This window comes from Bradyrhizobium sp. CER78, assembly GCF_029846235.1.
In the GTDB taxonomy this organism is placed as follows: Bacteria; Pseudomonadota; Alphaproteobacteria; order Rhizobiales; family Xanthobacteraceae; genus Bradyrhizobium.
On the sequence record NZ_JARVWP010000008.1, the window covers coordinates 229,004 to 283,724 of the forward strand.

The window sequence follows — 54,721 nt, forward strand, 5'->3', positions numbered from 1 at the left end:
GCCGGCAGCGTGGTCGGGTCGTTGTGGGCGTTGGCCGCCAGCGGATGCGAGCCGAAACGGGCAATGACCATCTCGGCCTTGGGATCGATATAGATCGCCTGTCCATTGACGCCGCGCGCCATGAACGCGCCGTCCTCGTTGTTGGTGACCCACCACATGTCGCGATAGCTCCAGCCGGGAAGCGTCGCATAGCCGGCCTTCTCGAAATCGGATGTCCGGCCGCCCTTGCGGATGTCGTCGACGACGGCTTTCGGCACGATCTGTTGGCCGTTGTAGGTTCCACCGAGCCGCATCATCTCGCCGAACCGCGCCAGGTCCCGCACGGCCGCATTCAGCCCACCGCCGGCAAATTCCGTTCCCTCGCTGTCGATCAGCATGTAGGCGTCCTGCTCCATGCCGAGCTTCTGCCAGATCCGCTCGGAGAGCAGCTCGCCGACAGTCTTGCCGGACGCGCGACGGATCAACCAGCCGAGCACATCGCTGTTGACGGTCTTGTAGGCGAACGCCTCGCCGTGCTGGCCTTCCTTCTTCAATGTCTTGAGGAAGCCGTAGAAGCTCGTCGGTCCGGCATAGCCGGGTGGGCGCGGCACGAGGCCGCCTGCCCTGACGTGATCAAAGATCTCCGCCTTGGGATTGGCGTAGTTCTCCGAATATTGGACGCCGACCGTCATATCCAGAACCTGCCGCACGGTGGCGTCGCCATAGGCCGTGTCCGTGAGCTCCGGAATATACTTCGAAACCGGAGTCTTTTCGTCGAGCTTGCCTTCGGCAACCAGTGTGGCACCGAGCGTGCCGAAGAAGGACTTGGTCACCGACATCGCGATGTGCGTGGCGTGCGGGTTCATCACACCGAGATAGCGCTCATAGACGATCTTGCCCTTGTGCAGGACGACGATTGCATCGGTGTAGTTTGCCGCGAGCGATTCCGCCCACGTCATGGTTCCGGATTGGCCGAGCGGCTGAAACGTGATGGCGTCGATGTCGTTTCGTTCGGCGCGCGGCAGCGGTGACGCGGCGTTGTCGCCGCGCCAGACGTTGCTGGTCGGCAGGAAGCGGCGGAAATTCGCGAACGACCAACGCGTCTGCGGAAAAGCAAAGTGCGAGCCGTTGGAGAACTGGATCAGCTTGTCCGCGGGCGGCGGCGAGCCGACCATCCATCCCATCTTCACGGGATCGGAGTCCGCGGCACTCAGCGGCGCCTGCGCCAGCGCGGCTTCCGTGCCGAGCCCAATCGTTGCGGCCATCACAACACCGACCATCGTCGAGCGTCCGGTCATCGAAACTTCCTCCCTGGATAAGTAGATTTCGGCCGCAGTAGCTCTCTGCCTCGATATATGTCAAATTCATAATATTACTAATCATATGAGTACGTTTCATCATGCCGACGCTTCGACAAATCCAGATGGTTCGCGCCCTGGCCGAACACAGGCATTTCACGCGCGCGGCGAACGCGCTCGGCGTTACGCAGTCCGCCCTTACGAAAAGCGTGCAGGCGCTCGAGGACGAACTGGGCGTGCGCCTGTTCGACAGGGGTGCCGGCACGCTGGAGCCCACCATGTTCGGCACGATCATGCTTGCTCATGGTCGGACAGTCCTTCGGGACGTGTCCGAGCTTGTCAGGGAGGTCGACCTGGCGAAGGGACTGGAGACGGGCGGGATCACAGTCAGCGCGAGCGTGTTTCCGGGGGAGTTGTGGGCGCCGCAAGCGCTGGGGCGCCTCGCTGTCCCTCACCCCAAGCTCAAATGCGTGCTGCGAACGGTCGACAGCAGGCAGGCGGTGGACGACGTGCTGGAAGGCATTTCCGACATCGCCATCTCCGATGCGACCGAGGCCGAGGGACGCGATAACCTGGACAGCGAGATTCTGGCGACAACGCGCATGTCGCTATTTTGCCGGAGCTCGCACCCGCTCGCACGGCGCAGAAGCATCCGGCCGCAGGACCTTCTCGGCTATCCTTTCGCCGGACCGCCGCTCTCCAGAGCGCTTGCCCGTCGCAATCTCGGAACGTTCGGCAAGATCGCGCTCAACGTCTCGCCGGGCGAACAGCTTATGCCGCGCGTCTCGGTCGGCAGCTTCTCGGCAATGGTGCAGGCCGTGCTTCACAGCGATGCGCTCGGTTGGGCGCCGGACTCACTGCTCGCAGGCGACGTCAGAGGCAGCGGGCTCGCGCCGCTGAAAATCCGGGAGCTGACACTGAGCGCGACCTTCGCGTTCTTTGTGCGACGCCATCGAACGCTGTCGCCCGCGACCGTCGAATTCATCAAGCTCGTGCGAGCCATGCAGCCGCCGGACGCAACCGCTCCGACCTCAAGGCTGCCGGCTTGAGGCGGAGATCTCAGTTCCGCAACCATTCGACCAGCGCATCGGCGCAGGCCTGCGGCTGCTCCAGTTGCGGCAGGTGACCGCAATTGGCGAGCACGACGAGCTTGGCCCCGGGAATGCCGTTGGCCATCTCGTCCGACAGCGAATTCGGCACGGTGTTGTCGGTATCCGAGGTCAGCACAAGGGTCGGGCACTTGATCCAGGCCATGCTCGGCCGCGAGTCCGGCCGGCTCAGCACCGCATTTTGCTGGCGGATGAAGGCCTCGGCGCCGACGTCCTCGCTCATGTCGTCGACAATCCGGCGCAGGCCCGCATCGCCTTGCCGCGATGGATGCACGAAGCCGGGAAACAGTTCGTCGACCACGCTCCGATACTGGCCGCTTTTGGCGCGCTCGATCATGCCGCGGCGGCGCGCGGTCGCCTCCGGCGTGTCGGCCCGCGCCTGGGTGCTCATCAGCGCCAGCTTCGCGACCCGCTCCGGCGCCTGCCGCATGATCTCGAAGGCGACGTAGCCGCCCATCGAGTGCCCGGCGAGGGCAAAGCGCGGCGGCGCCTCGGCCAGGATCCGGCGGGCGATCGCCCCCATATTGTCGTCCCTGACGTGGTTGGCGACCGTGACCGGCCAGCACCGCCACAGCGCCGGGATGACCGGGGCAAAGATCCGCGGCGAGCAGATGAGGCCCGGGACGAGCAGGATCGGCATCGTGTTGTCCATAGGGTGCTCCGGACCGGGTCATTTTCGGCAAGCAAACGGCCGCTTCGAGGAACTTTAGATTAAAAGGCCGTTCCGGCCTGTCAAATCGGCCGGGAATGCCGTGTGAATCCGCGCCCTTTCACTTTGACGCCGCAGCGTGCGGCCTCTATTTAAAGGGCTCATGACAACATCCGAAAACGCTCCCGCCTGGCCGGACCACAAACCGACCGCGCTCCTTGTGCTCGCCGATGGTACCGTGCTGGAAGGCTTCGGTCTCGGCGCCGAAGGCCACGCCGTCGGCGAGGTCTGCTTCAACACCGCGATGACCGGCTATGAGGAGATCCTCACCGATCCGTCCTATGCCGGGCAGATCATCACCTTCACCTTCCCGCATATCGGCAATGTCGGTACCAACGAGGAAGACATCGAGACGGTGAACATGGCCGCGACACCAGGTGCGCGCGGCGTGATCCTGCGCTCGGCGATCACGGATCCCTCGAATTACCGCGCCACCCGCCACCTCGACCAGTGGTTGAAGGCGCGCGGCATCATCGGCCTGTCCGGGATCGACACCCGCGCGCTGACCGCGCTGATCCGCTCCAAGGGCATGCCGAATGCGGTGATCGCGCATTCGAAGACCGGCGAGTTCGACCTGCACGGCCTGAAGGAAGAGGCCCGCGAATGGCCTGGCCTCGAGGGCATGGACCTGGTGCCGATGGTCACCTCCGGCCAGCGCTTCACCTGGGATGAAACGCCCTGGGTGTGGGGCAAGGGGTTCGGCCAGCAGACCGCGCCGGAATTCAACGTGGTCGCGATCGACTACGGCATCAAGCGCAACATCCTGCGCCTGCTCGCCGGCGTCGGCGCCAAGGTGACCGTGGTGCCGGCAACGACGGCGGCCGAGGACATCCTGGCGATGAAGCCGGACGGCGTGTTCCTGTCGAACGGCCCCGGCGATCCCGCCGCGACCGGCAAATATGCCGTGCCCGTGATCCAGAAGGTGATCGCCTCGGGGACGCCGACCTTCGGCATCTGCCTCGGCCACCAGATGCTCGGGCTCGCCGTCGGCGCCAGGACCATGAAGATGCATCAGGGCCATCACGGCGCCAACCATCCGGTCAAGGACGAGACCACCGGCAAGGTCGAGATCACCTCGATGAACCACGGCTTTGCGGTGGACCAGGCGACGCTGCCCGCGGGCGCGACCCAGACCCATATCTCGCTGTTCGACGGCTCCAATTGCGGCATCGCGCTCGAGGGCAAGCCGGTGTTCTCGGTGCAGTACCACCCCGAGGCCTCGCCCGGCCCGCGCGACTCGCACTATCTGTTCCAGCGCTTTGCCGACCTGATGCGGCAGAAGAAGCAGGCCGCCTAAACAACATCCGTCATTGCGAGGAGCGCAGCGACGAAGCAATCCATCTATCCCCGCGTGGAGCGATGGATTGCTTCGCTCCGCTCGCAATGACGGAGATTTTCCGATGACCGACAGCCCGCCCACGAAGCCGACCTACGGCGTTTCCTCGACGGAGGTGATGGCGTCGATGCCGGGGCTCGACTTCGTGCGCGGCATCTTCGCCCGCACCCTGCCGGAACCGCCGATCATGGAGACGGTCGAGCCGTTCGACTGCACCGCCGAGACCGGCCATGTGGTGATCCACAGCATCCCCGGCCTGCGCCACTACAACCCGATCGGCTCGGTGCATGGCGGCTACGCCGCGATCCTGTTGGATTCTGCGATGGGGCTCGCGGTGCAGACCACGCTGCCGCAGGGCTTCGGCTACACCACGCTGGAGTTCAAGATCTCCTTCGTCCGCGGCATGAGCCAGGACACCGGCGCGATCCGCACTGAAGGCCAGGTCCTCAACGCCGGCCGCCGGGTTGCAACCGCCGAAGCGCGGATCACCGACGGCAAGGGCAAGCTGATCGCGCATGCCACCACGACCTGCCTGGTGTTCGAGCTGCCCAAGACCTGAAGGCAATCGACCTGAAGGCAATCGCGTCTTCGCGCATTGGAGGCATGACGAAGCGCGCTGGATCGTTGCCTGCGCTCTGTGATTGAGTTTCCCTTATCCGAGATCAGGCAAACATGGTCCGGCCCGGAATAAGGAAACGCCCGATGACATCAGCCCATTCAGACATGACCATCCGCGACATCCGCGTGACGATGCTGCGGCTGCCCTGGGCCGACGATCCCTGGCTGAAGGGCGCAGCGCTCGGCGCCACCCGCGACATCCTGATCTGCGACGTCGAGACGTCAGGCGGCATCACCGGCATGGGCTATCTGTTCGTGTTTCGCCCGGCGATGCAGTCGATCGCGGCCTGTCTCCACGAGTGCATCATCCCGCGCGTCATCGGCAAGGACGCCAGCGCGATCGAGGCGATCTGGCGCGATCTCTGGACCGCGACGATGACCTATGGCCGCGGCGGCATCGCCGCGATGGCGATGTCGGCGCTCGACATCGCGCTGTGGGATGCGCTGGGAAAACGCGCCGGCCTGCCGCTGCATCGGCTGTGGGGTCACTATCGCTCGGAAATCCCGGTCTATGGTTCCGGCTGCTTCCGTGGCGCCGGCGGCGACGGGATGATCGAGAAGGCACTGCATTTCGTCAAGCAAGGCTACAAGGCGATCAAGATGCAGGTCGCGCATGTTCACACGCCGGCGCAGGACCTCGACAATGTGCGCCGCATGCGCGAGGCGCTCGGGCCCGACATCGACATCATGATCGACGTCAACATGGGCTGGAGCGCCGATGTCGCGATCGAGATGGGACGCAAGTTCGAGAAGTACGATATCTACTGGCTCGAGGAGCCGGTACCGGCCGATGATTTCGCCGGCTACCAGCGCATCGCGGCGGCGCTCGATATGCGCGTCGTCGGCGGCGAGACGCATTTCACCCGCTACGATCTGCGGCCGTTCTTTCTCAATCCCTGCCTGCCGATCCTGCAGCCCGACCCGATGCGCGGCGGCATGACCGACCTGCGCAAGATCGCGACGCTGGCGGACACGTTCGGCATCACGATCGCGCCGCATCTGTTCCCCGAGCTCAACGTGCACCTGCTGGCTTCGATCCCGAACGGCATCTGGTGCGAGAACATGGCGCTGATCGACGACCTCTGGGTCGATCCGCCAGAGATCGCCAACGGCGTGATCACCGCGCCGGAGCGACCGGGGCACGGGCTCAGGTTCAAGGACGGGGTGTTGAAGTTCAAGATCTAGCGGGAACGGTTTCCGGACCGGCCGCTTGGTCTGACCTGACCTCACCGCCACTCGCAACGCTGGAGATTAGCCATGCCCGTCGTGAGTCCCGATGCCGAGCCCCTGACCTTCATCTTCCGGGACGATGGCCTGGTGCCGAACAATCCGATGCCATTCCTGGTTTACAAGGGCGCGGTCCACGTTGGCAGCAATCCGGAAGCGACGATCGAACAGCTGTTCGGCAGCAATGGCTGGGGCGCGATGTGGCGGAACGGCGTCTACGACTTCGCGCATTACCACGCCACCGTGCACGAGGTGCTGGGCGTCGCGCGCGGCAGCGCGCGCGTGCAGTTCGGCGGCGAGCATGGCCGTGCGCTGGAGATCGCAGCCGGCGACGTCGCGATCCTGCCGGCCGGCACCGGGCATCAATGCCTGTCGGCGAGCGGCGACTTCAGCGTGATCGGCGCCTATCCGCCGGGCCCGCCGATGGACCTGCAACGGCCGACGCCGGAGAACCACGCGCGGGCGCTGAAGACGATCCCGCAGGTCGCGATCCCCGCGACCGATCCGGTGCTCGGCAAGGACGGGCCGCTGGTGCGGCTGTGGAAGCCCCTCCGTCGTCCCGGCGAAAGCCGGGACCCATAACCACAGGAGTCTGTAGTTAAGTGAGCTGGGGCCACGGCGTGGGCCAAACACAAACGGACGTGGTTATGGGTCCCGGCCTGCGCCGGGACGACATGTGTGCAGAGCTAAGCCGCGTTGCTGCCTTCCTGGCGGCTGGCCTCGAACAGGAACCAGGTGCGGCGCTCGGTTTCGTCGATGAAGGTTTCCAGCAGGCCGGCAGTTCCGGAATCATCATGGTCGTCGGCGAGCTTGTGCGCCTTGCGCATCGCCGCCGCGATGTGCTTGTTGTCCTCCATCAGCTCGCGCAGCATTTCGCGCGGCGGGACATAGTCCTCGTCATTGTCCTTGATGGTCTGATGCCTGGCGATGTCGCCGATCGAGCGCAGCGTCGCGCCGCCGAGCTTGCGCACCCGCTCGGCGAGCTGGTCGGTGGTCGCGAAGATCGCGTCCGACTGCTCGTCCAGCAACAAATGGTAATCATGGAAATGCCGGCCGCTGACATGCCAGTGAAAATTCTTGGTCTTCAAATAGAGCGCAAAGGCATCGGCCAGAAGCGTATTGAGCGAGGTCGAGATCGTATCCACAGCGGCCCGCGGCAGGTCGCTCGGCGTGTCGAGGTCGGGCGAAATCTTTTCGGTCTTGTTGGCGTCAGTCTTGGCTTTGCTCACGTTGAACCTTCCTGTTAGGAACCCGTATTTCGGCGCATTGAACATTGGCCGCCGGACCGCTAACGCATCGTCAGCCCACCCGTTCCTGGAAGTCAGGAACCCATTCTGCCGGATACCAAACGCAATGGATGAATGGATCGACTATTACGATTCCACGCATACGATTTATGCGAGCCGACTGCACCGCGACCTGCATTTCCAGGTCATCGCAAACGACATTATCGGATACATCACTTCGCCCGACGCCGTGGTGCTGGATTACGCCTGCGGCGAGGCGCTCTCGGCTGTGAAGGTCGCCGATGCCTGCGCCCAGCTCTATTTGGCGGAGCCTGCGCCCGGCGTGCGCGGCCGTCTGGTTGCGCGCTTTGCGTCCGACACCCGGATCCGCGTCCGCTCGCTCGATGAGCTGAAGAACATGGCGGCCGACTCGATCGACCTCGTGGTGATGAACTCGGTGGCGCAATACATGACGCCGCAGGAGCTCGATTCGGCGTTCGACGTGATCCACCGCCTGCTGAAGCCGTCGGGCCGTTTCGTGCTCGGCGATATCCTGCGGCCCGAAGTCGGCATGGCCAAGGACGTCGTCGCGCTGCTGCGCTTTGCGACGACCCACGGCTTCCTGCGCGATGCGCTGGTCGGGCTCGCTTCAACCGCACTGTCGGACTACCGGCAACTGCGCACCAGGATCGGGCTGCAACGCTACCGCGAGGACGAGATGATCGCAAAGCTCGCTGCCGCCGGCTTCAGCGCCACGCGCGCGCCGCGCAACATCGGGCACAATCCGTGGCGGATGACGTTCGTGGCGCACCACTGATCAAAGGTTGCAGGAAAAATTAGGGTTAACCAAAAGTAAACGTGGCGGCCGCTGAAATAATCAGCAATGATCCACTCGGCCCGGTGGCGGAAGCTTCGACGCGGCAGTGGTGCAACACTGTTTATCCTGGTTCAAATCCAGGCCGGGCCTCCACGCTTCGCCCTGACGGGCTACGCGAGGCGCAGCCACGCCGGACCGGCGGGGCAAGGCGTGTCCGGCGTAGCTTGAGCGCAGCGAAAGCGTAGACGGACAAAGGCGGCAGCACAAAGCCCGCCCCCCACTCCCCCGCCTCAGCACCCCCAACCGGGCATAGGTCGAATGAGGAATTTCCCCCAGAATCGCAGTTGATCGGGCGTTTTTGGGGGTTTCGCGGGTGCGGAAACTGGTCTAAAGACCACCCGCGCGCGAGGGATCGCGCTTCCGGCGCTACAAAATGTAGCGCATGGCTCGAGGGACGCGCGGAAAGCGCGCCCTTTTTTTGTGCCCAAATTCCAGTCCGCGAGAGCTGATGCCCAAAAGAAACGACATCTCCACCATCCTGATCATCGGTGCCGGTCCCATCGTGATCGGCCAGGCCTGCGAATTCGACTATTCCGGCACGCAGGCCTGCAAGACGCTGAAGGAAGAGGGCTATCGGATCGTCCTGGTCAATTCGAACCCGGCCACGATCATGACCGACCCGGAGCTGGCGGACGCGACCTATATCGAGCCGATCACGCCCGAAATCGTCGCCAAGATCATCGAAAAGGAACGCTACGTCCTGCCCGGCGGCTTCGCGCTGCTACCGACCATGGGCGGCCAGACCGCGCTGAACTGCGCGCTGTCGCTGCGCAAGCAGGGCACGCTGGAGAAGTTCGACGTCGAGATGATCGGCGCCACGGCGGACGCGATCGACAAGGCGGAAGACCGCCAGCTGTTCCGCGACGCCATGGAGAAGATCGGGCTGCAGACGCCGCGGTCGCGGCTCGCCAACGCCTCGGCGCTGAAGAAGTCCGATCGTGACAAATACCTCGCCGACCAGGCCAAGCTGTCCGGCGCCGAGCTCGAAGCCTTCGAGCGCAAGTGGGAAGCCGGCGAGAACGAGCGGCGCAAGCGCTACCAGCAGCAGGCCCTGGCCGAAGCGCTGATGGCGCTGTCCGACATCGGTCTGCCCGCGATCATCCGCCCCTCCTTCACGCTCGGCGGCACCGGCGGCGGCATCGCCTACAACAAGGAAGAATATCTCGACATCATCGAGCGCGGGCTCGATGCCTCGCCGACCAACGAGGTGCTGATCGAGGAATCCGTGCTCGGCTGGAAAGAGTTCGAGATGGAGGTGGTGCGCGACAAGAAGGACAATTGCATCATCATCTGCTCGATCGAGAACGTCGATCCGATGGGCGTGCATACCGGTGATTCCATCACGGTGGCGCCGGCGCTGACGCTGACCGACAAGGAATACCAGATCATGCGCGACGCATCGATTGCGGTGCTGCGCGAGATCGGCGTGGAGACCGGCGGCTCCAACGTGCAGTTCGGCATCAATCCGGACGACGGCCGCATGGTCGTGATCGAGATGAATCCGCGAGTTTCTCGTTCTTCGGCGTTGGCGTCGAAGGCCACCGGCTTCCCGATCGCCAAGGTCGCCGCCAAGCTCGCGATCGGCTACACGCTCGACGAGATCGCCAACGACATCACCGGCGGTGCGACGCCGGCTTCGTTCGAGCCGACGATCGACTACGTCGTCACCAAGATCCCGCGCTTTGCGTTCGAGAAGTTCCCCGGCGCCTCCTCCACGCTGACGACCTCGATGAAGTCGGTCGGCGAGGTGATGGCGATCGGCCGCACCTTCCAGGAGAGCCTGCAGAAAGCCCTGCGCGGGCTCGAGACCGGGCTGACCGGCCTCGACGAGATCGACATCGAAGGCCTCGGCCGCAGCGACGACAAGAACGCGATCCGCGCGGCGCTCGGCACCCCGACGCCGAACCGGCTGCTGCAGGTCGCGCAGGCGATGCGGCTCGGCTGGACGAACGAGGAGATCTTCAACTCCTGCAAGATCGATCCCTGGTTCCTCGCCGAACTGCGCAGCATCGTCGAGATGGAAGACAAGGTCCGCAGCAGCGGCCTGCCGTCGAATGCATTCTCGATGCGCATGCTGAAGGCGATGGGCTTCTCGGATGCGCGGCTCGCCGTGCTGACGGAAACCACCGAAGCCGACGTCACCGCCAGGCGCCATGCGCTCGGGGTGCGCCCGGTGTTCAAGCGCATCGACACCTGCGCGGCGGAGTTCGCCTCGCCGACGGCCTACATGTATTCGACCTATGAGCGACCGTTCGCCGGCGAGTTCGCCGACGAGAGCGCGCCGTCGGACCGCAAGAAGGTGATCATCCTCGGCGGCGGGCCGAACCGCATCGGCCAGGGCATCGAGTTCGACTATTGCTGCTGCCACGCCTGCTTCGCGCTGGAAGACGCCGGCTACGAGACCATCATGGTCAACTGCAATCCGGAGACGGTGTCGACCGACTACGACACCGCCGACCGGCTGTATTTCGAGCCGCTCACCGCCGAGGACGTGCTCGAAATCATCGCGACCGAGCGTACCAACGGCACGCTGCACGGCGTGATCGTGCAGTTCGGCGGCCAGACCCCGCTGAAGCTTGCCCGCGCGCTCGAAGCCGCCGAAGTGCCGATCCTCGGCACCTCGCCTGACGCGATCGACCTCGCCGAGGACCGCGACCGCTTCAAGCGCGTGCTCGACAAGCTCCGCCTCAAGCAGCCGAAGAACGGCATCGCCTATTCGGTCGAGCAGGCCCGCCTGGTCGCCGCCGATCTCGATCTGCCGCTGGTGGTGCGTCCGTCCTACGTCCTCGGCGGCCGCGCGATGCAGATCATCCGCGAGGAGACCCAGCTCAACGACTACCTGCTGGGAACGCTGCCTGAGCTGGTGCCCGCCGACGTCAAGGCGCGTTACCCGAACGACAAGACCGGGCAGATCAACACCGTGCTCGGCAAGAACCCGCTGCTGTTCGATCGCTATCTGTCCGATGCGACCGAAGTCGACGTCGACTGCCTCTGCGACGGCAAGGATACCTTCATCGTCGGCATCATGGAGCACATCGAGGAAGCCGGCATCCACTCCGGCGACTCCGCCTGCTCGCTGCCGCCGCATTCACTCGACGCCAAGACCATCGAGGAGCTGGAGCGGCAGACCCGCGAGCTCGCGCTCGGCCTCGACGTGGTCGGGCTGATGAACGTGCAATACGCCATCAAGGACGGCGATATCTACGTGCTCGAGGTCAACCCGCGCGCGTCCCGCACCGTGCCGTTCGTCGCCAAGGTGATCGGCACGCCGGTCGCCAAGATCGCGGCGCGGATCATGGCCGGCGAGAAGCTCGCCGACTTCAAGCTGAAGAAGAAGAAGCTCGACCATGTCGGCGTGAAGGAATCGGTGTTCCCGTTCGCGCGCTTCCCCGGCGTCGACACCGTGCTCGGACCGGAGATGCGTTCGACCGGCGAAGTGATGGGCATCGACCGCTCGTTCGAGGTCGCGTTCGCGAAGAGCCAGCTCGGCGGCGGCACGCGCGTGCCGCGGCAGGGCACGGTGTTCGTCTCGGTGCGCGGCGACGACAAGATGCGCATCGCGGATGCGGTGCGGCTGTTGCACTCGCTCGGCTTCAAGGTGATGGCGACCTCGGGCACGCAGCGCTATCTCAGCGACAACGGCGTGCCGACGGAGAAGGTCAACAAGGTGCTCGAAGGCCGTCCGCACATCGTCGACGCCATCACCAATGGCGACGTCCAGCTGGTCTTCAATACCACCGAGGGTCCGCAGGCGCTGGCCGACAGCCGCTCGCTGCGGCGGGCTGCCCTCTTGCATAAAGTGCCATATTACACCACTCTTTCAGGCGCGGTGGCGGCCGCGCGGGGGATCCGGGCCTATCGGGACGGGGACCTTGAGGTCCGCACGCTTCAGAGTTACTTTTCCGAAAGCTGACCGTTGTCCGGGCTGAAGGCCCGCAACGGTCAATTAGCCGAATGGCTGGAACTCACCGCGCGATTGGATGTTGTCACGGCCCTTAGCGGGGCCGAAAATCACTGGGCTTCCGGGCGCGCGTGCGTCCTGATTCCTGCGTTAGCTGAACTGGATATTCCTGCACGGCCGCCGGGCGCGCGGGATGAAGGACGAAGATGATGGATAAGGTTCCGATGACCGCGGGCGGATACGCCGCGCTGACGGACGAGTTGAAGCGACGCCAGTCGGAGGATCGTCCGCGCATCATCGAACACATTGCGGAAGCGCGCTCGCATGGCGACCTCTCGGAGAACGCCGAGTATCACGCCGCCAAGGAAGAGCAGTCGCACAACGAGGGCCGCATCGCCGAGCTCGAGGACAAGCTCGCGCGCGCCGACATCATCGACATCTCGAAACTGTCCGGCGACACCATCAAGTTCGGCGCGACCGTGACACTGATCGACGAGGACACCGAGAAGAAGGCGGTGTGGCAGATCGTCGGCGAGGTCGAAGCCGACGCCAAGAAGGGCCGCATCTCCATCACCTCGCCGCTTGCGCGCGCGCTGATCGGCAAGAAGAAGGGCACCACCGTCGAGGTGATGGCGCCGGGCGGCGCCAAGGCCTACGAGATCACCAAGGTCGAGTGGCGGTAGTTACCTCGATGTGACTGGTGCAAAAAGGCCGCGTCTCGCACGCGGCTTTTTTTGTGCCCGCGTTCTGACGGCAATGTGAGTGGAGAGCCTCCTCGCCCCATACTAGTGAGGCCGTGACATGTTTATGCAATATAATCATGTCGGGGACTGCGGCTCGGCTGATGATTGCGTCGCAACACGCATCGCAGCGCGTCACCATGTCACTGGTGCGTTCTCTCGCAACTGCAATAGCGCGAGGAATGATTCCAGACGCAAGGTGTTGACATCACACTCCGGTGGCGAACACCGTATGGTTCTGCATCGTGCAACGTTCCAGCGTGTCAAACAGGGGGTAAATGACAATGGACCAGATGTTTTCCAAATTTCAACCGGTGGCGCTGAGCCTGTTTCGGTTCATCACAGGACTGCTGCTGTTTCAGTTTGGCGTCGCCAAGCTTCTCAAATTCCCGCCCGGGACGATGTTCGAGAAAGTCGAACTGTTCTCGCTGATCGGCGCGGCCGGCACGCTCGAATTGATCCTGGGCGGTCTGCTGATGATCGGCCTGTTTTCACGGATCGTGGCCTTCATCCTGGCGGGCGAAATGGCCTTCGCCTACTTCATCGGCCATTTCCCCAAGGGCTTCTATCCGCTGCTCAACAACGGCAGTCTTGCAATCGCGCTCTGCTTTGCCTGCCTGTATCTCGCGACCTCGGGCCCGGGCCCGATCAGCGTCGACGCCGCAATGGGCAAGCGGTAGCAAACCAAGAAGTAGCAAACATCGTCATTGCGACCCAACGGGTCGCGCGAATGCGCGCCCGATGACTGGCTCCGCGAAGCAATCCATCTGCCTGCATATGCGGAGCGATGGATTGCGTCGTCGCTTCGCTCCTCGCAATGACAGCCGACGTGCTCCGCGCGTCAGCTCGCCGCTTTCACGCCCAGCGGCACCGCGGCTTCGTATTTCGAATTGTGCAGCACCAGCGACGTCCTGACGTTGCGGACGTGCGGCGCGGCGGTCAGATGGGTGACGAAATCCTGGAACGTCGCCATGTCGGGGGCGACGCATTTGAGGATGAAATCGACCTCGCCCGACAGCATCCAGCATTCGCGCACCAGCGGCTCGGCGCGCACGAAATTCTCGAAGGCGCGCAGATCGGCGTCGGCCTGGCTCGACAGATGCACCGAGGCGAACACCGTGACGTCGTAGCCGAGCCGGCGTGGATCGAGCAGGCCGCGATAACCCTGGATGTAGCCTTCCTCTTCCAACGCCCGGACCCTGCGCAAACAGGGTGGCGGCGAGATCCCGACGCGTTTGGCGAGTTCCACATTGGTGATTCGGCCATCAGCCTGGATCTCGGCGAGGATTTTGAGGTCGATCTCGTCAAGGTTCTTCGACACGCGACTACGGTTCCCCTGGAGTTTGGAAGGCTTGGCAGGTCTGCCGGCAACTCTCATAGCGCAGCCACCCAGCATTGCGCAATTTTATTGCGCGTGCAGCGCATGATTTCGCGAATGTGACTTCAGTTCCGGGGAAAAATCGCTGCCATGGATTGCAATTCTTGCATAGCTTCCCAGATATCCTAGACTTGGATTTGACACTTTTGGCGCCGCCGTGACGAGTTTCCGGGGCGCTTCCCGCACAAGTCCTTGATCAAAATCCCCAAAACAGAGGGATCTCAAAATGCCCGCGCCTACCCATGCCAAGGTCGTCATCATCGGGTCCGGCCCCGCCGGTTACACCGCAGCGATCTACGCGGCGCGCGCGATGCTCGAACCGATCCTGATCCAAGGCATTCAGCCGGGCGGGCAGCTCACCATCACCACCGACGTCGAGAACTACCCCGGCTTCGCCGACGTGATCCAGGGCCCTTGGCTGATGGAGCAGATGGAGAAGCAGGCGGCCCATGTCGGCACCAAGATCGTCACCGATCTGGTGAACAAGTTGGAACTCGGCCAGCGGCCGTTCCGCCTGACCTGCGATTCCGGCGACATCTATCTTGCCGAGACCGTCATCCTCGCCACCGGCGCCCAGGCGCGCTGGCTCGGGCTGCCCTCGGAAGAGAAGTTCCAGGGCGGCGGCGTGTCGGCCTGCGCGACCTGCGACGGCTTCTTCTACCGCGGCAAGGAAGTCGTGGTGGTCGGCGGCGGCAACACCGCGGTCGAGGAAGCGCTGTACCTGACCAATCATGCCTCCCAGGTCACCATCGTGCATCGCCGCGATCACTTCCGCGCCGAGCGCATCCTGCAGGAGCGGCTGTTCAAGCATCCCAAGATCAAGGTGGTGTGGGACTCCGCGATCGACGAGATCTGCGGATCGGAGAATCCGAACAAGGTCACCCATGTGCGGCTCAAGAACGTCAAGACGGGCGCCCTGACCGACCTGAAGACCGACGGCATCTTCATCGCGATCGGCCATGCGCCGGCGACGGAGCTCGTCAAAGGCCAGATCAAGCTGAAACCGTCGGGCTATGTCGAGGTGGCGCCGAACTCCACGGCGACCTCGATGCCCGGCCTGTTCGCCGCCGGCGACGTGGCGGACGAAACCTTCCGGCAGGCGGTCACCGCCGCCGGCCTCGGCTGCATGGCTGCGCTCGAGGCCGAACGCTTCCTGGCTCTTCGCGCGAGCGATCGCGCAGCGGCGGAATAATCATGGCACGATCTCGCGACGGATTTACGGATATGGATTGGGACAAGCTGAAGGTCTTTCACGCAGCGGCGGAAGCTGGCAGCTTCACGCATGCCGGTGAGCAGCTTGGCCTGTCGCAATCGGCGGTCTCCCGCCAGGTCAGCGCGCTGGAGCAGGAGCTCTCGGTCTCGCTGTTTCACCGCCATGCCCGCGGCCTGATCCTCACCGAACAGGGCGACCTCCTGTTCCGCACCGCGCATGACGTGTTCATGCAATTGCAGGCGGCCCGCGCAAAGCTCACCGACAGCCGCGAGCGGCCGAGCGGCGACCTCAAGATCACGACGCCGCCGGCGCTCGGCATCAACTGGCTGATCCCGCGGCTCGACGAATTCACCGCGCTCTATCCGGACATCCGGATCTCGCTGATCGTCACCGACGAGGATCTCGATCTGTCGATGCGCGAGGCCGACGTTGCGATCCGCACCCGCAAGCCGACCCAGCCGGACCTGATCCAGCGCAAGCTGTTCTCGATCGGCTTCCATGCCTATTGCTCGCCGGAATACATCAAGCGCTTCGGCACGCCGCGGACGCTGGATGATCTCGACTCGCATCGCATCATCATGCTCGGCGACTCGCAGGTGCCGCCGCATCTGCAGAACCGCAGCTGGCTGATCGATGCCGGCCGCAACGGCTCCGGTCCGCGCGAACCCTACTTCAAGGTCAACAACATCTTAGGGTTGGTGCGCGCCTGCCAGCAGGGCCTCGGCATCGCCGCGCTGCCGGACTATCTGGTCGAACAGAACAACCTCGTGCAGCTGTTCGGCGAGTCCGACTCGATCGCGCTCGACACCTACTTCGTCTATCCGGAAGAGCTGAAGACAGTGGCCCGGGTGCAGGTGTTCCGCGACTTCGTGGTCAGCAAGGCGCAGCGCTGGCCGTCCTGATTAAGCCGGCCTTATGGGGCCGGTTTATAGGGATGTCCGTGCTGCCCCAAGAGGCCCCTGAATCTCCGCATGACTGACATGCGACCTGGATAGTTGCTGCATGGCGTCGATGGGGATCATAGTGTTGCCACGCTGAGCGGTCGCGTCGCGCATATGTCCCCCTCCTCCAGTGGCGCGGAAGTTCAGTAATCCCTCTTGGAAGGTGATTGTGTCGGCCTCACGTGGCCAATACCTTAAGCCGGGCTCTCTTGGGCCCGGCTTTTTTTCTTCGTGATGTCCTTCACCCTTATGCCCTTCACCTCGATGTCATGCTCAAACGTGCTGCACGTCACGGTCAGCATGTGCATTGACAACAACCTCGCAGCGCAGCATCATTATCCGATGATCACGACTTCGTGCGCCGCTCTCTCGTCGAAAAAAGCTCCCCTCCCGGGGACACGAGATCGCGCGCGATAAGATCACCTTCGCATTCAACGATCCCGAAACCCCGCCGCCTGGACGGGGTTTTTTGTTGGTCCCGTCTCCGGCTTTGTCCCCTTAGGAGATGGAACATGACTGAGCTACACCAGCAATTGCAGGGCCTCTGGCTGCCTTTGATCACGCCGTTCCGCGGCGGCGAACTCGACGTCACCTCGCTGCGCCGCCTGGTGCGGCACTATGCCAGCGGCCCCGTCGACGGCTTCATTCTCGGCGCAACCTCCGGTGAAGGCATGGCGCTCAGCACCGATGAGCTGGAGGGGCTGGTCAGCGTCGTGCTCGACGAGCTCAGTGCCAACTCCCGCCATTTGCCGGTCGTCCTCGGGCTGTCGGGCGCCTCGACGGCCAGGATGAAGGATGCGCTCGATGATACGGCCGACTGGCCGATCAATGGCTATCTGATCGCGAGTCCCTACTACATCAGGCCCTCGCAACGCGGGCTCGTGCAGCATTTCAAGGCGCTTGCCGATCACGCGTCGTGGCCGATCGTGCTCTACAACATTCCGTATCGCACGGCGGTGAACCTGACCAACGAGACGCTGCTGGCGCTCGCGGAACATCCGAACATCGCCGGCATGAAGGATTGCTGCGCCGACCGCGCACAGTCGATCGACTTCCTGAACCGGAGGCCGGAAGGCTTTCGCGTGCTGACCGGCGAGGATGCGCAGACATTCGACGCGCTCTCGGACGGCGCCGACGGCGCGATCCTGCTGTCCGCACATCTGGAGACCAACACCTTCGCTTCGATCCGCACGCTGCTGCGGCAGGGCAAGCGCGATGCGGCCCTGGCCGCCTGGCAGAGCGTCGTAGGCCTGACCCGGCTGCTGTTCGCGGAACCCAGCCCCGCGCCGGCCAAGCACTGGCTGTGGCGGCAGGGCCTGATCGACAGCCCCGAGGTGCGGCTGCCGATGGTCGAGGTGAGCGAAGATCTCGCGACCTGGCTCGATGCCGAGATGGAGCGCCGCGCGCAGTTGCTGTTGCCAGCGTAGTCCTCTTCCCCCCTCCCCGTTCTTACGGGGAGAAGGTTGGGGTGAGGGGCTGCTTCCGCGCTCATGGTGAGAGACGGACTCGCAGAGAGTCCCCCTCACCGGATCGCATCTGCGATGCGATCCGACCTCTCCCCGCAAGCGGGGCGAGGTAAGAAAGCTTCGTAGCCCGGCTGAAGCGCAGCGCAATCCGGGGCGGTCTCACCACGCGGTGAAGACCCCGGATTTCGCGGAGCTACATCCGGGCTACCGATCTCGTTGACTAGTCCAGCCTCATCCTCGCCAGCCGCAGCGCATTGCCGATCACGCTGACCGAGGACAGCGCCATCGCAGCCGCGCCGACCATCGGCGACAGCAGGATGCCGAACAACGGATACAGCACGCCGGCTGCGATCGGCACGCCGGCGGCGTTGTAGACGAAGGCGAACGCCAGGTTCTGGCGGATGTTGCGCATGGTTGCGACCGACAATCGCCGCGCGCGGACGAGCCCCATCAGGTCGCCGGTGAGCAGCGTGATCCCGGCGCTCTCGATCGCCACGTCGGTGCCGCCGCCCATCGCGATGCCGACATCGGCCGCGGCAAGCGCCGGCGCGTCGTTGACGCCGTCACCCGCCATCGCCACCGTGCGGCCCTCGCCGCGCAGCCGCTGCACGACCTCGCTCTTGCGCTCCGGCAGCACGCCGGCCTCGACCTCGTCGATGCCGAGCGTCTTCGCCACCGCGCGCGCGGTGGTCTCGTTGTCGCCGGTCAGCATCACGATGCGCAGGCCCGCGGCGCGCAGCGCTTGCAGCGCGCTCGTCGCCGACGGCTTGACCGGATCGGCGATCGCGATCACGCCGGCAATGCTGCCATCGATTGCAACATAGATCGCGGTTGCGCCGTCGCGGCGCGCGGCTTCTGCGGCCTGGTCCAGCTTTGTCGTCGCGATCTTCAGTTCGGCCATCAGAACGGCGTTGCCGAGCGCAACCTGCTTGCCGTCGACCGTGCCGGTCGCGCCCTTGCCGGAGGGCGAGGCAAAGTTGCTGACGACTGATGATGCGAGCTTGCGTTCCTTCGCGGCCGCGATGATCGCCTGCGCCAACGGATGCTCGCTGCCCTGTTCGACGCCGGCGGCAAGGCGCAGCAGGTCGCTCTCGTCGACGCCTTCGACGGCAATGATGCGCACCACCTTGGGCTTGCCCTCGGTGAGCGTGCCGGTCTTGTCGAGCACCAGCGTGTCGATCGCTTCCATCCGCTCCAGCGCCTGCGCATCGCGGATCAGGATGCCGGAATGCGCACCGCGGCCGACGCCGACCATGATCGACATCGGCGTGGCCAATCCGAGCGCACAGGGGCAGGCGATGATCAGCACCGTGACGGCAGCGACCAGCGCAAAGGTCAGGCGCGGCTCCGGTCCGAACACCGACCAGGCGATGAAGGCGAGCACGGCGGCGGCGATCACCGCCGGCACGAACCAGCCGGCGACGCGGTCGGCGAGCCGCTGGATCGGCGCGCGTGAGCGCTGCGCCTTCGCCACCATGTCGACGATGCGCGACAGCATGGTGTCGCGGCCGACCTTCTCGGCGCGCATCACGAGGCCGCCGCTCTGGTTGACGGTGCCGCCGATCACGCTCGCGCCCTCGGCCTTCGTGACCGGCATCGATTCACCCGTCACCATGGATTCGTCGACGACGGCGCTGCCCTCGATGACGACGCCGTCGACCGGGACCTTCTCGCCGGGACGCACGCGCAGCCGATCGCCGACCTTGATCGCGTCGATGTCGATGTCCTCGTCGCCATGCTCGGTTATGCGCCGCGCGGTCTTGGGCGCGAGGCCGAGCAGCGCGCGGATCGCGCCCGAGGTCTGCGCGCGGGCGCGCAATTCCAGCACCTGGCCGAGCAGCACCAGCACCGTGATCACGGCCGCCGCCTCGAAATACACCGCGACCACGCCATGCATGTCGCGCAATGCAGGCGGGAACAGCTGCGGCGCCAGCGTCGCAACCACGCTATAGGCATAGGCGACGCCGGTGCCGATCGCGATCAGCGTGAACATGTTGAGATTGCGGGTCACGAGCGACTGCCAGCCACGCACGAAGAACGGCGCGCCCGCCCACAGCACGACCGGCGTCGCCAGCACGAACGAGATCCAGTTCGACCAGGGCTGCGGCAGCAGATGCATCAGCCCGAGATGGCTGCCCATCTCAAGCACGAATACCGGGAGCGTCAACGCCAGGCCGATCCAGAATCGCATGGTCATATCGATCAATTCGGGATCGGGACCGTCGTCGAGCGAGACCTGTTCGGGCTCCAGCGCCATGCCGCAGATCGGGCAGCTGCCGGGACCGACCTGACGCACCTCGGGATGCATCGGGCAGGTGTAGATCGTGCCGGCCGGCGCCGGCGGCTCTGCCTCGCGCGGCTTGAGGTACTTCTCCGGCTCGGCCTCGAAGCGCTCGCGGCAGCGGCCGCTGCAGAACAAATACTCCTCGCCCTTGCAGCTGAAGCGGTGCTTGGCGGTCGCCGGATTGACCTTCATGCCGCAGACCGGATCGATCGCGAACACAGCTTCAGTCGGCGCAGCGTCGTGATCATGCCTGCCGCCGCAACAGGAATGCGCGGCCGCGCCATGATGGTGATGATCCGCGTGCGAATGATCGTGCTTTGCCTGTGCCACGAAACTCTTCCCGGCCGCTATCCCGGCCTCTTGATTTACATACCCTACGGGGGTATATGAACCCTATGCGCGAAGAGATCAAGACATCCTGTTTAAAACGGCTCAAACGAATCGAGGGCCAGATCCGCGGCCTCGCCGGCATGGTCGAGGAGGATCGCTATTGCATCGACCTCGTGACGCAGATCGCGGCCGCGCGCGCAGCGCTGCGCCGCGTCGAGGAAGAAGTCCTGCGCGATCACGTGGCGCATTGCGTGGAGCATGCGATCTCGTCCGGCGACAAGGCCGACCAACGGCGCAAGATCGCCGAGTTGATGGATGTGATCGGGCGAGCGGATCGCTGAGGCGTAGCCCGGGCGCTTAACCTCGCCGCTCTGACTGAGTCGAAAGCGCGCCTCACATTCGGTGTCGTCCCGGCGAAAGCCGGGACCCATAACCACAGGGAGTAGTTGTTGGTGCGAGCTGGAGCCCCAGCGTGCTTCATAACCACGCCCTGTGGTTATGGGTCCCGGGTCGCGCTTCGCTTGCCCGGGACGACGTGGGGAGAGAGCGGCGCTTAATTCACTGCCGCCTTAAGCGCGGTTGAACATTGCGCTCAGGTATTGAACCGGAAATGCATCACGTCGCCGTCGGCGACGACGTACTCCTTGCCTTCAAGCCGCAGCTTGCCGGCATCGCGCGCGCCGGCTTCGCCGTTGCCGGCGATGTAGTCGTCATACGCAATGGTCTCGGCGCGGATGAAGCCCTTCTCGAAATCGGTATGGATCACGCCGGCGGCGGCAGGCGCCTTGGTGCCGCGGTCGATGGTCCAGGCGCGGGCTTCCTTCGGGCCGACGGTGAAATAGGTGATGAGGTCGAGCAGCTTGTAGCCGGCGCGGATCAGCCGATCGAGGCCAGCTTCTTCAAGGCCCAGCGTCTCCAGGAAGTCGGTACGCTCCTCGCGCGACAGCGTCGCGATCTCGGATTCGATCTTGGCGGAGATCACGACCGCCACCGCGCCCTCCTCCTTGGCACGCTCGAACACCGCCTTGGAGAAATTGTTGCCGTCCTTGGCCGAGCCTTCCTCGACGTTGCAGACATAGAGCACGGGCTTGGAGGTCAGCAGCCCGAGCATGCGGAACGCACGTTCCTCCTCCGGCTTGCGCTCCATGCCGCGAGCCGGCTTGCCGTCGCGCAGCAACGCCAGCGCGCGGTTGACCAGCTCGAGCTGCTCCTTGGCTTCCTTGTCGTTGCCCTTGGCCTTCTTGGTGAGATTGTCGACGCGCTTCTCGAGGCTGTCGAGGTCGGACAGCATCAGCTCGGTCTCGATGGTCTCGATGTCGGCGAGCGGCGCGATCTTGCCTTCGACGTGGGTGATGTCGGAATCCTCGAAGCAGCGCACCACATGGGCGATGGCGTCGACCTCGCGGATGTTGGCGAGGAACTGGTTGCCGAGGCCTTCACCCTGCGAGGCGCCGCGCACGAGGCCCGCGATGTCGACGAAGGTCAGCCGGGTCGGGATGATCTGCGCGGATTTCGCGACCGCTGCGAGCTTCTCCAGCCGCGGATCGGGCACCGCCACCTCGCCGACATTCGGCTCGATGGTGCAGAACGGATAGTTCGCCGCCTGGGCGGCCGCCGTCTCGGTCAGCGCATTGAACAGCGTCGACTTGCCGACGTTAGGCAGCCCGACGATCCCGCATTTGAATCCCATGTCTTCCTCTATCCATCTTCGTCATGCCCGGCCTTGCGCCGGGTATGACGACAAGGGGATCAGGCCGGCTTATCGCCGCCGTTCTCACCCTTGTCGAAAAATCCCTTGGCCTGCATCGTCAGGTGCACCTTGTTGGCGAACGAGGCGTCGTGCCCCGCCGCCAGCAGGCCGGCATTGTCGGCGACGGCCTGGCACAAGGCCTCCACCCACGCCCGGTCGCTTTTGGCGAAGTCCGACAGCACGTGGCTGTGCACGAGCTCCTTGACGCCGGGATGACCGATCCCGAGCCGCACCCGCCGATACTCGTTGCCGATATGTGCGGAGATCGAGCGCAGCCCGTTATGGCCGGCGATCCCGCCGCCGATCTTGACCCGCACCTTGGCGGGCGGCAGTTCGAGCTCGTCCTGGAACACGGTGATGTCGGCGGGCGCGAGCTTGAAGAAGTTCGCCGCCTCCTGCACCGCGCGTCCGGACTCGTTCATGAACGTGGTCGGCTTCAGCAGCACGACCTTCTCACGATCGACGACGCCTTCGGAGGTCTCGCCCTGAAAGCGACGGCGCCATGGTGCGAAACCATGACGCCGTGCAATCTCGTCGACCGCCAGGAAACCGATATTGTGCCGGTTGCTGGCGTATTTCGCGCCGGGATTACCGAGACCGACAAAAAGGCGCATGGCGCGGCATCCCGCGTCGGCGCGCCATCAGAGCATCGCGCGCCGACCTGATCGATTACTTCTTCTTGTCGCCACCGGCGGGGGCCTTGGCACCCGCGGCCGGAGCCGCAGCACCCGCAGCCGGAGCCGCCGCAGCGGCCGGAGCCGCCGCACCCGCAGCCGGAGCAGCGCCACCGGCAGCCGCAGCAGCCGCGGCCTTCTGCTCTTCAGCGTAGCCGGACGGCGGCACGATGGTGACGAGCGTCGCGTCCTCGCGGGTCAGCGACTTCACGCCCTTCGGCAGCTTCACATCGGAGAGATGCAGCGAATAGCTGATCTCGAGGCTGCCGACGTCGGCTTCAATGTATTGCGGAATGTTGTCGACCGCGCACTCGAGCTCGAGCGTGTGGGTGACAATGTTCACGGTGCCGCCGCGCTTGACGCCAGGCGAGGTTTCGCCGTTCACGATGTGCAGCGGCACGCTGACGCGGATGGTGGCGCCTTCGCCGAGCCGCATGAAGTCGACATGGAGCGGGAAGTCCTTCACCGGATCGAGGTGATAGTCGCGCGGAATCACGCGGTGCTTCTTGCCCTCGAGATCGATATCGAACAGCGTGGTCAGGAACCGGCCCGCCAGGATGCGCTGACGCAGTTCACGATCGTCGACCGAGATGGTGACGGGGGGCTGGTTGTCTCCGTAGATCACTCCGGGAACTCTCCCGGCGCGACGCTCTGCCCGGGCGGCCCCCTTGCCGCTCTTCGGACGCGCGGTCGCCTTCAATTCCTTGACGGTCGCCATAGCGTTAAGTCCTTGTATTTAAAAAGTTAAAGGCCGCAGCGCGGCCCATGCTCAAGTCCACAGCAAGCCTCCAGGGGTGCGGGGGCCGCGGACGTGGCGGGCTTTTAGCCCCAAAGGGCCGAAATGACAAGGAAATGAAGGAAATTTTCTTGCTTCACCCTCCCCTGGAGGGGGAGGGTCGGGCCGCATGCAGCGAAGCGGAATGCGGGCCGGGGTGGGGTGATCCCTCAACACGGGCAGTGATCGCGTGGAGGGACTTTCACCCCACCCCGCCGCTCATTGCATTCGCGTCGACCCTCCCCCTCCAGGGGAGGGTGAAAGATCAGCCAGCTCCGCCTACGCCGAGCTTGGCTTCCAGCGCGGCGATCCGCGCCTTCAGCGCCTCGTTCTCCTCGCGTGCCAGGCGGGCCATGTCCTTGACCGCGTCGAACTCCTCGCGCTTGACCACGTCGAGGTCGCGCAGGATCCGTTCGGCCTGGTTGCGCATGACCGTGTCGACCTCGCGCTTGACGCCCTGGGCGGCGCCTGCGGCATCGTTCATCAGACGGCCGATCTCATCGAAAAACCGGTTGCTGGTCTGGGTCATCTCGCAAAACTCTCCGCGTTCACTGGCTTGCGCTCAAGACAATGGCGATCCCCGCCATCCGGTTCAAGCCCGCCGCGAATGGCAGGCCTCCCGAGAGCTTGCCTTGTCATGCTCCGGTTTCCTTGCAATCGTATGAACTCACAACAGAAATCGCACACATAACGCGAGCAGAAACGCCATGATCGAAGCGACCGTCGAGATCCCGACCAAGGACGGCAAGACCACCACCTTCATCACCCATCCCGAGCGCGGCGGCCCCTTCCCGGTCGTCATCTTCTACATGGATGCGCCGGCGATCCGCGAGGAGCTGCGCGACATGGCGCGCCGGCTCGGCACGTCGGGCTATTATGTGATGCTGCCGAACATGTACTACCGCGCCGGCGTGATGGAGCTCGGCCCGATCAATCCCGATCCGGAATCACCGGAGCGCAAGCGCATGTTCGAGCTGATGCACTCGCTCAACATCCCGCTGGTCATGGAAGACACCAAGGGCCTGCTCGCCTATGCCGAGACCCAGAAGGCCGCCAACACCAACATCATCGGCACGGTCGGCTATTGCATGAGCGGCCGCTATGCGGTGAACGCGGCGACGCATTTCGGCGATCGGGTCAAGGCCGCCGCGTCGGTCTACGGCACGCATCTGGCGACCGACCAGCCGGACAGCCCGCATCTCGCAGCGCAGAAGACCGGGGCCGAGCTCTATTTCGCCTGCGCCGAGACCGACATCTACGCGCCGGCGGAGATCATCGAGCAGGTGAAGGCGGGCATGAAGGGCTCGAACAACGAGGTCGAGATCTATCCCGGCACGCATCACGGCTTCGCCTTCCCCAAGCGCCCGGTCTATGACCGCGACGCCGCCGAACGCCATTGGGAGCGGTTGCTCGCGCTCTACCGCCGCAACCTGGTCTGAGGCCCGAAGAATTGGGATGGCGGAGGCCGCGCGAATTCGAGGCTATCGAAGCTCGGACGCCGACGAGGTGAACCGGCTCGCGATTGCCGCTTTCGACCAATTCCGCGACGCCTTCGACGACTGGCCGGCGATGCGCGCCGGCCTGTCGCGAACCTCCGAGCTGAGTTCCGGCGGCGAGACCATCGTCGCCGATCTCGGCGACCGGCTTGCCGGCGCGTCGGCTATTTCGGGCCCGGCGTCAAAAAGGCCGCATTCTTCGATCAGGCATGGCCGATCATTCGCATGCTGGTCGTCGACCCCGTCGACAGGGGCAAGGGACTCGGGCATGCGTTGACCTCGGAATGCTTCGCCAGGGCGCGGCGCGACCGGTGCCGGACCATTGCGCTTCACACGAGCCCCATCATGACGATCGCCTTGCCGATGTATCTGAAGATGGGCTTCAGCAAGGTCCATGACGCTCCGCCCATTCATGGCGTGCCCTACGCCGTCTACACGAAAGCGCTCTGATCCCGATGCCGTTCCTGCTGATCGACTTTCCGGTGTTCAACCCCGTCGCGCTCGCGCTCGGGCCGATCGTGATCCGCTGGTATGCGCTGGCCTATATCGTTGGCATCGTGCTGGGCTGGGTCTACGCTCGCTCGCTGATCAAAAAGGATCGGTTGTGGGGCGGGCCGGCGCCGATCACGCTGCCGCAGCTCGACGATTTCATCCTCTGGGTCACGATCGGCATCATCGTCGGCGGCCGCACCGGCTATGTACTGTTCTACAATCTGCCGTTCTTCATCGCGCACCCGTCCGAGATCCTCGAATTGTGGAAGGGCGGCATGTCGTTCCACGGCGGCTTCCTCGGCTGCGTCGCCGCGGTGATGCTGTTTGCCCGCCGCAACAACATTTCGATCCTGTCGCTCGGCGATATCACCACCGCGGTGGCGCCGATCGGGCTGTTCCTCGGCCGGCTCGCCAACTTCATCAACAGCGAATTGTGGGGCCGCCACGCCGATCCGAGCCTGCCCTGGGCCATGATCTTCCCCAATGGCGGACCGCTGCCGCGCCATCCGAGCCAGCTCTACGAGGCCGGGCTTGAGGGCATCATGCTGTTCACGGCGCTGGCGATCATGATCCGGATGGGGGCGCTGAAACGGCCCGGCTTGATCCTCGGCAGCTTCATCACGATCTACGGCATTGCCCGGATCATCGGCGAGCACTTCAGGGAGCCCGACCCGCAGCTCGGATTCCTGTGGGGCGGATTAACCATGGGAATGCTGCTGTCCGTGCCAATGATTATTGTCGGCGCTATCATCATCACGGCCGCCGTTCGCCGCAGGGCAAACGGGCCGGCACCAACAACTCCAACCTGACGCAAGTACATTCCAAGGAAGGCCGTGAGCGAACCCTCCCCGCTGCTGGATGAGATCAGGAAGCTGATCAAGCTGTCCGGGCCGATGCCGGTCTGGCGCTACATGGAATTGTGCCTGATGCATCCGCGCTACGGTTACTATCTGTCGCGCGATCCGCTCGGCCGCGAGGGCGATTTCACCACGGCGCCCGAGGTCAGCCAGATGTTCGGCGAACTGCTCGGGCTGTGGAGCGCCTCGATCTGGCGCGCGATCGGCTCGCCGGACACGCTCCGCCTGATCGAGCTAGGGCCCGGCCGCGGCACCATGATGTCCGACGCGCTGCGTGCGCTGCGCGTGCTGCCGCCGCTCTACCAGTCGCTCAGCATCCACCTGGTCGAGGTCAATCCGGTGCTGCGCGAGAAGCAGCAAGCCACGCTGACCGGCGTGCGCAACATCACCTGGCACGACAGCATCGACGACGTGCCCGAGGGACCGGCGGTCATCCTCGCCAACGAATATTTCGACGTGCTGCCGATTCACCAGATGGTCCGCCGCGAGACCGGCTGGCATGAGCGCACGGTCGGAATGGACGCCAATGGCAACCTGTATTTCGCGCCCGCCCCCGAGCCGACACCGCACTTCGAGGTGCTGCTGCCGCCGCTGGTGCGGGCCGCGCCGCTCGGTGCGGTGTTCGAATGGCGGCCCGACAACGAGATCATGAAGCTCGCCACGCGGGTGCGCGACCAGGACGGCGCCGCGCTGATCATCGATTACGGCCATCTGCGCAGCGACGCCGGCGACACCTTCCAGGCGATCGCGCGCCACAGCTTCGCCGACCCGCTGAAGAACCCCGGACAGGCCGACGTGACCGCGCATGTCGACTTCCAGGCCCTGGCGCGGGCCGCCGAGGACGTCGGCGCGCTCGTCCACGGGCCGGCGACGCAGGGCGACTTCCTCAAGCGTCTCGGCGTCGAGGCCCGCGCCGCCGGACTGATGGCGAAGGCAAGCCCCGAAATGTCCGCCGACATTGCCGGCGCGCTGAAGCGGCTGACCGAACCCGGGCGCGGCGGGATGGGCTCGATGTTCAAGGTCATGGCCATCTCCGACCCGCAGCTCACCTCGATCGCGGGCCTCAGCGATCAGCCTGACGAGACCGAACAATGACATTGGGATCACCGTTGCTGTCGGCCATTCCAGGCCTGCGCCATGCCTTCTTCTCGCGCGAGGGCGGCGTGTCCCAAGGCATCTATGCCGGCCTCAATGGCGGGCTCGGCTCAAGGGACGATCCGGCCAAGGTCGTGGAGAACCGGCGGCGGATGGCGGAGCAACTCGGCGTGCCGCTCGATCATTTGATCAGCGTGCATCAGGTGCACTCGCCCGACGCTGTCGTCGTGGACAGCCCGTGGAATGGCGCGGCGCGCCCGAAGGCGGATGCGCTGGTCACACGTACCGAAGGTCTTGCGATCTCGGTCACGACGGCCGACTGCGGCCCGATCCTGTTCGTCGATCCCACTGCGCGGGTGATCGGCGCGGCGCATGCCGGCTGGAAGGGCGCGCTGACCGGCGTGCTGGAATCGACCATCGATGCGATGGAGAAGCTCGGCGCCGAGCGCGGCGGCATCGTCGCCGCCATCGGCCCGCTGATCCGCAAGGAATCCTACGAGGTCGGCAACGAGTTCGTCGAACGCTTCATCGAGGCCGATGCCGAGAACGGCATGTTCTTCATGCCCAGCGAACGCGACGGACACGCGATGTTCGATCTCCCCGGCTTCATCCGCATGCGACTGGAAAACGCCGGCGTGCTGATGATCGACGATCTCGGCATCGACACCTATTCCGACGAGCGCTGCTTCAGCTACCGCCGCTCCGTGCATCGCAAGGAAGGCGACTACGGCCGGCACGTTCACGCCATCGCGCTGGAAGGCTGACGCCGAACTCTTCGCCATATTTGTGCGATAACGCGCTTGACTCTCCACCTGCTGGAGACCGGACAAGCGGCGCATGACACAACGCACCTACAGCATCGGCGAGGCGGCGCGGCTCAGCGGAATGAGTGTCCGCAAGCTCCGCTTCTATTCGGACCAAGGTCTGCTGCCGCCGGCCGGCCGCACCGCGAGCGGCTATCGCGTCTTCACCGACGACGAGCTGGTTCGCCTCGACCTGATCCGCTGCCTGCGCGATGCGGGGCTCGGTCTCGACGCCATCCGTGAGGTCCTGACCAAGGAGCTTTCGCTGGTCGAGGCGCTGAAGCTCCGGCTCGAGACGCTGGAAGCGGAGATCGCGGCGCAGCGCCGCGTCGCCTCGGCCCTGCGGGCTGCGTTGCGTTCACCGCAACTCACCGAAGCAGATTTGAGGAGATTTCTGACCATGACGCAGCTGTCCCGCACTGAGCGCCGCAACGTCGTCGAACGCTTTTTCGAGAAAGTGTCCGACGGCATCAACATCGACCGGACGTAGATCCGGCAGATGATCGAAACCAGCGTGCCCGAATTGCCTGACGAGCCGACGCCCGAACAATGCGATGCCTGGATCGAGCTGTCGCAGATGCTCAGCGATCCCACGCTTGTCGCCGACATGCGCGCCAACGCCGAAGACGTCTGGAATCACCACGTGCTGGATCTCGCCGCCTGGCAAGAGGCCAACGAGGCCGTGCTGGCCAGGGCAAAAGAGATCATCGCGCGCGGCCTCGCGCCGACTTCGGAGGCCGGCCAGGCGCTGGCGCGCGATTGGCTGGAGACGTCGGCGCGATTGCTGAGGCGAGAGCCCGATCCGGAATTCCGCAACTGGATTCGCGGCAAGTATGCGCTGCACGACGCTCGTGCGGCGCGCTACTGGGAGCTGGTCGCCGTCATGCGCGGGCAATCGCCGCACGCGAGCCCGAACCGCGAATGGGCCTGGATCACCGAAGCCATGCGGCACCATCTCTCTGACTGAGCAGGGAAATCCGAATCCTCGTGGCACGGCCGCCGGATCGGTTAAGGGCTGTGGCCGTCCTGCCCTAGACGTTAAGCCGTTTTAACGATATCGCAGGACGCAATGAGGGAAGCGTCAAACCACCAGTTTCAAACTGGGACAGCCGTGCGTGCCGCGCTCGCAGCCAGCTGGCTGGCGATCGCCTGCGCGCTCGGCGGCTGCGCGGCCGGCGGCAATGTCGCCGACTCCTACGCCATGGCCACGCCGGCGAGCGGCGGCGCAACCGTCGCGTTCGAATCGATCGACGGCCCGCCGCCTCAGGTGTTCGACCGCATGGTGGGCGTGCTCGACAGCGAATCCAAGCTGCGCAGCCTGTCAATCGTGTCGCGCGAGGGCAGCGCGTCCTATCGCGTGCGCAGCTATTTGTCGGCGCAGGTGGTGCGCGGCCGCACCATGATCGCGTGGGTCTGGGACGTCTACGACAGCAACCAGCAACGCGCGCTCCGCCTCTCCGGCGAGGAGCCCGCAGGCAAGGCCGGCCGCGACGCCTGGGCCGCCGCCGACGATCTGGTGCTGCGCAAGATCGCGCAGGCCGGCCTCAGCGGCCTCTCCAGCATGATCAACGGCGGCCCGGCCGACAGCCCGGCGCCCGCCTCGGCACCGGAGCTCCGTGGGCCGGCGATGGTCAGCGCCCCGGCCCCCGCCGCGCCCGAGGCCGTGGCACTCAGCTATTCCGCCAACTAACCCCCGGTATCTCCCGGGGAAACGTGTTTTTTGCCCAGGAAAACCGCGGCCAAGGCGACCTAATGGGTTGCCATCGGAGCCGCCTGCCTGATATTCCCTCGCGCACCGAAAACCCGCCGGTTCTGTAAGGACTTGAGATGCTGAACGTCGTATCCAGCAAGGCGCGGGGGGAAGCATCGATGTCGGCAAAAAACGGATCAATCAAGCTCGTCGCCGGCAACTCCAATCCTGCGCTGGCGCAGGACATCGCCAAGGGACTTGGCATCGAATTGACCAAGGCCGTGGTCCGGCGCTTTGCCGACATGGAGATCTTCGTCGAGATCCAGGAGAACGTCCGCGGCTCGGACATGTTCATCCTGCAGTCGACGTCGTTTCCGGCCAACGACAATCTGATGGAACTGTTGATCATCACCGACGCGCTGCGCCGCTCCTCGGCGCGCCGCATCACCGCGGTGGTGCCCTATTTCGGCTATGCCCGCCAGGACCGCAGGTCCGGCTCGCGCACCCCGATCTCGGCCAAGCTCGTCGCCAACCTGATCTCGCACGCCGGCGTCGACCGCGTCATGACGCTCGACCTGCATGCCGGCCAGATCCAGGGCTTCTTCGACATCCCGACCGACAATTTGTTCGCGGCGCCCTTGATGGTGCGCGACATCAAGGAAAAGTTCGACCTCGCCAAGGTGATGGTGGTGTCGCCCGACGTCGGCGGCGTGGCGCGTGCGCGCGGCCTCGCCAAGCGCATCAACACCCCGCTTGCGATCGTCGACAAGCGCCGCGAGCGCCCGGGTGAATCCGAGGTCATGAACGTGATCGGCGACGTCGCCGGCTACAATTGCATCCTGGTCGACGACATCGTCGACTCCGGCGGCACGCTGGTGAACGCGGCCGAAGCGCTGATCGCGCACGGCGCCAAGGAAGTCTCGGCCTACATCACCCACGGCGTCCTGTCCGGCGGCGCCGCCGCGCGCATCGCCTCGTCGCGGCTGAAGGAACTGGTCATCACCGACTCGATCCTGCCGACCGAAGCGGTCAACAAGGCGCCGAACATCCGCCAGATCTCGATCGCCGGCCTGATTGCCGAAGCGATCGGCCGCACTGCGGCGGAAGAGTCGGTGTCGAGCCTGTTCGATTGATAGTTTACGCCGTCATTCCGGGATGGTCCGAAGGACCAGACCCGGAATCTCGAGATTCCGGGTTCGATGCTTCGCATCGCCCCGGAATGACGAGCATCAAAACCCCGGCCGCGGCACGTGGCTCATCAGCGTCCGCGCATAGCCGCCATCGACGATGATCTCCTCACCATTGACGTAGGACGAGCGGTCGCTGGCCAGGAACAAGGTCGCGTCCGCCATGTCCTGCGGCGCGCCGATCCGGCGCATCGGCACCACGGCGGTGCGGCGCTCGGTGACGCCGGGCGTATCGTAGAACGCCTGGCTCATCGGCGTGACGACGAGGCCGGGGCTGACCACATTGCTGCGGATGCCGTGCGGCCCCCATTCGGCGGCGAGTTGCTGCGACAGCATCACGACGCCTGCCTTGCTGACGCTGTAGGCGCCGCTCTGCCCCTGCGCGTTGCTGGCGGCGATCGAGGCGACGTGGATCAGGCTGCCGCGACCGGCCTTGCGCATCTGACGGCCGAACGCCTGCGCGCAGATGAAATAGCCGGTGAGGTTGACCGCCAGCACCGCATTCCATTCGGCGAGCGGCAGCGTATCGAGCCCGCCGGGCCGCAGCACCGCCGCGGTGTTGACGAGGATGCCGCATGAACCAAGCGTGCGCGCGACGGTGTCAGCTGCGGCCGCGACGTTATCCTCGCTGGTGGTGTCGCAGCTTGCGACGAGATGGCCGTCGCCGAACTCGCGCAGCTTTGCCTTGGTCTCCGCCAGCCCACGCTCGTCGCGATCGAGCGCTGCGACCTTGGCGCCGGCGCGCGCGAAGCTGACCGCAGTGGCGCGGCCGATGCCGCCGCCTCCGCCGGTGACGACGGCAACGCGGCCCGACAGGCCGAGCCAGTCGGAGGAATGTTGTTCGGTCATGGGCGCCTCCCGCGCATTTTGATTTATGGCGGCAAGCATAACCGAACGCACAGCGCGCGAGAGCGATCCCGGCACGCATGCCGGAATCGCTTTTGCGTCAGGACTGGAGCGCTTGGTGCTCTTGTTATTTGCGCATGATCTTTTCGGAAAACCGCTTCACACTTTGCGCTAACGCGGCCCTCCGGGTCCGGATCACGCGCTTTATCCAGGTATCCCCGCCGCGACCTGGCCGCGCAAACGTTCCAGGCTGAGCAGCGTGTTGGCGCAGGCTTCCGCGACCTCGATCCCCTTGATCACGAAGTGCTTGCGGAAGAACTCGTAATGCACCTCGGTCTCGTGGAATTGCTGCGGCGTCAGCACCGCCGAGAACACCGGCACCTCGGTGCGCAACTGCACATCCATCAGCGCCTTGATCACGGTGTCGGCGACGAATTCGTGGCGGTAGATGCCGCCATCGACGACCAGCCCGGCCGCGACGATCGCGGTGTAGCGGCGGGTCTTCGCCAGCAGCTGCGCATGGAGCGGGATCTCGAACGAGCCCGGCACCTCGAACACATCGACATTGGTGATGTGGCGCGCCTCGATCTCCTTCAGGAAGGAGATGCGGCACTCTTCCACCACGTCGCGATGCCAGGACGATTGCACGAAGGCAACGCGCTGCGGCTTGGCGAAGTGCGGATGCTCCGGCGCCGGCGGAATTACCGGCGTGTCGGAAGCGCTTTCTGCTTGGGAGGTTTGGACTTCAGCGTCTTGAACTTCAGTGTCTTGCAACATCTGATTCATGGCTTTCCTCTTTCAGGACCAGAATCAGGGCATACGGACAACGACACGAGCCCACGCGAAAAATCGCGTTGGCTGCCGCAACCGTTCTCTTTCATCCGGACTGTAACCGTCGGCTTCGGAATCACACCGAATCTGCTGACCCTTTTTCCGGCTTCGCGGAAAAAGGCGCTCGCGGGCTTGGGCTCATCACCCTTACCGCCGGTGGGGATTTTCACCCCGCCCTGAGAACATCGGCACGCCCGGGATGGACGCGCCTGAGACGAAATATGACCAAACCGCGACAGCCGGGCAAGGCCTTTGGCATGGGGAAACGGCATGTCCCCATGAGCGCGCCGCGGCTCTTGCAGAGTGGTGTGAGCGCCGGAAGGGCTGATTCACACGCGCGGCGAAGCGCCGGCAAATGGTTAACAAATCGTTTACCGACCACGAAGATTCCGATTTGTTCGCAAAATCACAAGTGTGGCGGAGATCAGCTGTGGACGATGCGCGCTTTGGCTGTGGACGGACTCGGCGTGCGGTTGCGCGGATTCCGCAAATCACATCACTTCATCGGCGTCAGGTCCAGGGGCATCCGGAAGCCCGTTTCAGGAACTGCACTCGGCCACGACGCAGTATGTCGCAAGTGCCGGCTTCCGTGTGCGTATCAAGCGATCATAAGAACAAGGTCCGAGACGGCATGTCCCTCCTCGAAAGCATTATCGATTCCCGGAACAACCCGCTTGCGGTGGTCGAGGATATCGCCACCGACAACAACTGGGCGTTCGAGCGTTCCGGCGAAGACGAGGTGACGATCGTCTCCAAAGGAGACTGGATCGACTATCAGCTCTCCTTCACCTGGATGGGTGAGATCGAGGCGCTGCATCTCGCCTGCGCCTTCGACATGAAGATGCCGCAGGCGCGCCGCCCCGAGGTGCAGCGGCTGGTCGCCGCGATCAACGAACAATTGTGGGTCGGTCATTTCGATCTGTGGACCCACACCGGCATGGTGATGCATCGTCAGGCGCTGGTGCTGCCCGGCGGCCTCACCGCTTCCACTTCGCAATGCGAGGCCATGGTGGTCAACGCGATCCACGCCTGCGAGCGCTACTATCCGGCGTTCCAGTTCGTGGTGTGGGCCGGCAAGTCGACCGCCGAGGCGATGGCCGCCGCGATGTTCGATACCGAGGGCGAGGCGTAAGGGCTTCGTTCAGCTGCTCCCTCACATTCTGCGTCGTCCCGGCCTAGCGCGCAATTGTGCGCGGGAGCCGGGACCCATACTCCGTGACCTCGGGGCTCGCGCAAACTGCTTGTGGCCCCTTCCTCGCATCACTAGAACCATCTGTGGTTATGGGTCCCGGCCTTCGCCGGGACGACGAGTGGTGGCACCTGTGAGCACAAGCAGCGCACTGAAAAATACTTCCGGCACCATCGCGCTTGCGGGCGCGGGCAAGATGGGCGGCGCCATGCTGACCGGCTGGCTCGCACAGGGGCTTGCGCCCACGCAGCTCGCGGTGATCGATCCGCATCTGTCGCCGGAGATCTCCGCGCTCGCCGCGAAGGGCGTGCGGCTCAATCCGCAGGCAGCGGATCTCGGCACGGTCGACACGCTTGTCGTCGCGGTGAAGCCGCAATCGTTCCGCGACGCCGGCGCCGCGCTGAAGGCGCTGGTCGGTCCCTCGACGCTCGTGGTCTCGATCATGGCCGGTACGACCATCGCAGCGCTCGAGGAAGTGGTCGGCGGCGCGGTGGTGCGCGCGATGCCGAACACGCCGGCGGCAATCGGCCGCGGCATCACGGTCGCGGTGCCGTCAAAGCGCGTCACCGCCGCGCAGCGCGCCATGACCGATGCACTGCTGAAGGCGACCGGGCTCGTCGAATGGGTCGACGATGAGAGCCTGATGGATGCGGTGACCGCGGTCTCCGGCTCCGGCCCGGCCTATGTCTTCCTGCTCGCCGAAGAGCTCGCACGCGCCGGCGTCGCGGCCGGCCTGCCCGAGCAGCTCGCGACCACGCTGGCGCGCGCGACCGTCGCCGGCTCCGGCGAGTTGCTGCATCGCTCGGATCTGCCGTCGGCGACGTTGCGGCAGAATGTCACCTCGCCTGGCGGCACCACCGCCGCAGCGCTCGAGGTGTTGATGGCGAATGACGGCCTGCAGCCGCTGATGACCCGCGCCATCGCCGCTGCAACGCGACGCTCGAAGGAATTGGCGAAGTAACTTCTCGCCTACTTCCCACCCGTTGTCCCGTCACCCCCGCGCATCGGCGCAGCCGATGTCGCTGGAGGTGCTCGCGAAGCGAGCCTCGAAGGGTGCACGGGCCCGTGACCCATCCTTCGAGACGCGCTGCGCGCTCCTCAGGATGACGTTCGAGCAAGCGGACCGGAGCGCATCAGCGATTGGCCTACCCCGCTTGTCCCGATGTCCCGGCCAGCCGCTTATTAAAGCTCTCGACATTGATCAGGCCGCGGGCGTGGCGGCCTTCGCCGAGCTTGCGCGTGCCCTCGAACGCTTCGACCTCGAAGCGGATCACACGACGCTCCACCGCGACCACCTTTGCGGTGGTCCGCACCGTGGCCCCGACGAGCGCTGCCGCGAAGTGACGGATATCGACCTCGGTCCCGACCGTGACCCAGCCGGGCTGCAGCGCGGCGCGGATGGCATCGCCCGACGCCATCTCCATTTCCAGGATCATCATCGGCGTCGCATAGACCATCGGCATGCCCGGCACGAAATGCCCGACCGTGCGTTCCGGCGGCACCACCAGCATGCGTTCGGCGTTCATGCCGATCTTGATGAAGTCGCGTGCGTCCATTGGTGCCTCAGGAAAACTGTCGTCCCGGGCAAGCGAAGCGCGACCCGGGACCCATAACCACAAATATCAATTGATCGAAGGCTGGGGCCCCAGCGAACACAACAACCGGCATCGGTGGTTATGGGTCCCTGCTTTCGCAGGGACGACGAAGGTGAGCTACTTCTTCGCCGCAGCCGCGCGCTCGACGAACGACTTGCCGCCCTTCATCTTGTGATGCAGCGGCGCTTCGTTGATCTGGATCACGACCGCATCGGCATCGACGCCGAGATTCTTCACCAGCGCCTGGGTGATGTCGCGCATCATGCCGAGCTTCTGCTCGTCGGTACGGCCGGCGGCCATGCTCACGGTGATCTCAGGCATTGGTATGTCTCCCTGGTTGTCGTTGACGCGCAAAGCCGGTCACTTGCCGGTCTGGCGGGCGCTGCATCTTTTTGAAGATGGATGCGCGGGTCAAGCCCGCGCATGACAAACCAGCTATCCCCACGCCACGTCATGCCGCGCCAGGACCTCGCGGACTTTCGCGACCAGATCGGCCTCGGCGCAGGAGAACTGCGCCGGACGTGTTTCACGCCATTCCTGGTTGGAGGCGATCGCAGCCGCCGCCTTGGCGCCCTCGATCAAATCCTTGACCTGCACCTCGCCGCGCGCCTTCTCGTCCGAGCCCTGGATGATCACGCAAGGCGAGTTGCGGCGGTCGGCATATTTGAGCTGGTTGCCCATGTTCTTCGGATTGCCGAGATAGAGTTCGGCACGAATGCCGGCCTGGCGCAGCTGCGCAACCATCTTCTGATAGTCGGCGACGCGGTCGCGGTCGAACACGGTGACGACGACGGGGCCGAATTCGGCCTGTGTATCGAGCTGGCCGAACATGGTCAGCGCGGCCTGCAGCCGCGACACGCCGATCGAGAAGCCGGTTGCCGGCACCGGCTCGCCACGGAAGCGCGAGACGAGGCCGTCATAGCGGCCACCGCCGCCGACCGAGCCGAACCGCACCGGGCGGCCTTTCTCGTCCTTGGTGTCGAGCAGCAGCTCAACCTCGTAGACCGGGCCGGTGTAGTATTCGAGGCCGCGGACAACGGTGGGATCGATGCGGATGCGATCTGAGCCATAGCCGGACGCCGCGACCAGTTTTGCGATTTCTTCGAGCTCGCTCACGCCGGCCTGGCCGACCTCGCTCTTCGCCAGATAGGTCTCGGCCGCAGCGATAGCCTGTTTCCAATCATCGCGCTGCTGCGTGACGGCCAGCACGATATCGGCATCCGCCGGGCTCAGCTCAGCGCCCTTGGTGAAGTCGCCCTTGCCCTCTTCGCCGCCATCCCATCGTCCGGGACCAAGCAGCTTGCGAACCTCGTCGGCTGGAAACTTGTCGAGCTTGTCGATCGCGCGCAGCACGGTGAGACGACGGCCGGCATTCTCTTCACCGCCGAGACCGATCGCCTCAAGCACGCCGTCGAGCACCTTACGGTTGTTCACCTTCACGACATAGGAGCCGCGCGGAATGCCGAGCGCTTCCATCGTGTCGGCCGCCATCATGCAGATCTCGGCGTCGGCCGCCGGCGTCGCCGAGCCGACCGTGTCGGCGTCGAACTGCATGAACTGGCGGAAGCGGCCGGGACCGGGCTTCTCGTTGCGGAAGACATAACCGAACCGATACGACCGATACGGCTTCGGCAGCGCGTCGAAGTTTTCCGCGACATAGCGCGCCAGCGGCGCGGTCAAATCGTAGCGCAGCGAGATCCACTGCTCGTCGTCGTCCTGAAACGAGAACACGCCCTCGTTGGGCCGGTCCTGGTCGGGCAGGAACTTGCCGAGCGCGTCGGTATATTCCATCGCCGGCGTCTCCACCGGCTCGAAGCCGTACAGCTCGTAGACGGCACGGATCTTCTCGACCATCGCCCGCGTGGCATTGATCGCGGCCGGGCCGCGATCTTCCAGCCCGCGCGGCAGGCGCGCCTTCAGTTTCTGGGGTTTTTTAGATTTTTCGGCCATGGCGGGCATTTACCAGCGGACGCGCGAGGCGGCAACCGGCACCGTCCTTGTCGCACCGTCATTCCGGGGCGCGTCGAAGACGCGAACCTCAGGTGCGCAATTGCGCACCAGGGAATCTCGAGATTCCGGGTCTGGTCCTACGGACCATCCCGGAATGATGCCTCGTCCGTTACTGGACGTTTCTGATCCAGTTGTGCGGATCGTTGGTGCGACCGTACTGGATGTCGACCAGCTTCTTGCGCAGGCCCATGGCGACCGGGCCGGCCACGCCGCCGCTGATCTGGAAATCGCCGCTCGCCGAGCACACCTTGCCGATCGGCGAGATCACGGCGGCGGTACCGCAGGCGAACGCTTCCTTCAGCTTGCCGCTGGCGGCGTCGGCACGCCACTGCTGGATCGTGTAAGGCTCCTCGCGCACGCGCGTGCCGGCATCCTTGGCGAGCGCGATGATCGAGTCGCGCGTGATGCCGGGCAGGATGGTGCCGAGCGGCGGCGTCAGCAACGAGCCGTCGTCGAACGCGAAGAAGACGTTCATGCCGCCGAGCTCCTCGATGTAGCGGCGCTCGACCGCATCGAGGAACACGACCTGGTCGCAACCGCGCTCGATCGCCTCGGCCTGCGCGCGCAGGCTGGCGGCATAATTGCCGCCGCACTTGACGGCGCCGGTGCCGCCGATCGCGGCGCGCGTGTAATTCTCCGACACCCAGATCGACACCGGCGCAGGACCGCCCTTGAAATAGGAGCCGACCGGCGATGCGATGACCGAGAAGATGTATTCCGCCGACGGCTTCACGCCGAGGAAGACCTCGCTCGCGATCATGAACGGCCGCAGATAGAGGCTGCCCTCGCCGCCCGGGATCCAGGCGCGATCGATCCGCACCAGCTGCTCGACCGCGTCGATGAACACATCCTCGGGCAACGGCGCCATCGCCATGCGCTCGGCCGAATCGTGGAAGCGGCGGGCATTGGCGTCGGGACGGAACAGGTTCACACCGCCATCATCGCGCCGGTAGGCCTTGAGACCTTCGAAAATTTCCTGGGCGTAGTGCAGCACCGCGCCGGCCGGATCGAGCGGGAAATTCGCGCGTGCCTCGACGCGGGCGCTGTGCCAACCCTTGCCCTGGCTGTAGCGGACGATCGCCATGTGGTCGGTGAAGACGCGGCCGAAGCCCGGGTCCACGAGCTTCGCCGCGCGATCCTTGTCGGAGGTCGCATTCGGCGAAGGCTGGATGTCGAATTTCAAAGTCATTTTTCTTGCTTTCCGCTGTCGGAACCGGCGCCATACCGGGCGCCGGCCTGTTTCCCCCGGAGCCATCAGGCTCGGCTGGCCCGGACTTCACCACCACCGGCCTCACGGGCCGGTTTCCATCGCCAACATGCCGTTTAGACATGCTTTTGCGGAATGCTGAAGTCCAGTATGTTTGCCGAAATGCCGCTCGACAATCGCACGGTAGTCCAATTTGCGGCCCAAACCGCCTCACAGGCTCTTTCAGGCCGACTCAAACGCTGTCGGGAACGAAACGACCTAATGTTTCGTCGTGACAGGCAGTTTTGTAACATTGAACCCAAGATACGTCAATATGACTGACATAAATTTCTCAGGCATGGCTGCCAAGCCCGATTCGCAGGGAGACGATCACGCTCCTGCGGCGGGCGGACGCGACCTGCGCTGGGACATCATCGAGCTGTTGTTCTTCGCCTACCGCGACTTTGTCGGCGACGCCGACCAGGAGCTGGAGGCATTCGGTTTCGGCCGCGCCCACCACCGCGTCATCCACTTCGTCACCCGCTATCCCGGCCTGAAGGTCGCGGACCTGCTCGACGTCCTGCGCATCACCAAGCAATCGCTCGGGCGCGTGCTCAAGCAGCTCTTGGACGAGGGCTACATCGTGCAGAAGACCGGCAACAACGATCGCCGGCAGCGCCTGCTCTACGCGACGCCCAAGGGCGAGGCGCTGGTCGCCAAGCTCGCAGGGCTGCAGACCGACCGCATCAACCGCGCGATCGCCGGGATCGATCCGGCCGGCGTCGAGACCGTTCGCCAGTTCCTCCGCGCGATGATCGACCGCGACGATCCCGACAAGGTGCTCGAAGCGATCTTCGGCGGCGGCAAGAAAACAAGGGAGTGAACCTGGTGCAGGCTGCAACCATGATGCGCGCGCCGGTCGAGCCGGCCGACGACGCGCCGCATCTTCTGCTGGTCGACGACGACCGGCGTATTCGCGACCTGCTGTCGCGCTTTCTGTCCGGCGAGGGCTATCGTGTCACGACGGCGATGAGCGCCACCGACGCGCGCGCCAAGCTGCTCGGGCTGCATTTCGACCTGCTCATCCTCGACGTGATGATGCCCGGCGAGAACGGCTTCGACCTCGCCCGCTTCATCCGCACCTCCTCGACGGTGCCGATCATCATGCTGACTGCCCGCCATGAGGCGGAGGCCCGCATCGAGGGCCTGCAGATCGGCGCCGACGACTACGTCGCCAAGCCGTTCGAGCCGCGCGAGCTGGTGCTGCGCATCGGCAATATTCTCAAGCGCACCGCGCCGCCGCAGGTCACGGTGGTCGAGCAGATCGCATTCGGCCCCTACATCTTCCACATCGAACGCAGCGAGCTGCGCCAGGGCGAGGAGATCATCCATCTCACCGACCGCGAGCGCGAGATGCTGCGCATCCTCGCCAGCGCTCCCGGCGAGACCGTGCCGCGCGCCGAGCTGACCTCTGGCGGCACCGTCAACGAACGCGCGGTCGACGTGCAGATCAACCGCCTGCGCCGCAAGATCGAGCACGATCCCGCCAATCCGCTGTTCCTGCAGGCGGTGCGCGGCATCGGCTATCGCCTGGTTGCCTCACCCTGAAGCGCGATGAGATTGTAATGAATCTTCATCGCGCTTCAGGTCCTCATTTGAGCATGATCTTGTCGGAAAACCGCTACGCACTTTTCCGGATCATGCTTTAGAGCATCCGCATGAGCACGCTCGACTCCGGCCTGACCCTGATCAAGAACGCCTCGCAGCGCGTCTCGAAGGCGAACGGCTGGATGGGCAATGCGTTCAAGAGCTGGATGCCGACCGGCCTCTACGCCCGCGCGCTGCTGATCATGATCGTGCCGATGGTGATCCTGCAGACCGTGGTGGCGTTCGTGTTCATGGAGCGGCACTGGAACACGGTGACGCGGCGCCTGTCGGCCGCGGTGGTGTCCGACATCGCCGCGCTGATCGACGTCTACAAGAATTATCCGCAGGACAAGGACCGCGCCCAGCTTCGCCACATCGCCCAGAAGCTGCAGCTGGTGGTCGACTTCCTCCCCGCCGGCGACATGCCGCCGCCGGGGCCGAAGCCGTTCTTCTCGCTGCTCGACCAGACTCTCTCGGTGCAGCTCGGCCGCCAGATCAGCCGTCCGTTCTGGATCGACACCGTCGGCAAGTCCAATCTGGTCGAGATCCGCGTCCAGCTCGACGATTCCGTGATGCGGATCTTCGCCCAGCGCAGCGCGGCCTACGCCTCCAATTCGGAGATCTTCATCTTCTGGATGCTCGGCACCTCGACGATCCTGTTGATCGTCGCCGTGCTGTTCCTGCGCAACCAGATCAAGCCGATCCTGCGGCTCGCCGACGCCGCCGAAAGCTTCGGCAAGGGCCGCGAGGCGCCGAACTTCCGGCCGCGCGGCGCGCGCGAGGTGCGGCGCGCGGCACAGGCCTTCATCGAGATGAAGGCGCGCGTCGAGCGCTCGATCGAGCAGCGCACCGCGATGCTCGCCGGCGTGTCGCACGATTTGCGCACCATCCTGACCCGATTCAAGCTCGAGCTCGCCCTGATCGGCGAAGGTCCCGAGATCGACGCGATGCGCAAGGACGTCGACGAAATGTCGATGATGCTGGAGGACTACCTCGCCTTCGCGCGCGGCGATTCCGGCGAGGTCGCGCAGCCGACCGACATGGCGATGGCGCTGGAGGAGCTGCGCAGCGACGCCGAGCGCCACGGCCACACCGCGACCGTCGCATTCCACGGCCTGCCCGTGGTCACAGTGAAGCCGGCCTCGTTCAAGCGCTGCCTCGCCAACCTCGTTTCCAACGCGGCGCGCCACGCCAACACGATCTCGATCACCGGCCAGCGCGACCACCGCTATCTCAACATCACGGTCGATGACGACGGCCCCGGCATTCCCCCCGCCATGCGCGAGGAAGTGTTCAAGCCGTTCCTGCGGCTCGACGATGCCCGCAACCAGGACGAAGGCGGCAGCGGGCTCGGGCTTGCGATCGCCCGCGACATCGCGCGCTCGCATGGCGGCGATATCATGCTCGGCGAAAGCCCGATGGGCGGCCTGCGCGCGCAGGTGCGGGTGCCGGTGTAGCCTGAGCTACCAGCGGTAGGACAAGGCCTGCGCGCAATGATGGCGGTGCCAAAACGCCACGGCCTCTCGCGATGAGAGGCCGTGTTCGAACGCGCGGGCAGCAGTCGAAGGCGCTGCGCCTTACTTCTGCTTGGGCAGCAGGCCCTTCAGCTTTTCCATGTCCTTGATATTCATCTTCATGCCGCCGGGCATGATGATGTCACCGGGCTTCTGGTCGCTCTTGCAGGCGCCGAGCCATTTCGCCTCGATGGTCATCGTGGTGTCGCGGGAGCCCGCCGCGCCGCCCTCGGCATGCGAGGTGCTCTTCACCGTGTAGGCGGAATTGAAATCGCCGACGATCTCGGCATGGCTCTGCATCGACATGCCGGCGACGCTGCACACGCTGTCGCTGACATAGCCGGTCGCGGTCTTCTGGACGTCCTGCTTGGAGCAGACTTCCTTGGCCATCGGCGAGGCGGCAGCGCTCATCTCCTTGTCGGTGGTCTCGTCGGTGCAGTGCTGCATGGTGATTTCCGGCATCGGACCGCCGGTACGCACCATCTTCATCTCCCACAGACCGGCTTTCCGGATCGGCAGGTCGACGGCGCTTGCAGCGCCAGTGGACAGGACAAGGCAAACGGCAGAGCCAAGCAAGGCAAGCTGTCGGGTCATGCGGCTAGCTCCCGGCTGAACGATTAGGATATGGAGCGCGCTCAGTAGAGCGTGCGCACCGGCCTCTGCGCCGAGCCATAGGGTACCCAGCGGCAGGCGAAAGAGATGTAGCCGCCCGGATAGCGCTGCACCGCAAGGAACTTGGCGACCTTGCCGTAGGAGGCACAGTGATCGACGGCGAGTTGCCGGGCGTCGGTCTGGGTCGCCAGGCTATAGGCGATGATACCGCCGGTATCATTGCCCTTGAACGGCGGCACCGGCTGCATCCAGTCGGCTTGCGCCGGACCAATGGCCAGCATCCCGCAAACGGCAACCAGGCACGCGGCCAATTTCCTTCGCATCGCAGACTCCATTTCGCTTGGTGCCAACATAGAGTGCGCCGGCGACGGTGAAAAGAACGAGCCGGCAGCTAAAGGTGGACTTCTCGGCAGGTGTTGCCGCGCTGCACTTGACCTTGCCGGGGCTTCACGGCACCGTCCGGCGCATCGGATAATCGGGTGGATTCCCATGCGCAGCCTGTTCAACTCCCGCAACAAACTCGGCCATAAGCTTGGTCTCGGCGCCGCAGTCCTGGTCGGCATGCTGGCTTTCGGGGGCACGGCCCAGGCGGCCAATCCGTTCGAGCTGAATTTCTGGCTGTCCGGACCGCGCTATGACGGCAACGTGGCGCCCTGCGAAAGGGCGCTCAGCGTGATCAGCGATCAATTCCATGAGAAGGAAGCCACCTTCTGGAATTCGCCGCTCGTGATCACCGGTTTCAGCCGGATTCACGAAACCGCCTTCCGCCCCTGGCAGTCCGACAACATTCCGCGCCGCTATTGCTCGGGCGATGCTATGCTCAGCGACGGGAAGGTGCGCAAGGTGCACTATTCGATCATCGAGGATGGCGGTTTCGCCGGCGTCAGCGATGCTCTGAGCGTCGCCCCTGGCGTCGAATGGTGCGTCGCCGGGCTCGACCGCAACTGGGCCTATAATCCGAATTGCAAGGCCGCCCGGCCCTGATCTCCGACCGGATTGGTAAAACGGAAGCCGCCGCCATTCAGACGGCGGCTTTTGTTCTTGAAATGTTCCGGCGGCCTGCTAGGCTCCGAACGGTCGCGTGAGGGGAGCGTTTGATGCCTCGGTTGGTTACAATTTCCCGATTTCTGATTTCGATTGCCTTTGTTCTGACCGGAGCGGTGGGGGCTTCGGCCCAGGATCGCCGCCAGAATGCGCCCGGCGAGTTCGATTTCTACGTGCTGTCGCTGTCCTGGTCGCCGTCGTTCTGCGAGGCGGCGAGCGAGCGCGGCAACAACGGACGCGGCACGCAGGCGCAGTGCGGCGGACGGCCCTACTCCTTCGTGGTGCACGGCCTGTGGCCGCAATATGAGCGCGGCTTTCCGGAATACTGCCAGCGGCCCTCACCGCGGCTGGCGCGCAACATCATGACCTCGATGCTCGACCTGATGCCGGCGCCCGGACTGATCTACAACGAGTGGGACAAGCACGGCACCTGCTCCGGGCTCGGCGAGCGCGCCTATTTCGAAGCCATCCGCAAGGCTCGCGCCGCGGTGAAGATCCCCGAGGAATTCCTGCAATTGTCGGAGCCGAAGACGGTCGCGCCCGATGAACTCGAGGCGGCGTTCATCAAGGCCAATCCGGGGCTCAGCAACTCCGCGATCTCGGTGACCTGCGACAGCAAGCGGCTCAGCGAAGTGCGGATCTGCCTCAGCAAGGATCTGCAATTCCGGTCCTGCGAGGAAATCGATCGCCGCGCCTGCCGCCGCGATCAGGTGCTGATGCCGCCGGTTCGCGGCGGCTGAAGCCTGCTCCACGTCATGGCCGGGTGGACGCGCGTCGTCGCGCGGAGCGTCACGGTCGTCGGCGCCGTCACGAAACCGGCGAGACGAGGCGCAGATGCTCGGGAGCCGGCTTCGCCGAGCTCTGACGTTAACCTCGCCGAAGCTTGAGCGAAGGCCGGGACAGGCCGGGCGTGACGAAGTACAACATGCGCACCCTCAGGAGCGCAGCGCGATAACAGCATGAACTACCGTCACGCCTTTCATGCCGGCAACTTTGCCGACGTCATCAAGCACATCGTGCTGGTGCGCATGCTCACCTATTTGCAGGAGAAGCAGGCGCCGTTCCGCGTCATCGACACCCATGCCGGCGCCGGCATCTATGATTTGACGTCCAGCGAAGCGCAGCGCGGCGGCGAATGGCTCACCGGCATCGCGCGATTGATGCAGGCGCGACTCTCCGACAAGGCATTGCCATTGATCGGGCCCTATCTCGACATCGTCAGGGCATTCAATCCGAGAGGCGAATTGAAAACCTATCCGGGATCGCCGCTGATCGCGCGGGCGCTGCTGCGTCCGCAAGATCGTCTGACGGCCTGCGAGCTCGAGCCCGGCGCGCGCAAGCAGTTGATCGATGCGTTGCGACGCGACGCGCAGGCGCGCGTCGTCGATCTCGACGGCTGGATGGCGCTGCCCGCATTCGTACCGCCGAACGAGCGGCGCGGCCTGGTGCTGATCGATCCGCCGTTCGAAGCGAAGGATGAGTTCGAGCGGCTGGCCGGTGCTTTTGCGGAAGCGTATGCGAAGTGGCCGACCGGCGCGTACCTTTTGTGGTACCCCGTAAAATCCCGGAGGGCCACCGACGACCTCGCGCGCAGCGTGGCCACTGCAACAGCAAGCAGCAGGCCCGCCGGCAAATTCTTGCGTTTGGAATTCAGTGTGGCGCCGCAAGAATCCGACGCGGGCCTCGTTTCAACCGGCCTTTTGATAGTGAATCCGCCGTGGACGCTGGTGAACGAGCTGAAGATCATCCTGCCCGAACTCGAGAAGCCGCTTGGTCAGGGCGGCGCGGCACGCTTCAGACTCGAGACGCCTAAACATTGATCGGTAGCACCCACTGAAAAGTTCGATTTTGAGCATAGGCAATTTGCGCGGAACCGTATTATGCTCATCCTGTTACGACTGGCTTTACGTTCCGCTTCCGCGAATGGTTGCGGCGGAGTGACAAGGCCGAAATAAAATCCAGGCAGACCGGCGGCGTGACGCCGGCCTGTCCAGGTGGCCAAGCTTCCGACAAGCGAATGTCGGTCAACCGCTACGCGGCGTGCGCGTAGCGGTGGAGCAATACGGGGGAGGAGTTTCCCGATGGCCATGACTGGGACAGTCAAGTTCTTCAACGGAGAGCGTGGCTACGGCTTCATCAAGCCTGATGATGGCGGCCGCGATGTGTTCGTTCACATCACAGCTGTCGAGCGTGCAGGATTGAAGGACCTGACTGAAGGACAGCGCATTACGTTCGAGGTTGAACCGGACAAGAAGGGCAAGGGCCCGAAAGCCGTCAACCTGGTGGTTTCATGACGAACCCTCGCGATGCGCGGTTCGTCTTGAACGGCGAATGAAGCGTTGCGTGTGAGTTGATTGCCGGGCGCGTGGCTCGCGCTCGCTGCATGACCGCCTGCATGATGCGGACGCGACTGACGGTGCCCGCATATCAGATGCGTGCGGCCGACCGGCCGGCTGCGCTGATGCCGTGGCGTTGACGCTGCCGCGCGCGATGTCGCCCTGACCTGCGCAAAGAAAAACCCGGCCGCGCGAGGCGCGACCGGGAGTTGAGATCAGACGTTTTCTTGTTCTCAGAAGTGATAGTTGATGCCGGCGCGAACCAGGCTGAAGCTGTAGCCGTTCGACGCACCGCCGGTGACCGTGAAGTTGCTGTTGGCGAGATCGACGTAGAGATATTCGATCTTGGCGCTCCAGTTCGGTGCGAAGCCCATTTCGGCGCCGGCGCCGACGGTGAAGCCCGCGTTGGTGTGGCTCTCCGTCATGCCGAAGGTCTCGCCGCGCAGTTCGCCGAAGGCGAGACCGCCGGTCGCGTAGAAGAGCACGTTGTTGACCGCATAGCCGGCGCGGCCGCGCACGGTGCCGAACCACGGGTTTGAGAATTTCCAGGGCGCAAACCGGTCGTCGGCCGTGGAGCCCTGGATATCGGCCTCGAAACCGAACACCCAAGGTGAGCCGTTCTGGAAGTTGTAGCCGGCCTGCACGCCGCCCACGAAGCCGGACGGCTTGGTCGGGTTGTTCTCGACCGAGCCCCAGCCATAGCCGACGTTGCCGCCGAGATAGGGGCCGGCCCAGCTATAGGCATTGAGCGGCTGATAAACGGTGTAGGGCGAACCGTAGTTGAGATCGGCCGACGCCGCGGAGGTCGTCCAGCCTGCGACGATCAGTGCCAGCGCACGCGCAACCAACCGGGTCATAGCTACTCTCCACCACGCAACTGCCGCAGCCCGCTGGCCCCAGGGCCGGCGTGGTTACGGAATTCCACTTTTTCGCTAAGGTTTATCGAGAGTTTTAAGTTAAAGGGCTGTTAAGCCCGGTTACCGGCCCGCTCATCAGTCTTAACAATGTGTTACCCACCGGTCGCGGCCGCGGCGCGGGGTCGGTAACCTGCTGCGATCGGGGCTGTTTTCCGGTGCCGCCAACGCTGGCGAGCGGTCTCCCAAGCGCTTAGTTTACGGCCCATGGTTCACGATTCTCCCGAGCGCCCGACGCCGGCCGCCAAGACTGACCTCAAGGCCGTCTCCAAGCCGCGGCGCGGTTCAAAGTCCGACCTGCCACAGGACGACCTGACGCTCGACACAAGCGATGTCGATCCCGAGACCTCCGCCGCCGAGGAGGAGGATGACGCGCGTCTGCCCGAGGCTGCCGAGGACACCACCGAGGCGGTCGCCGAGGGGACGCTCTCGGTCGGGCACGCCGCGATCGAGAACGCGGTCCGCCTTGCCCCCACCTCGCCCGGCGTCTACCGCATGCTCAATGCCGCCAACGACGTGCTCTATGTCGGCAAGGCGAAGAACGTCAAAAAGCGGCTGTCGTCCTATGCGCGCGCCAACGCGCCGCTGCCGGCGCGCATCCTGCGCATGATCGCAGCGACCACGCATGTCGAGATCGTCTCGACCATGACCGAGACCGAGGCGCTGCTGCTCGAGGCCAATCTGATCAAGCAGCTCCGCCCGCGCTTCAATGTGCAGCTGCGCGACGACAAGTCGTTTCCCTATATTCTGATATCAGGCGACCATTGGGCGCCGCAGATCCTCAAGCATCGCGGCGCGCAGTCGCGGCCTGGTCGCTATTTCGGCCCGTTCGCCAATGCAGGCGCGGTCAACCGCACGATCACGGCGCTGCAGCGCGCGTTCTTGATCCGCTCCTGCACCGACGGCTTCTTCGAGAGCCGCAACCGGCCCTGCCTGCTCTATCAGATCAAGCGCTGTGCAGGCCCCTGCACGCGCGAGATCGACTTCCCCGGCTATAGCGAGCTGGTGCGCGAGGCGACCGAATTCCTGTCCGGCCGCAGCCACGCGGTGAAGGAATTGCTCGCGGCCGAGATGGAGAAGGCTTCCGGCGAGCTCGAATTCGAGACCGCGGCGCTGTACCGCGACCGCCTTGCGGCGCTGTCGGCGATCCAGTCGCAGCAGGGCATCAATCCGCGCACGGTCGAAGAGGCCGACGTGTTCGCGATCCACCAGGAAGGCGGCTATTCCTGCGTCGAGGTGTTCTTCTTCCGCACCGGCCAGAACTGGGGCAACCGCGCCTATTTCCCGAAGGCCGAGAAGAGTTTTACGCCCGAGGAGGTGCTGTCCTCCTTCCTCGCGCAATTCTACGACGACAAGCCGCCGCCGAAGCTGATCCTGCTGTCGCACGAGATCGAGGAAAGCACGCTGCTTGCCGACGCGCTGTCGGTGAAGGCCGGATCCAAGGTCGAGGTCTCGGTGCCCAAGCGCGGCGAGAAGAAGGAGCTGATCGGCCACGCGCTGACCAATGCGCGCGAGGCGCTCGGCCGCAAGCTCGCCGATACCGCAACCCAGAGCCGGCTGCTGGAAGGCATGGTCACGACGCTCGGCCTGCCGCACACGCTGCGGCGCATCGAGGTCTACGACAACAGCCACATCCAGGGCACCAACGCGGTCGGCGCGATGATCGTGGCGGGACCCGACGGGTTCATGAAGAACCAGTACCGCAAGTTCAATATCAAGTCGGAAGGGCTGACGCCCGGCGACGACTACGGGATGATGCGCGAGGTGCTGGAGCGCCGCTTCAAGCGGCTGCTGAAGCCGCCGGAGGGCGAGGCGGCCAAGGTCGACGACAAGGCGGACGACGAGTCGTTCCCGCAATGGCCCGATCTCGTCATCATCGACGGCGGCCGCGGCCAGCTCAACGCGGTCAGGGAGATTTTCGCAAATCTCGGGTTGACCGGGGTCTCGCTGATGGCGGTCGCCAAGGGGCCGGAGCGGGATGCGGGGCGCGAAACCCTGTTCATGCCGGACCGCGAGGCCATCAAGCTGGAGCCGCGCGACCCGGTGCTGTATTTCATCCAGCGGCTGCGCGACGAGGCCCACCGCTTCGTGATCGGCTCGCACCGCAAGCTGCGCAAGAAGGACATCCGGGAGGCCGGCCTGCAGGAGATCCCGGGCATCGGCCCGTCGCGCAAACGTGCCTTGCTGCACCACTTCGGAACGCTCAAGGAGATCGAGCGGGCCTCGATCGCCGACCTCGGCAAGGTTCCCGGCGTCAGCGCCGAGAGCGCCCGCAAGATTTTCGAGTTTTTCCACGCCCAGCCGGGTTAAACCAAAGGCGAGTCATCAGGGCGTCGCCTGCGACAGGGCATCTAGGGCATGATGCGGCAAAGTGCGAGGCGGCTGTCCGAAAAGATCATGCTTAAACAACGAGCTAAGGCGCTATGACGTTTCCGCGTAATCTCGCCGCGCTTTGGCGCCCGCACGGTTGACCTTCTCGCTTCAGCGGTATTGGTAGAACGGATGAACATCGCCACGACCCGGGGACAGACCAAGACCATGTCCCTCCCAAATATCCTGACCTACGCTCGGATCGCCGCCATCCCGGTGGTGATCGGCTGCGTCTACTGGCAGTCGATCCTGGACGGCCCGCTGTGGCTGCGCTGGGTGGCGCTTGCCGTGTTCATTGCGGCGGGGATCACCGACTATCTCGACGGCTATTACGCCCGGATGTGGGACCAGCAGTCCGCCTTCGGCCGGATGCTCGATCCGATCGCCGACAAGCTGCTGGTCGCCTCCAGCCTCTTGATGCTGGCCGCCGACAATTCGATCCACGGCTGGACGCTGTGGGCGGCGATCGTGATCCTGTGCCGCGAGATCCTGGTCTCGGGCCTGCGCGAATATCTCGCGGGCTTGCGGGTCAGCGTACCCGTCACCAAGCTCGCCAAATGGAAGACGACGATCCAGCTGGTGGCGATCGGCTTTTTGATCGCCGGCGAAGCCGGCGAGCAGGTGTTCCCGGCCACCACCCTGATCGGCATCGTGCTGCTGTGGATGTCGGCGATCTTCACGATCTACACCGGCTGGGATTACTTCCGCGCCGGCATCCATCACCTCATCAAGGAGGATGAGGGATGAAGCTGAAATATTTCGCCTGGGTACGTGAACGCGTCGGCAAGGCCGAAGAGACCGTCGAGCCGCCGGCCGAGGTGCGCACCGTCGCCGACCTGATCGGCTGGCTGACCGCGCGCGACGATGCATATGCTTATGCGTTCGAGAAACCCACGGTGATCCGCGCCGCGATCGACCACGCCCATGTCAAGCAGGATGCGGCCATCATCGGCGCCCGCGAGATCGCGTTCTTCCCGCCGATGACCGGCGGCTAAATCCAATCATGTCTGTTACTGCGACCATCCGTATCCAGCAAGCCGACTTCGACGTCGCGCAGGAGATCGCGGCCTTGAGCAAGGGCCGCAGCGATGTCGGTGCGGTGGTCAGCTTCAGCGGCATCTGCCGCGGCAGCGAACAGGGCGAGCCGATCGCCGCGCTGACGCTCGAACATTACCCTGAAATGGCGGAAGCCGAGATTTCGCGTCACGCCGACGAGGCACTGGCGCGCTGGCCGCTGCAGGGCCTCACCATCATCCACCGCTTCGGCCGCATCGCGCCGGGCGAGAACATCGTGCTGGTCGTGACCGCCTCGGCGCACCGGCAGGCCGCGTTCGAGGCAGCCGAGTTCCTGATGGACTATCTGAAGACCAACGCGCCGTTCTGGAAGCGCGAGGAAAGTGCGCGCGGCACGAATTGGATCGAGGCGCGCGACCATGACGACGCGGCCGCCGCGCGCTGGACCAAATCCTGATGGCCAAGCGCAGCAAAGTGCCGGCAAAGCGCAGCCCGGCCGCGCCGAAAGCGCCGAAGGTCGGCGCCGGCGAGCTTCACAGCCTGTTCGATTACCTGCGCTACGCGGTGAGCCGCTTCAACGCGGCAAAGCTGGTGTTCGCGCACGGCACCACCGATCCGGTGGCCGAAGCCGCGTTCCTGGTCTCCGAGACACTGCATCTGCATCCCGACCAGTTCGAGAATTTCGCGACCGCGCGCGTGACGCTTGCCGAAGGCAAGCAGATCCTCGACCTGATCGAGCGGCGGATCGCGACGCGCAAGCCGGCCGCCTATCTCGTCAACAAGGTCTATATGCGCGGCCTGCCGTTCTATGTCGACGAGCGCACCATCGTGCCGCGCTCCTTCATCGGCGAATTGCTGGATTCGCATTTCGGCGGCGACGAGGACGGCACGTCGCTGATCGGCGATCCCGCGGAGGTCGAGAGCGTGCTCGACCTCTGCACCGGCTCGGGCTGCCTTGCGATCCTGGCCGCCCGGCATTTTGCCAACGCCGCGGTCGACGCAGTCGATATTTCAAAGGATGCGCTCGAGGTCGCCGCGCGCAACGTCGCCGACCACGGCCTCGACGACCGCCTGACGCTCCATCGCGGCGATCTGTTCAAGCCGCTCGGCAACAACAGATACGATCTGATCATTTCCAACCCGCCCTATGTCGACGCCGAAGGCATGGCGGCATTGCCGCGCGAGTGCCGCGCCGAGCCGAAGATCGCGTTCGACGGCGGCCCTGACGGGCTCGATATCGTCCGCCGCCTGCTCGATCAGGCCAAGCAACATCTGACCCCGCAGGGCGGGCTCCTCTGCGAGATCGGCCGCGGCCGCGACAATCTCGAGGCCGCCTATCCGAACCTGCCGCTGCTCTGGCTCGACACCGAGGACTCCGAGGGCGAGGTGTTCTGGATCGCCGCCGCCGACCTCTGAGCCGCCCGGCGCGGCCGATCCGGACCAATACCGAGCCCGACTGCGGAACCGGATCGGACGAAACGAAATCGTGTGCAGTTCCAGCCGGTTCCGAAGATCGCAGGCCCGTCGAATCAACAATGGTGCTAAGCTTGCGCGCCGGGGATGTTCGGACGGAGGGCGCGGGCGCGCGACATGATTCGCATTTCGACGATCTTCATCGCCATCTGCATGGTGCTGGTCGCAGCCTCGCTCGGCTTCGTCCTGTATTCGGCGGCGGGCATCAGCGGATCGGAATCGGCGATCGTGGCGCTCACCGCCCTCACCTGCCTGATTCTCTACAACGCCGTCTCGATGCGGTTGCGCGACCGCAGCGATGTCGGCGGCCAAATTGCGGATCTGTCGCGCGGCACCGCCGACCTCGCCCGCCAGGTCGCCGAATTCGGCCGCCGGCTGGCCGCGGTGGAGGGCCGGATCGCTTCGGCCAATTCCACCAGCGCCGACCGCATGCAGGGCATGGCCGGCGAGATCAACGAGCTTGGCGGACTGGTGCGGCAGCTTGCGGCATCCATCGCCCATCATGAGGATCTGCTGGCAGCGGCTCCCGTGGCGCAGCCGGTACCGGTCGCCTCGCCGCGCGACGATCTGCTGCAACCCGTGGCGCCGGCCCCGACCGTCGTATTCGCGCCGCCGCCAGTTGCGCCTCCGCCGCCGGTCTCGCGCAGCCAGGCTCAGCTCGTTGCCGCGATCAGGCATGCGATCGACGAGAACCGGCTCGACATCTACCTGCAGCCGATGGTGACGCTGCCGCAGCGCAAGGTGCGCTACTACGAGGCGGTGACGCGGCTGCGCGACGAGCGCGACCAGGTGCTTGCCGCCGACGATTTCATCGAGGCCGCCGAGGCCGCCGGCCTGATCGGCCGCATCGATCACATGGTGATGCTTCGCTGCGTCCAGGTGCTGCGCCGCCTGATGATCCGCAGCAAGGATGTCGGCGTGTTCTGCAACGTCTCGGCGGCGACGCTGGCCAGTCCCGCGCATTTCACCCAGTGTCTCGACTTCCTCGAGGCCAACCGCGCGCTGGCGCCGTCCTTCGTGCTCGAGTTCAAGCAGGCGACCTTCCGCAATCTCGGCCCGATCGAGAGTGAAAACCTCGCGGCGCTGTCGCAGCGCGGCTACCGGTTCTCGATCGATCATGTCAGCGACCTCCGCCTCGAACCGCGCGAGCTCGCCGATCGCGGCGTCCGCTTCATCAAGGTGCCGGCGGCACTGCTGCTCGACACCAGGCAGAGCGCGACGTCAGATATCCATCCGTCCGATCTGTCCGACCTGCTCGGCCGCTTCGGCATCGACCTGATCGCCGAACGGATCGAGGGCGAGCGTTCGGTGGTCGACCTGCTCGATTACGATGTCCGGTTCGGCCAGGGCTTCCTGTTCGCACCGCCGCGGCCGTTGCGGCCGGAAGGGGCATCTGCTACCGCCGAAGCTCCGCAGGCCAAACCCCAGGACCTCAATGGCGCCGGCACTTCAGCATCCGTCTCCAGCCCAACAGCGCCGTCGCGCGCAACCGGCAGCGCCGCGCTGGCGCGCCGCGCGCTCGGTCCGAACTAGCCAACGGCCTGCATCATGACGTCATTGCGCTTCGTGGAGCAATTGCGCGACCTTGTCGGCGATGTCGACGTCGTGCTGTCGGACATCTGGGGCGTCGTGCACAACGGGCTCGAGTCCTTTCCCGAGGCCTGCGAGGCCCTGCACAATTTCCGCCAGCGCGGCGGCACCGTCATCCTGATCACCAACGCGCCGCGGCCGGCCGATTCCGTGCAGCGCCAGCTGCGCAAGCTCGGCGTTGCGGACGAGACCTATGACGCGATCGTCTCCTCCGGCGACCTGACGCGGCACTTCGTGGCCGACCATCCCGGCCAGAAGATCTTCTGGATCGGCCCCGAGCGCGACAGCTCGATCCATCGCGGCCTCGACGCCACCATGGTGCCGCTGGAGCAGGCGGACTACATCATCTGCACCGGCCTGTTCGACGACGAGACCGAATCCGCCGAGGACTATCGCGACACCCTGCTCAAGGCGCTCGAACGCAAGCTCACGCTCGTCTGCGCCAATCCTGATATCGTGGTCGAGCGCGGCGACCGGCTGATCTATTGCGCCGGCGCGGTCGCCGAACTCTATCGCGAGCTCGGCGGCGAGGTGATCTTCTACGGCAAGCCGCACCGGCCGATCTACGAGCGCGCCATGGCGCTGGCCACCGAGCGCCGCGGACATCCGACCGAACTCGGCCGCGTGCTCGCGATCGGCGATTCCGTGCGCACCGATCTCGCCGGCGCCCTTGGCTTCGGCATTGATCTCCTGTTTGTCACCCGCGGCATTCATTCCGAGCAGTTCGAGGGCATCGAGCAGCTCGATGCGACCTCGATCAAGGAACTGTTCGGCCACCCGCCCCGCGCGCTGATGCGCGAGCTGAAGTGGTAGCGGCCAACTCCACAGGGGGGCGCTGCCAAAATATCGAAAACAACCCCATGCAAAGGAGCCCGTGGCTGGCCTTCGTCCAACGAGCCAGCTTGACACGTCGGGCAACTCAGGGATATTCTTCTAATATTCCGAAATCGTGCACTCGCATCATGCTTCAGTCCCGTCATCCTGAGGAGCGCGCTCTTGCGCGCGTCTCGAAGGATGCACGGCCCCCAGCCGGGCCGTCGACCCTTCGAGACGCCGCTTCGCGGCTCCTCAGGGTGACGGTGATACGGCGCTGACCATT

At 64.9% G+C, this 54,721-nt stretch carries 57 protein-coding genes, 1 tRNA gene and 1 riboswitch (1 of these 59 only partly in view); of the genes, 40 read left to right on the forward strand and 18 right to left on the reverse strand.

Going from position 1 to position 54,721, the window contains the following annotated elements:
- Nucleotides 1-1,277, reverse strand: the 5' portion of a protein-coding gene (locus QDT69_RS19505) for a serine hydrolase (RefSeq protein ID WP_279708095.1). Its footprint begins 34 nt before the window's first position; the window shows 1,277 of its 1,311 coding nt (coding positions 1-1,277); the start codon lies at nucleotides 1,275-1,277; its stop codon lies off the left edge, out of view.
- A gap of 101 nt (nucleotides 1,278-1,378) precedes the next feature.
- Here QDT69_RS19505 and QDT69_RS19510 point away from each other — a divergent pair, with 101 nt between their 5' ends.
- Complete coding sequence (locus QDT69_RS19510) at nucleotides 1,379-2,326, forward strand: LysR family transcriptional regulator (RefSeq protein ID WP_279708096.1); 948 nt, start codon at nucleotides 1,379-1,381, stop codon at nucleotides 2,324-2,326.
- 10 nt (nucleotides 2,327-2,336) lie between these two features.
- Here QDT69_RS19510 and QDT69_RS19515 read toward each other — a convergent pair whose 3' ends face one another.
- The gene (locus QDT69_RS19515; RefSeq protein WP_279708097.1) at nucleotides 2,337-3,038 is read right to left on the reverse strand and encodes an alpha/beta hydrolase; all 702 of its coding nucleotides are present in this window, start codon (nucleotides 3,036-3,038) and stop codon (nucleotides 2,337-2,339) included.
- Between the two features lie 160 nt (nucleotides 3,039-3,198).
- Between QDT69_RS19515 and carA the strand changes: the two genes are divergently transcribed.
- The 4 genes from carA to QDT69_RS19535 all read left to right on the forward strand — a co-directional run bounded on the left by carA (nucleotide 3,199) and on the right by QDT69_RS19535 (nucleotide 6,858).
- Nucleotides 3,199-4,392: a glutamine-hydrolyzing carbamoyl-phosphate synthase small subunit gene (carA, locus tag QDT69_RS19520; RefSeq protein WP_279708098.1), complete on the forward strand. Its 1,194-nt coding sequence runs from the start codon at nucleotides 3,199-3,201 to the stop codon at nucleotides 4,390-4,392.
- 103 nt (nucleotides 4,393-4,495) lie between these two features.
- On the forward strand, nucleotides 4,496-4,990 hold the full coding sequence (locus QDT69_RS19525; RefSeq protein WP_279708099.1) for a PaaI family thioesterase: 495 nt from the start codon (nucleotides 4,496-4,498) through the stop codon (nucleotides 4,988-4,990).
- 143 nt (nucleotides 4,991-5,133) lie between these two features.
- Entirely contained in the window at nucleotides 5,134-6,234 is a 1,101-nt protein-coding gene (locus QDT69_RS19530; protein WP_279708100.1) for a mandelate racemase/muconate lactonizing enzyme family protein, read from the forward strand.
- A gap of 72 nt (nucleotides 6,235-6,306) precedes the next feature.
- Entirely contained in the window at nucleotides 6,307-6,858 is a 552-nt protein-coding gene (locus QDT69_RS19535; protein ID WP_279708101.1) for a hypothetical protein, read from the forward strand.
- A 104-nt stretch (nucleotides 6,859-6,962) separates the two neighbouring features.
- Here the strand turns inward: QDT69_RS19535 and QDT69_RS19540 are convergent, their stop codons facing one another.
- Nucleotides 6,963-7,505: a DNA starvation/stationary phase protection protein gene (locus tag QDT69_RS19540; protein WP_279708102.1), complete on the reverse strand. Its 543-nt coding sequence runs from the start codon at nucleotides 7,503-7,505 to the stop codon at nucleotides 6,963-6,965.
- Nucleotides 7,506-7,629: 124 nt separating this feature from the next.
- Between QDT69_RS19540 and QDT69_RS19545 the strand changes: the two genes are divergently transcribed.
- The 5 genes from QDT69_RS19545 to QDT69_RS19565 all read left to right on the forward strand — a co-directional run bounded on the left by QDT69_RS19545 (nucleotide 7,630) and on the right by QDT69_RS19565 (nucleotide 13,700).
- Complete coding sequence (locus QDT69_RS19545) at nucleotides 7,630-8,319, forward strand: class I SAM-dependent methyltransferase (protein ID WP_279708103.1); 690 nt, start codon at nucleotides 7,630-7,632, stop codon at nucleotides 8,317-8,319.
- A 77-nt stretch (nucleotides 8,320-8,396) separates the two neighbouring features.
- Nucleotides 8,397-8,472 (forward strand) — tRNA-OTHER (locus QDT69_RS19550).
- Between the two features lie 355 nt (nucleotides 8,473-8,827).
- A complete protein-coding gene (carB, locus tag QDT69_RS19555) occupies nucleotides 8,828-12,292 on the forward strand; it encodes a carbamoyl-phosphate synthase large subunit (protein ID WP_279708104.1) in 3,465 nt (1,154 codons plus the stop codon).
- 197 nt (nucleotides 12,293-12,489) lie between these two features.
- Nucleotides 12,490-12,963, forward strand: coding sequence for a transcription elongation factor GreA (gene greA / locus QDT69_RS19560; protein WP_089025704.1), 474 nt, complete (start codon nucleotides 12,490-12,492; stop codon nucleotides 12,961-12,963).
- A 341-nt stretch (nucleotides 12,964-13,304) separates the two neighbouring features.
- Nucleotides 13,305-13,700: a DoxX family protein gene (locus tag QDT69_RS19565; protein ID WP_279708105.1), complete on the forward strand. Its 396-nt coding sequence runs from the start codon at nucleotides 13,305-13,307 to the stop codon at nucleotides 13,698-13,700.
- Between the two features lie 161 nt (nucleotides 13,701-13,861).
- Here the strand turns inward: QDT69_RS19565 and QDT69_RS19570 are convergent, their stop codons facing one another.
- The gene (locus QDT69_RS19570; protein ID WP_050402725.1) at nucleotides 13,862-14,341 is read right to left on the reverse strand and encodes an Lrp/AsnC family transcriptional regulator; all 480 of its coding nucleotides are present in this window, start codon (nucleotides 14,339-14,341) and stop codon (nucleotides 13,862-13,864) included.
- A gap of 283 nt (nucleotides 14,342-14,624) precedes the next feature.
- On the opposite strand from QDT69_RS19570, the gene trxB reads away from it, so the two are divergent.
- From trxB to dapA, 3 genes are all read left to right on the forward strand, one after another.
- Complete coding sequence (trxB, locus tag QDT69_RS19575) at nucleotides 14,625-15,590, forward strand: thioredoxin-disulfide reductase (protein ID WP_279708106.1); 966 nt, start codon at nucleotides 14,625-14,627, stop codon at nucleotides 15,588-15,590.
- Between the two features lie 2 nt (nucleotides 15,591-15,592).
- On the forward strand, nucleotides 15,593-16,513 hold the full coding sequence (locus QDT69_RS19580) for a LysR family transcriptional regulator (protein WP_028344089.1): 921 nt from the start codon (nucleotides 15,593-15,595) through the stop codon (nucleotides 16,511-16,513).
- A 551-nt stretch (nucleotides 16,514-17,064) separates the two neighbouring features.
- A complete protein-coding gene (dapA, locus tag QDT69_RS19585; RefSeq protein WP_279708107.1) occupies nucleotides 17,065-17,979 on the forward strand; it encodes a 4-hydroxy-tetrahydrodipicolinate synthase in 915 nt (304 codons plus the stop codon).
- Between the two features lie 259 nt (nucleotides 17,980-18,238).
- Here the strand turns inward: dapA and QDT69_RS19590 are convergent, their stop codons facing one another.
- Nucleotides 18,239-20,521: a heavy metal translocating P-type ATPase gene (locus tag QDT69_RS19590; RefSeq protein ID WP_279708228.1), complete on the reverse strand. Its 2,283-nt coding sequence runs from the start codon at nucleotides 20,519-20,521 to the stop codon at nucleotides 18,239-18,241.
- Nucleotides 20,522-20,697: 176 nt separating this feature from the next.
- Between QDT69_RS19590 and QDT69_RS19595 the strand changes: the two genes are divergently transcribed.
- Nucleotides 20,698-20,973: a metal-sensitive transcriptional regulator gene (locus QDT69_RS19595; RefSeq protein WP_050424929.1), complete on the forward strand. Its 276-nt coding sequence runs from the start codon at nucleotides 20,698-20,700 to the stop codon at nucleotides 20,971-20,973.
- A 251-nt stretch (nucleotides 20,974-21,224) separates the two neighbouring features.
- On the opposite strand, the gene ychF is transcribed toward QDT69_RS19595, so the two are convergent.
- The 4 genes from ychF to QDT69_RS19615 all read right to left on the reverse strand — a co-directional run bounded on the left by ychF (nucleotide 21,225) and on the right by QDT69_RS19615 (nucleotide 24,360).
- Complete coding sequence (gene ychF, locus QDT69_RS19600; protein ID WP_279708109.1) at nucleotides 21,225-22,322, reverse strand: redox-regulated ATPase YchF; 1,098 nt, start codon at nucleotides 22,320-22,322, stop codon at nucleotides 21,225-21,227.
- A gap of 59 nt (nucleotides 22,323-22,381) precedes the next feature.
- Nucleotides 22,382-22,996, reverse strand: coding sequence for an aminoacyl-tRNA hydrolase (gene pth, locus QDT69_RS19605; RefSeq protein ID WP_279708110.1), 615 nt, complete (start codon nucleotides 22,994-22,996; stop codon nucleotides 22,382-22,384).
- Between the two features lie 55 nt (nucleotides 22,997-23,051).
- Nucleotides 23,052-23,774 carry a 50S ribosomal protein L25/general stress protein Ctc gene (locus QDT69_RS19610; protein WP_028333100.1) on the reverse strand — a complete coding sequence of 241 codons (723 nt, stop codon included), beginning with the start codon at nucleotides 23,772-23,774 and terminating at the stop codon, nucleotides 23,052-23,054.
- Nucleotides 23,775-24,096: 322 nt separating this feature from the next.
- Nucleotides 24,097-24,360 (reverse strand): accessory factor UbiK family protein, encoded by a 264-nt coding sequence (locus tag QDT69_RS19615; RefSeq protein WP_212011604.1) that lies wholly within the window; start codon nucleotides 24,358-24,360, stop codon nucleotides 24,097-24,099.
- Between the two features lie 178 nt (nucleotides 24,361-24,538).
- Between QDT69_RS19615 and QDT69_RS19620 the strand changes: the two genes are divergently transcribed.
- The 10 genes from QDT69_RS19620 to QDT69_RS19665 all read left to right on the forward strand — a co-directional run bounded on the left by QDT69_RS19620 (nucleotide 24,539) and on the right by QDT69_RS19665 (nucleotide 31,397).
- On the forward strand, nucleotides 24,539-25,270 hold the full coding sequence (locus QDT69_RS19620; RefSeq protein ID WP_279708112.1) for a dienelactone hydrolase family protein: 732 nt from the start codon (nucleotides 24,539-24,541) through the stop codon (nucleotides 25,268-25,270).
- Between the two features lie 16 nt (nucleotides 25,271-25,286).
- Nucleotides 25,287-25,604: a hypothetical protein gene (locus QDT69_RS19625; RefSeq protein WP_279708236.1), complete on the forward strand. Its 318-nt coding sequence runs from the start codon at nucleotides 25,287-25,289 to the stop codon at nucleotides 25,602-25,604.
- Nucleotides 25,553-25,777: a GNAT family N-acetyltransferase gene (locus tag QDT69_RS19630; RefSeq protein ID WP_279708113.1), complete on the forward strand. Its 225-nt coding sequence runs from the start codon at nucleotides 25,553-25,555 to the stop codon at nucleotides 25,775-25,777. Before QDT69_RS19625 ends, QDT69_RS19630 begins: the two co-directional genes overlap by 52 nt.
- Nucleotides 25,778-25,782: 5 nt before the next feature.
- Nucleotides 25,783-26,628, forward strand: a complete 846-nt coding sequence (lgt, locus tag QDT69_RS19635; protein WP_279708114.1) for a prolipoprotein diacylglyceryl transferase — start codon at nucleotides 25,783-25,785, stop codon at nucleotides 26,626-26,628.
- An 84-nt stretch (nucleotides 26,629-26,712) separates the two neighbouring features.
- A complete protein-coding gene (locus tag QDT69_RS19640; RefSeq protein ID WP_279708229.1) occupies nucleotides 26,713-27,771 on the forward strand; it encodes an SAM-dependent methyltransferase in 1,059 nt (352 codons plus the stop codon).
- Nucleotides 27,768-28,535 carry a peptidoglycan editing factor PgeF gene (gene pgeF / locus QDT69_RS19645; protein WP_279708115.1) on the forward strand — a complete coding sequence of 256 codons (768 nt, stop codon included), beginning with the start codon at nucleotides 27,768-27,770 and terminating at the stop codon, nucleotides 28,533-28,535. The genes QDT69_RS19640 and pgeF overlap by 4 nt, the downstream gene beginning before the upstream one ends.
- 73 nt (nucleotides 28,536-28,608) lie before the next feature.
- Nucleotides 28,609-29,064, forward strand: coding sequence for a MerR family transcriptional regulator (locus QDT69_RS19650; protein ID WP_279708116.1), 456 nt, complete (start codon nucleotides 28,609-28,611; stop codon nucleotides 29,062-29,064).
- A 9-nt stretch (nucleotides 29,065-29,073) separates the two neighbouring features.
- Nucleotides 29,074-29,541 carry a hypothetical protein gene (locus QDT69_RS19655; protein WP_279708117.1) on the forward strand — a complete coding sequence of 156 codons (468 nt, stop codon included), beginning with the start codon at nucleotides 29,074-29,076 and terminating at the stop codon, nucleotides 29,539-29,541.
- Nucleotides 29,542-29,643: 102 nt separating this feature from the next.
- Complete coding sequence (locus QDT69_RS19660) at nucleotides 29,644-30,264, forward strand: hypothetical protein (protein ID WP_279708118.1); 621 nt, start codon at nucleotides 29,644-29,646, stop codon at nucleotides 30,262-30,264.
- A 179-nt stretch (nucleotides 30,265-30,443) separates the two neighbouring features.
- Entirely contained in the window at nucleotides 30,444-31,397 is a 954-nt protein-coding gene (locus QDT69_RS19665) for a ribose-phosphate pyrophosphokinase (RefSeq protein ID WP_028344316.1), read from the forward strand.
- A 96-nt stretch (nucleotides 31,398-31,493) separates the two neighbouring features.
- Here QDT69_RS19665 and QDT69_RS19670 read toward each other — a convergent pair whose 3' ends face one another.
- Nucleotides 31,494-32,300: an SDR family NAD(P)-dependent oxidoreductase gene (locus QDT69_RS19670; RefSeq protein ID WP_279708119.1), complete on the reverse strand. Its 807-nt coding sequence runs from the start codon at nucleotides 32,298-32,300 to the stop codon at nucleotides 31,494-31,496.
- 201 nt (nucleotides 32,301-32,501) lie between these two features.
- Complete coding sequence (locus QDT69_RS19675) at nucleotides 32,502-33,083, reverse strand: 6,7-dimethyl-8-ribityllumazine synthase (RefSeq protein ID WP_279708120.1); 582 nt, start codon at nucleotides 33,081-33,083, stop codon at nucleotides 32,502-32,504.
- A gap of 79 nt (nucleotides 33,084-33,162) precedes the next feature.
- A riboswitch (FMN riboswitch) is annotated at nucleotides 33,163-33,316 on the reverse strand.
- 443 nt (nucleotides 33,317-33,759) lie between these two features.
- On the opposite strand from QDT69_RS19675, the gene QDT69_RS19680 reads away from it, so the two are divergent.
- Both QDT69_RS19680 and proC read left to right on the forward strand, forming a co-directional pair.
- Complete coding sequence (locus QDT69_RS19680; RefSeq protein ID WP_279708121.1) at nucleotides 33,760-34,260, forward strand: YbjN domain-containing protein; 501 nt, start codon at nucleotides 33,760-33,762, stop codon at nucleotides 34,258-34,260.
- A gap of 190 nt (nucleotides 34,261-34,450) precedes the next feature.
- A complete protein-coding gene (gene proC, locus QDT69_RS19685; RefSeq protein ID WP_279708122.1) occupies nucleotides 34,451-35,278 on the forward strand; it encodes a pyrroline-5-carboxylate reductase in 828 nt (275 codons plus the stop codon).
- A 184-nt stretch (nucleotides 35,279-35,462) separates the two neighbouring features.
- Here proC and QDT69_RS19690 read toward each other — a convergent pair whose 3' ends face one another.
- From QDT69_RS19690 to QDT69_RS19705, 4 genes are all read right to left on the reverse strand, one after another.
- The gene (locus QDT69_RS19690) at nucleotides 35,463-35,873 is read right to left on the reverse strand and encodes a hotdog domain-containing protein (RefSeq protein ID WP_279708123.1); all 411 of its coding nucleotides are present in this window, start codon (nucleotides 35,871-35,873) and stop codon (nucleotides 35,463-35,465) included.
- Nucleotides 35,874-36,029: 156 nt separating this feature from the next.
- A complete protein-coding gene (locus QDT69_RS19695; RefSeq protein WP_018269806.1) occupies nucleotides 36,030-36,233 on the reverse strand; it encodes a tautomerase family protein in 204 nt (67 codons plus the stop codon).
- 114 nt (nucleotides 36,234-36,347) lie between these two features.
- A complete protein-coding gene (gene hisS / locus QDT69_RS19700; RefSeq protein ID WP_279708124.1) occupies nucleotides 36,348-37,862 on the reverse strand; it encodes a histidine--tRNA ligase in 1,515 nt (504 codons plus the stop codon).
- 169 nt (nucleotides 37,863-38,031) lie between these two features.
- Nucleotides 38,032-39,111 (reverse strand): branched-chain amino acid aminotransferase, encoded by a 1,080-nt coding sequence (locus QDT69_RS19705; RefSeq protein ID WP_279708125.1) that lies wholly within the window; start codon nucleotides 39,109-39,111, stop codon nucleotides 38,032-38,034.
- Nucleotides 39,112-39,466: 355 nt separating this feature from the next.
- Between QDT69_RS19705 and QDT69_RS19710 the strand changes: the two genes are divergently transcribed.
- From QDT69_RS19710 to QDT69_RS19720, 3 genes are all read left to right on the forward strand, one after another.
- The gene (locus QDT69_RS19710; RefSeq protein WP_162240923.1) at nucleotides 39,467-39,991 is read left to right on the forward strand and encodes a MarR family transcriptional regulator; all 525 of its coding nucleotides are present in this window, start codon (nucleotides 39,467-39,469) and stop codon (nucleotides 39,989-39,991) included.
- Nucleotides 39,992-39,993: 2 nt separating this feature from the next.
- Nucleotides 39,994-40,716, forward strand: a complete 723-nt coding sequence (locus QDT69_RS19715; protein ID WP_167529074.1) for a response regulator transcription factor — start codon at nucleotides 39,994-39,996, stop codon at nucleotides 40,714-40,716.
- Nucleotides 40,717-40,826: 110 nt separating this feature from the next.
- On the forward strand, nucleotides 40,827-42,212 hold the full coding sequence (locus QDT69_RS19720; protein WP_074130610.1) for an ATP-binding protein: 1,386 nt from the start codon (nucleotides 40,827-40,829) through the stop codon (nucleotides 42,210-42,212).
- Nucleotides 42,213-42,332: 120 nt separating this feature from the next.
- On the opposite strand, the gene QDT69_RS19725 is transcribed toward QDT69_RS19720, so the two are convergent.
- Together QDT69_RS19725 and QDT69_RS19730 are read right to left on the reverse strand one after the other, a co-directional pair.
- Nucleotides 42,333-42,863, reverse strand: coding sequence for a DUF3617 family protein (locus QDT69_RS19725; RefSeq protein WP_050424909.1), 531 nt, complete (start codon nucleotides 42,861-42,863; stop codon nucleotides 42,333-42,335).
- 41 nt (nucleotides 42,864-42,904) lie between these two features.
- Nucleotides 42,905-43,204 carry a hypothetical protein gene (locus tag QDT69_RS19730; RefSeq protein ID WP_279708126.1) on the reverse strand — a complete coding sequence of 100 codons (300 nt, stop codon included), beginning with the start codon at nucleotides 43,202-43,204 and terminating at the stop codon, nucleotides 42,905-42,907.
- Nucleotides 43,205-43,370: 166 nt separating this feature from the next.
- Between QDT69_RS19730 and QDT69_RS19735 the strand changes: the two genes are divergently transcribed.
- The 4 genes from QDT69_RS19735 (at nucleotide 43,371) to QDT69_RS19750 (ending at nucleotide 46,219) form a co-directional block, all read left to right on the forward strand.
- The gene (locus QDT69_RS19735) at nucleotides 43,371-43,865 is read left to right on the forward strand and encodes a hypothetical protein (RefSeq protein ID WP_279708127.1); all 495 of its coding nucleotides are present in this window, start codon (nucleotides 43,371-43,373) and stop codon (nucleotides 43,863-43,865) included.
- A gap of 113 nt (nucleotides 43,866-43,978) precedes the next feature.
- Nucleotides 43,979-44,665 (forward strand): ribonuclease T2, encoded by a 687-nt coding sequence (locus tag QDT69_RS19740; RefSeq protein ID WP_279708128.1) that lies wholly within the window; start codon nucleotides 43,979-43,981, stop codon nucleotides 44,663-44,665.
- A 219-nt stretch (nucleotides 44,666-44,884) separates the two neighbouring features.
- Complete coding sequence (gene rlmJ, locus QDT69_RS19745) at nucleotides 44,885-45,745, forward strand: 23S rRNA (adenine(2030)-N(6))-methyltransferase RlmJ (RefSeq protein WP_279708129.1); 861 nt, start codon at nucleotides 44,885-44,887, stop codon at nucleotides 45,743-45,745.
- Nucleotides 45,746-46,006: 261 nt separating this feature from the next.
- A complete protein-coding gene (locus QDT69_RS19750; RefSeq protein ID WP_016844477.1) occupies nucleotides 46,007-46,219 on the forward strand; it encodes a cold-shock protein in 213 nt (70 codons plus the stop codon).
- A gap of 275 nt (nucleotides 46,220-46,494) precedes the next feature.
- Here the strand turns inward: QDT69_RS19750 and QDT69_RS19755 are convergent, their stop codons facing one another.
- Nucleotides 46,495-47,118 (reverse strand): porin family protein, encoded by a 624-nt coding sequence (locus QDT69_RS19755; RefSeq protein WP_279708130.1) that lies wholly within the window; start codon nucleotides 47,116-47,118, stop codon nucleotides 46,495-46,497.
- Nucleotides 47,119-47,382: 264 nt separating this feature from the next.
- On the opposite strand from QDT69_RS19755, the gene uvrC reads away from it, so the two are divergent.
- The 7 genes from uvrC (at nucleotide 47,383) to QDT69_RS19790 (ending at nucleotide 54,435) form a co-directional block, all read left to right on the forward strand.
- Nucleotides 47,383-49,485: an excinuclease ABC subunit UvrC gene (uvrC, locus tag QDT69_RS19760; protein WP_279708131.1), complete on the forward strand. Its 2,103-nt coding sequence runs from the start codon at nucleotides 47,383-47,385 to the stop codon at nucleotides 49,483-49,485.
- Nucleotides 49,486-49,677: 192 nt separating this feature from the next.
- The gene (gene pgsA, locus QDT69_RS19765; RefSeq protein ID WP_016844474.1) at nucleotides 49,678-50,292 is read left to right on the forward strand and encodes a CDP-diacylglycerol--glycerol-3-phosphate 3-phosphatidyltransferase; all 615 of its coding nucleotides are present in this window, start codon (nucleotides 49,678-49,680) and stop codon (nucleotides 50,290-50,292) included.
- Entirely contained in the window at nucleotides 50,289-50,540 is a 252-nt protein-coding gene (gene moaD / locus QDT69_RS19770; RefSeq protein ID WP_146986872.1) for a molybdopterin converting factor subunit 1, read from the forward strand. Before pgsA ends, moaD begins: the two co-directional genes overlap by 4 nt.
- An 8-nt stretch (nucleotides 50,541-50,548) precedes the next feature.
- Entirely contained in the window at nucleotides 50,549-51,016 is a 468-nt protein-coding gene (locus QDT69_RS19775) for a molybdenum cofactor biosynthesis protein MoaE (protein ID WP_279708132.1), read from the forward strand.
- Nucleotides 51,016-51,975 carry a 50S ribosomal protein L3 N(5)-glutamine methyltransferase gene (gene prmB, locus QDT69_RS19780; protein ID WP_279708133.1) on the forward strand — a complete coding sequence of 320 codons (960 nt, stop codon included), beginning with the start codon at nucleotides 51,016-51,018 and terminating at the stop codon, nucleotides 51,973-51,975. Before QDT69_RS19775 ends, prmB begins: the two co-directional genes overlap by 1 nt.
- A gap of 174 nt (nucleotides 51,976-52,149) precedes the next feature.
- Nucleotides 52,150-53,565 (forward strand): EAL domain-containing protein, encoded by a 1,416-nt coding sequence (locus tag QDT69_RS19785; RefSeq protein ID WP_279708134.1) that lies wholly within the window; start codon nucleotides 52,150-52,152, stop codon nucleotides 53,563-53,565.
- A 15-nt stretch (nucleotides 53,566-53,580) separates the two neighbouring features.
- Nucleotides 53,581-54,435, forward strand: coding sequence for a TIGR01459 family HAD-type hydrolase (locus QDT69_RS19790; RefSeq protein WP_279708135.1), 855 nt, complete (start codon nucleotides 53,581-53,583; stop codon nucleotides 54,433-54,435).
- The last annotated feature ends 286 nt before the right edge of the window (nucleotides 54,436-54,721 follow it).

Excerpts from the sequence above, each read along its gene's own strand:
- lgt (WP_279708114.1), top strand. The coding sequence starts at position 25,783 with ATGCCGTTCCTGCTGATCGACTTTCCGGTGTTCAACCCCGTCGCGCTC.
- carB (WP_279708104.1), top strand. The coding sequence starts at position 8,828 with ATGCCCAAAAGAAACGACATCTCCACCATCCTGATCATCGGTGCCGGT.
- trxB (WP_279708106.1), top strand. The coding sequence starts at position 14,625 with ATGCCCGCGCCTACCCATGCCAAGGTCGTCATCATCGGGTCCGGCCCC.
- carA (WP_279708098.1), top strand. The coding sequence starts at position 3,199 with ATGACAACATCCGAAAACGCTCCCGCCTGGCCGGACCACAAACCGACC.
- uvrC (WP_279708131.1), top strand. The coding sequence starts at position 47,383 with ATGGTTCACGATTCTCCCGAGCGCCCGACGCCGGCCGCCAAGACTGAC.
- QDT69_RS19565 (WP_279708105.1), top strand. The coding sequence starts at position 13,305 with ATGGACCAGATGTTTTCCAAATTTCAACCGGTGGCGCTGAGCCTGTTT.
- QDT69_RS19730 (WP_279708126.1), bottom strand. The coding sequence starts at position 43,204 with ATGCGAAGGAAATTGGCCGCGTGCCTGGTTGCCGTTTGCGGGATGCTG.
- QDT69_RS19675 (WP_279708120.1), bottom strand. The coding sequence starts at position 33,083 with ATGAATCAGATGTTGCAAGACACTGAAGTTCAAGACGCTGAAGTCCAA.
- pgeF (WP_279708115.1), top strand. The coding sequence starts at position 27,768 with ATGACATTGGGATCACCGTTGCTGTCGGCCATTCCAGGCCTGCGCCAT.
- QDT69_RS19545 (WP_279708103.1), top strand. The coding sequence starts at position 7,630 with ATGGATGAATGGATCGACTATTACGATTCCACGCATACGATTTATGCG.
- prmB (WP_279708133.1), top strand. The coding sequence starts at position 51,016 with ATGGCCAAGCGCAGCAAAGTGCCGGCAAAGCGCAGCCCGGCCGCGCCG.
- QDT69_RS19580 (WP_028344089.1), top strand. The coding sequence starts at position 15,593 with ATGGCACGATCTCGCGACGGATTTACGGATATGGATTGGGACAAGCTG.
- QDT69_RS19640 (WP_279708229.1), top strand. The coding sequence starts at position 26,713 with ATGCCGGTCTGGCGCTACATGGAATTGTGCCTGATGCATCCGCGCTAC.
- QDT69_RS19620 (WP_279708112.1), top strand. The coding sequence starts at position 24,539 with ATGATCGAAGCGACCGTCGAGATCCCGACCAAGGACGGCAAGACCACC.
- QDT69_RS19790 (WP_279708135.1), top strand. The coding sequence starts at position 53,581 with ATGACGTCATTGCGCTTCGTGGAGCAATTGCGCGACCTTGTCGGCGAT.
- QDT69_RS19680 (WP_279708121.1), top strand. The coding sequence starts at position 33,760 with ATGTCCCTCCTCGAAAGCATTATCGATTCCCGGAACAACCCGCTTGCG.
- QDT69_RS19625 (WP_279708236.1), top strand. The coding sequence starts at position 25,287 with ATGGCGGAGGCCGCGCGAATTCGAGGCTATCGAAGCTCGGACGCCGAC.
- moaD (WP_146986872.1), top strand. The coding sequence starts at position 50,289 with ATGAAGCTGAAATATTTCGCCTGGGTACGTGAACGCGTCGGCAAGGCC.
- hisS (WP_279708124.1), bottom strand. The coding sequence starts at position 37,862 with ATGGCCGAAAAATCTAAAAAACCCCAGAAACTGAAGGCGCGCCTGCCG.
- QDT69_RS19775 (WP_279708132.1), top strand. The coding sequence starts at position 50,549 with ATGTCTGTTACTGCGACCATCCGTATCCAGCAAGCCGACTTCGACGTC.
- greA (WP_089025704.1), top strand. The coding sequence starts at position 12,490 with ATGGATAAGGTTCCGATGACCGCGGGCGGATACGCCGCGCTGACGGAC.
- QDT69_RS19665 (WP_028344316.1), top strand. The coding sequence starts at position 30,444 with ATGTCGGCAAAAAACGGATCAATCAAGCTCGTCGCCGGCAACTCCAAT.
- QDT69_RS19655 (WP_279708117.1), top strand. The coding sequence starts at position 29,074 with ATGATCGAAACCAGCGTGCCCGAATTGCCTGACGAGCCGACGCCCGAA.
- rlmJ (WP_279708129.1), top strand. The coding sequence starts at position 44,885 with ATGAACTACCGTCACGCCTTTCATGCCGGCAACTTTGCCGACGTCATC.
- QDT69_RS19710 (WP_162240923.1), top strand. The coding sequence starts at position 39,467 with ATGGCTGCCAAGCCCGATTCGCAGGGAGACGATCACGCTCCTGCGGCG.
- dapA (WP_279708107.1), top strand. The coding sequence starts at position 17,065 with ATGACTGAGCTACACCAGCAATTGCAGGGCCTCTGGCTGCCTTTGATC.
- QDT69_RS19515 (WP_279708097.1), bottom strand. The coding sequence starts at position 3,038 with ATGGACAACACGATGCCGATCCTGCTCGTCCCGGGCCTCATCTGCTCG.
- QDT69_RS19690 (WP_279708123.1), bottom strand. The coding sequence starts at position 35,873 with ATGGACGCACGCGACTTCATCAAGATCGGCATGAACGCCGAACGCATG.
- QDT69_RS19785 (WP_279708134.1), top strand. The coding sequence starts at position 52,150 with ATGATTCGCATTTCGACGATCTTCATCGCCATCTGCATGGTGCTGGTC.
- QDT69_RS19650 (WP_279708116.1), top strand. The coding sequence starts at position 28,609 with ATGACACAACGCACCTACAGCATCGGCGAGGCGGCGCGGCTCAGCGGA.
- QDT69_RS19530 (WP_279708100.1), top strand. The coding sequence starts at position 5,134 with ATGACATCAGCCCATTCAGACATGACCATCCGCGACATCCGCGTGACG.
- QDT69_RS19595 (WP_050424929.1), top strand. The coding sequence starts at position 20,698 with ATGCGCGAAGAGATCAAGACATCCTGTTTAAAACGGCTCAAACGAATC.
- ychF (WP_279708109.1), bottom strand. The coding sequence starts at position 22,322 with ATGGGATTCAAATGCGGGATCGTCGGGCTGCCTAACGTCGGCAAGTCG.
- QDT69_RS19660 (WP_279708118.1), top strand. The coding sequence starts at position 29,644 with ATGAGGGAAGCGTCAAACCACCAGTTTCAAACTGGGACAGCCGTGCGT.
- QDT69_RS19755 (WP_279708130.1), bottom strand. The coding sequence starts at position 47,118 with ATGACCCGGTTGGTTGCGCGTGCGCTGGCACTGATCGTCGCAGGCTGG.
- QDT69_RS19720 (WP_074130610.1), top strand. The coding sequence starts at position 40,827 with ATGAGCACGCTCGACTCCGGCCTGACCCTGATCAAGAACGCCTCGCAG.
- QDT69_RS19630 (WP_279708113.1), top strand. The coding sequence starts at position 25,553 with ATGCTGGTCGTCGACCCCGTCGACAGGGGCAAGGGACTCGGGCATGCG.
- QDT69_RS19525 (WP_279708099.1), top strand. The coding sequence starts at position 4,496 with ATGACCGACAGCCCGCCCACGAAGCCGACCTACGGCGTTTCCTCGACG.
- QDT69_RS19750 (WP_016844477.1), top strand. The coding sequence starts at position 46,007 with ATGGCCATGACTGGGACAGTCAAGTTCTTCAACGGAGAGCGTGGCTAC.
- QDT69_RS19510 (WP_279708096.1), top strand. The coding sequence starts at position 1,379 with ATGCCGACGCTTCGACAAATCCAGATGGTTCGCGCCCTGGCCGAACAC.
- QDT69_RS19725 (WP_050424909.1), bottom strand. The coding sequence starts at position 42,863 with ATGACCCGACAGCTTGCCTTGCTTGGCTCTGCCGTTTGCCTTGTCCTG.
- QDT69_RS19740 (WP_279708128.1), top strand. The coding sequence starts at position 43,979 with ATGCCTCGGTTGGTTACAATTTCCCGATTTCTGATTTCGATTGCCTTT.
- QDT69_RS19705 (WP_279708125.1), bottom strand. The coding sequence starts at position 39,111 with ATGACTTTGAAATTCGACATCCAGCCTTCGCCGAATGCGACCTCCGAC.
- QDT69_RS19535 (WP_279708101.1), top strand. The coding sequence starts at position 6,307 with ATGCCCGTCGTGAGTCCCGATGCCGAGCCCCTGACCTTCATCTTCCGG.
- pth (WP_279708110.1), bottom strand. The coding sequence starts at position 22,996 with ATGCGCCTTTTTGTCGGTCTCGGTAATCCCGGCGCGAAATACGCCAGC.
- pgsA (WP_016844474.1), top strand. The coding sequence starts at position 49,678 with ATGAACATCGCCACGACCCGGGGACAGACCAAGACCATGTCCCTCCCA.
- QDT69_RS19615 (WP_212011604.1), bottom strand. The coding sequence starts at position 24,360 with ATGACCCAGACCAGCAACCGGTTTTTCGATGAGATCGGCCGTCTGATG.
- QDT69_RS19670 (WP_279708119.1), bottom strand. The coding sequence starts at position 32,300 with ATGACCGAACAACATTCCTCCGACTGGCTCGGCCTGTCGGGCCGCGTT.
- QDT69_RS19695 (WP_018269806.1), bottom strand. The coding sequence starts at position 36,233 with ATGCCTGAGATCACCGTGAGCATGGCCGCCGGCCGTACCGACGAGCAG.
- QDT69_RS19735 (WP_279708127.1), top strand. The coding sequence starts at position 43,371 with ATGCGCAGCCTGTTCAACTCCCGCAACAAACTCGGCCATAAGCTTGGT.
- QDT69_RS19610 (WP_028333100.1), bottom strand. The coding sequence starts at position 23,774 with ATGGCGACCGTCAAGGAATTGAAGGCGACCGCGCGTCCGAAGAGCGGC.